The organism is Pseudomonas sp. Ps21-P2 (genome assembly GCF_039672565.1).
Taxonomy (GTDB): Bacteria; Pseudomonadota; Gammaproteobacteria; order Pseudomonadales; family Pseudomonadaceae; genus Aquipseudomonas.
Window position 1 is genome coordinate 287,583 of the sequence record NZ_JBDFPL010000005.1, and the last position, 57,671, is coordinate 345,253.

The window sequence follows — 57,671 nt, forward strand, 5'->3', positions numbered from 1 at the left end:
TGCCGCTGATCGAGGATGACGTCTACGCCGAGTTGTATTACGGCCAGCACGCGCCGAAGCCGGCGAAGGCGTTTGACACTGAAGGGCTGGTGCTGCATTGCGGCTCCTTCGCCAAGAGCCTGGCGCCCGGTTATCGGGTGGGTTGGGTGGCTGCCGGGCGTTACGCGCAGAAGGTCGAGCGGCTGAAAATCATGACCTCGCTGTGCGCCTCGATGCCGGCCCAGGCTGCCATCGCCGATTACCTGCAACATGGCGGTTACGACCGCCACCTGCGCAAGCTGCGCCACAGCCTGGAAGATCAGCAGCGCGCGATGCTTGGCGCCATCGCCCGGTACTTTCCGGCGCAGACCCGCGTCAGCCAGCCCACCGGCGGATACTTCCTGTGGGTTGAGCTGCCGGAACAAATCGATTCACTGAAAGTGTTCCAGGCCGCCCTCGCCCAGGGCATCAGCATCGCCCCCGGCCCGATGTTCTCGCCAACGCGGCGATTCAAGCCCTTCATCCGCCTGAACTACGGCAGCCCGTGGGGTGAGACGACTGAACGGGCGATGGAGACGCTGGGGAAAATCATTCGCTCGATGATGGGTTAGCCGGCCTTGGATATGGCTGCAGAGCCGTCAGCGCCCGCCGCCCAGATCAATGAACGAGCCCGTCGAATACGAGGCCTTGTCGGACAGCAGCCACAGGATCGCTTCCGCCACTTCATCGGCCAGTCCGCCACGGCCCATGGGGATGGTCGGTTCCAGCTTGCTGACGCGATGGGGGTCACCGCTCAGGGCGTGGAATTCGGTGAAGATGTAACCGGGACGCACGGCATTGACCCGCACGCCCTCGCCCGCCACTTCCTTGGCCAGCCCGACGGTGAAGGTGTCCAGCGCGCCCTTCGACGCCGCGTAGTCGACGTACTCACCGGGTGATCCGAGCCGTGCGGCAACGGACGACACGTTGACGATGCTGCCACCGCGTCCGCCGTGGCGGGGCAACATGCGCAGCAGTGCGTGCTTGCTGCACAGCATCGGCCCGACCACGTTGCTCATCATGATCTTCAGCAGCCGAAACTCGGACATGGTGTCCAGCCGCGACGCCTCGCCCACGGTGCCGGCGTTGTTGACCAGCGCGGTGATCCGCCCCATCTCGGCATCGATCCGGGCAAACAGACGAATGATCTCGTCTTCGTTGCTGACATCGGCCTGCACCGCGATGGCATGACCGCCAGTCTCGCGAATCTGCCCGCACAGCCGCTCGGCGGAGGCGTGATCGGACAGATAGTTGATGCACACGCGATAACCCTGCGCTGCTGCCAGAACCGCCGTGGCGGCGCCGATACCCCGGGAGCCGCCGGTGATGAGGAGATTTTTATCCATAAATGTTCCCGTTCGATCAATGCGTGGAGGTGGGGTGGGCATTAACACTCAATCCGTGATTTCGCTGACACGACGCCGCGCGGCTTCGATGTCTGCCATGAACCGCTCGGCCGGCAGTGGATAACCCAGCAGGTAACCCTGCAGCGAGTCGCAACCAAGGCGCGTGAGGAATTTCTGCTGGCTGGCGGTCTCGACACCCTCGGCGACGATGCGCAGGTTCAGCGCCTGGCCCAGCGCAACGATGGCCGAGACAATGGCCGCGTCGTCGCTGTCGTGCTCCAGATCGCGGACGAAACCGCGGTCGATCTTCAATTCGTTAGCCGGCAGGCGTTTGAGGTACATCAGGCTGGAATAGCCGGTGCCGAAGTCGTCGATGGACAGGTCGACGTGCATGTCCGAGAGCTTCTGCAGCACGGTCATGCTCGCATCGGCGTCGCTCATGGCAGTGGTTTCAGTGATTTCCAGGGTCAGGCAGTTGGCCGGCAGACCGTGGGTCGCCAGCGCGTGCGCGACGGTCTCGACCAGCCCGACATGGCTGAACTGCAACGCCGACAGGTTCACCGCAATGCGCCAGTGGGTAAAGCCGCTGTCGTACCAGCGCTTCATCTGCCGGCAGGCCTCGTGCAGCACCCACTCGCCAATGGGGATGATCAGGCCGGTTTTTTCGGCAAGGCCAATGAATTTGTCCGGCATCAGCAACCCGAGCTGCGGGTGATTCCAGCGCACCAGCGCTTCGGCGCCGATGGGCTCCTGGGTGCCGGCGGAGAATTTCGGCTGGTAATGCAGGCAGAACTGCCCTTTACGCAGCGCAAGGCGCAGGTCCTGCAACAGCTGCAGCTGATTGCGCGCGTTGGTGTTCATCGACGCATCGAAAAAGCTGTAGCCGTTCTTGCCGGCATTCTTGGCGTGGTACATGGCGGCGTCGGCGTTCATCAGCAGTTCCTGCTGGGTGCGGCCGTTGCCGGGGTACAGGCTGATGCCGATGCTCACCGTCACTTGCAGATCATGTTCCTGCACGCTGAACGGCTGGCTCACCAGGGAAACCTGACGCGAGGCCACGCTGACCGCCTCTTCGTCATCGTCGAGCTCGACCAGCAGCACGAACTCGTCGCCGCCGATGCGCGCCAGGGTGTCGTGGCGATGGAAGTTTTCCCGCATGCGCACAGCCACCGCGCGCAGCAGTTGATCGCCGACGTGGTGACCGAACGCGTCGTTCACCGGTTTGAAGCCGTCCAGATCCAGAAACATCAGGGCGAACATGCCGCCCTGGGCGTCGACCTTGCGCATGGCCTGATCGATGCGATCCGCCAGCAGGATGCGGTTGGGCAGGCCGGTGAGGTTGTCGTGCAGGGCCAGTTGGGTCAGCTCGCGGTTGGCTTCCTTGAGCGACGCCGACAATTGGGCGGTGCGCGCCGCCATGCGCGCATCAAGCACCGACGTCAGCAAGGTAATGCCCAGCACCGTCAGACTGGTGATCAATACCAGCTTGTCCAGACCGTCGGTGTGCACGCCGGTGGGCAGCGCACCACAGAAACTGCCGACCGGGAAGTTGGCGGCGGTCATTGCGGTGTAGTGCATACCGAGGATGGCAAAGCCCATGACCACCGCAGCGCCGCCCCGGGCCAGGCGCACATAGGGGGTTTCCTTGCGCAGCCGCACGGCGATGCTCAGCGCGGCGGCGGATGCAGTGACGGCAATCACCAACGACAGGCCGAACAAGCCGGGGTCGTAGTCGATGCCCGGCTGCATGCGCATCGCCGCCATGCCGGTGTAATGCATGGCGCTGCTGCCCAGGCCCATGACGAAGGCCCCAAGCACGATGTTCGACAGCGGTACGCGGTCGTGACTGACCAGCCACAGCGCGAAACCCGAAGAAAAGATGGTGATCAGCAGCGAGAGGAGTGTCAGCGGGATGTCGTACGCCAGCGGGATCGGCAGCATGAACGCCAGCATGCCGATGAAATGCATGGACCAAACGCCGACACCCATGGACAGCGCGCCGCCGCACACCCACAACATCCTTGCCCGACCGCTGGCCGAAGCAATGCGCCCGGCCAGATCAAGGGTCGTATAAGACGCGAGAATCGCAACCAGAACTGAAATCAAAACCAGCGAATAGGTGTAATGGCCGATCAACATGGGCTGGCCCTTGGCTCAACGGAGTGCGGCCTTTCAGCCCTGATCAATTCGGCGGCGATTGTACCGAAATTCCCGTAAAAGTCCCGTCACTCCGTCGCAAAGATGGCACATAGCTACTTAGCGGTACTCAACGGTTGGGTACTTCCGCATCCGGTCTCAGTCCACTCGCGGCGTCCCAGCCGCCACCCAATGCCGCAATCAACTGGGCGCTGGCGACCAACCGGCTTTCCAGTACGTTCAGCACGCTGCGTTCGTTGCTCAGCGCGGTGGTCTGCACGTTGACCACGTCCAGGTAGCCAATCAGCCCGGCCTTGTACTGGTTGTTGGTCAGACGCAGAGAATCACGCGCCGATTGCAGCGCCTCGTCGCGCACCCCGGCTTCCTCCTCATACACGCGCAGCTGGGCCATGTAGTCCTCGACTTCCTTGAAGCCGTCGAGCACGGTCTGGCGGTACTGGGCGACGGTCTGGTCGTAGACCGCTTCGGTGCGGTCCACTTCGGCAGCGCGCTGGCCGCCATCGAACAGGGTCATCGCCAGTTGCGGGCCCACCGACCAGAAACGATTGGGCAGGGAAATCCAGTTGCTGACGGTGCTGCTGCTGTAACCGCCGCTCATGCTCAGGGTCAGGTCCGGGTAATAGGCGGCCTTGGCCACGCCGATATTGGCGTTGGCCGTCATGACCGAACGCTCGGCGGCGGCAATATCAGGGCGGCGTTCAAGCAACTGTGACGGCAGCTGCGCCGGGATCTGCGGTACCGCCGGAATCGAGGTGGTCGCCGCGAGGCTGAAATCCGCTGGCGCCTGGCCCATCAGCACGGCGATCGCGTTCTCGAACTGGGCACGCTGCCATTGCAGGTCGATCAGGTCGGCCTGGGTGCTCTTGAGCTGCGTCTGTGCCTGGGCGGTGGCGTCGCGGCCGGAAATCCCGGCGCGGTACTGGTTCTGGGTCATGGTCAGCGAGCGCTGATAGGCGTCAACGGTCGCTTCGAGCAAGCGCTTCTGCTCGTCGATCACCCGCAGTTGCAGATAGCTCTGCACCAATTGCGACTGCAGGCTCAGGCGCATCGACGCCAGATCGGCAAGGCTCGCCTGGGCGCTGGCCTTGTCGGCTTCCAGGCCGCGGCGCAACTTGCCCCACACGTCGGCTTCCCAACTGACGCCCAGCTGCGCGTTGTAGGTGTCACGAATGCCACTGCTGGAACTGCTCAGGCTCGAACTGCTGCTGCCGGTGCCCTGGCTCGAGCGGTTCTTGCTGGTGGTCAGGTCCAGCGTCGGGAAGAACGCGCCCCGCGCACTGCGCACCAGAGCGGCGGCCTGGCGGTATTGGGCCTCGTACTGCGCCACGGTCTGGTTGGACGTGTTGAGCTTCTCCACCAGCGCGTTGAGCTGGGCGTCGCCGTACATTTCCCACCACGCGCCGCGGGCCATCGCATCGCTCGGGTTGGCCTGGGTCCAGCCTTCGGCCTGCTTGAAGTGCGCTGGCGTCGGCATGTCCGGCGTTTTGTAATCCGGGCCGACGGCACAGGCACTGAGCAGCAGCGCGCACAAGGCGACGCCGAACGTCCTGTGAAACGGCAACGTCCGCTGTGGGCCAGGGGCTTTCATCGAGTCGTTCATAGCGGAGTGTCCAGGGCAGCATCCGTCTGCACCCCGCGCCACGTGTTGAAACGATGGCGCAGACGGTCGAGATAAAGGTAAACCACGGGCGTGGTGTACAGCGTGAGGATCTGGCTGAGGATCAGGCCGCCGATGATGGTCAGGCCCAGCGGCCGGCGCATTTCCGCGCCTTCGGCACTGCTCAGCAATAACGGCACGGCGCCGAGGATCGCCGCCAGCGTGGTCATCAGAATCGGCCGCAGACGCTGCAGGCAGGCATTGCGAATCGATTCCACCGGGGTCATGCCGCCTTGGCGTTCGAGCTGCAAGGCGAGGTCGATCATCAGAATCGCATTCTTCTTCACCACGCCGATCAGCAGGAACAGCCCCAACAACGAGATCAGGCTGAATTGTCCGCCGGTGAGGTAGATGCTCAGCAGCGCGCCGACGCCTGCGGAGGGCAGCGTCGAGAGGATGGTCAGCGGGTGAATGTAGCTTTCGTAGAGAATGCCCAGCACCAGGTACACCGCCACCAGCGCGCCGAGAATCATCCACGGCTGGCTCTTCTGGGTGGCGGCAAAGGCGTCGGAGGTCCCGGCCATCTTGGCGATCACGTCCTCAGGCAGGCCCACCGCGGCGACGGCGCGCTCGATGGCCGCATTTGCCTGATCGAGGGTGACGCCATCGGCCAGGTCGAAGGAGATGTTTTCCGAGGCGAACTGGCCGTCGTGGCTGACCCGGTCGTCTTCCAGGCTGCGCTCGTAACGGGCGATGGTCGACAGCGGCACCCGTGCACCATCGGCCGTGATCACCTGGACCTGCTCCAGGGTGGTCGGGTCGAGGGCGTATTTCGGGTTGACCTCCATGACCACCTGATACTGGTTCAGCGGGTCATAGATGGTCGACACCTGGCGCTGGCTGTAGGCGTTGTTCAGCACCGTGGTGACCATGTTCATGTCGATGCCCAGGCGCTTGGCCGCATCGCGGTCGACGATCAATGTCACCTGCTGGGTGCCGCCGCCGTCGTTGGCGTCGATGGCGGTCAGCTCCTTGAGCGACTTGAGGGCGGCGACGATCTTCGGGTACCACAGGCGCAGGGTTTCCAGGTCGCCGCTTTGCAGGATGTACTGGTATTGCGAAGTGGTCTGCTCGCGGCCGCCGCCCAGTTGCAGGTCCTGATCGGGTTGCAGGAACAGGCGCCCGCCCGGCACCAGCGGCATTTCCTTGCGCAGTCGCTCTACCACTTCCATGGCGCCGATGTTGCGCTCCTTGATCGGCTTCAGGCGCACGATGATGAACGCGTTGCCGGTGCCGCCGTTGCCGCCGATGAAGCCCGCGACGCTCTCCACGGCCGGGTCCTTGAGGATCGCCGAGCGGAACGTGTCCATCTTCGGCTGCATCACCGAGAAGGACAGGCCGTCGTCGCCGCGCACAAAACCCATCAGCTGACCGGTGTCCTGCTGCGGCAGAAAGGTCTTTGGCACGACGACGTACAAAGCGATATTGCCGACGATGGTCAACAGCAGCGTCAGCAGGGTCAGGCGCCGATGACGCAGCACCCAGCGCAGGCTGCGGTCGTAGCCGGCGACCATGCGGTCGTTGACCCGCTGGCTCCAGCGCTGCAAGCGATTTTCCGTACCCGGCACGTGGGGCTTGAGCCAGCGCGCGCAGAGCATCGGCGTCAGGGTCAGCGACACCACCAGCGAAACGACGATGGACACCGACAAGGTGATGGAAAACTCGCGGAACAGGCTCTCCACCAGCCCGCCCATGAACAGGATCGAAACAAACACCGCCACCAGTGAGACGTTCATCGACAGCAGGGTGAAGCCCACCTCCTTGGCGCCCAGGTACGCCGCTTCCATGGGCGGCACGCCTTGGTCGATGTGCCGGGAGATGTTTTCCAGCACCACGATGGCATCGTCGACCACCAGCCCGGTGGCGAGAATCAGGGCCATCAGCGACAGGTTGTTCAGCGAGAAACCGTACAGGTACATGATCGCGAAGGTGCCGACCAGCGACACCGGCACCGCGAGGGTCGGGATCAGCGAGGCGCGGAAATTCCCCAGGAACAGGAACACCACCAGAATCACCAGCACCACGGCAATCAGCAGCGTCATTTCCGCTTCGTGGAGCGTGGCCTTGATCACCGGCGAGCGGTCCATGGCCAGGTCAAGCTTGACGCTGGCCGGGAGCACCGCCTGCAACGCCGGCAACTGGGCCTTGATCGCCGCCACGGTTTCGATGATGTTGGCGCCGGCCTGGCGGTTGATCACCAGCAGCACCGCGGCTTTGTCATTGAAGAAGCCGCTGTTGTAGCGGTCTTCCACCGAGTCCTTGACCTTGGCCACATCCTTGAGACGCAACGCCGCGCCGTTGGCGTAATGGATGATCAGCGATTCGTAATCCTTGGCCTTCTCCAGCTGGTCGTTGGCCTGCACCTGCCAGTTGTGCTCGCTGTTCTCCACCGAGCCTTTCGGGCGCCGCACGTTGGAATTGGAGATGGTCGTGCGCACTTCATCCAGCGACACGCCGTACTGGGACAGCAATTTTGGCTCCAGCTCAACGCGCACGGCAGGCAGCGAACTGCCGCCGATCTGCACCTCGCCGACGCCGTTCACCTGGGACAGGCTCTGGGACAGGATCGTCGACGCCATGTCGTACAGCTCGCCCTTCTCCAGCACGTCGGAGGTCAGTGAGAGGACCATGATCGGCGCCTGGGACGGGTTGACCTTCTTGTAGGTCGGCATGCTGCGCATCCCGCTGGGCAGCAGGTTGCGTGCGGCGTTGATGGCCGCCTGCACTTCCCGCGCAGCACCGTTGATGTCGCGGTCCATGTCGAACTGCAGAATGATCCGCGTCGAGCCCTGACTCGAACGGCTGCTCATGGTGTTAACCCCGGCAATCACCCCGAGGGAGCGCTCCAGCGGCGTCGCCACGCTGGACGCCATGATTTCCGGACTGGCGCCGGGCAGCGAGGCGCTGACGACGATGACCGGAAAATCCATGTTCGGCAGCGGCGACACCGGCAGCAGACCGAAGCTCATCCCGCCCAGGAGCATGATCGCCAGGCTCAGGAGCATGGTCGCTACGGGGCGTTTGATGAAGGGCCCGGAGAGGTTCATGGGGGGGAGCTCCAGGCGGCAATCTTCAAGCGGCAAGTGAACGCACCAGCCCCGGCCTGCGCGGTGCTGCTTCTGGCTTGAGGCTTAAAGCCTGAAGCTTGCAGCTGGCCGGTCATACCGCCACCTCGGTTTTCTCGTTGCGCTGGAACCGGCGCCCCAGCCGATCGAAGTACAAATAGATGACCGGCGTGGTAAACAGCGTCAGGACCTGGCTGACCAGCAGCCCGCCGACCATCACCAGACCCAGGGGCTGACGCAGCTCGGCGCCGGAGCCCGAGGCAAACATCAGCGGGATGGCGCCGAACAGCGCGGCCAGGGTGGTCATGAGAATGGGGCGGAAGCGCAGGAGTGCCGCTTCGTAGATGGCGGTCTGCGGGTCGATGCCGCGGTTGCGTTCGGCGTCGAGGGCGAAGTCGATCATCATGATCGCGTTCTTCTTGACGATGCCGATCAGCAGGATGATGCCGATGATGGCAATCATGCCCAGGTCGTTGCCGCTGATGAGCAGCGCCAGCAGTGCACCGATGGCCGCCGACGGCAGGGTCGACAGAATGGTGATCGGGTGGATGTAGCTCTCATAGAGCACGCCCAGCACGATGTACATGGTGATCACCGCCGCCAGCACCAGCAGCAATGTGCTGGACAGCGACGCCTGAAACGCTTCGGCCGCGCCCTGGAATTCCGTCTGCACGCCGATCGGCATACCGATGTCTTTCTGCACCTGCTCGATGACTTCCACGGCCTTGCCCAGCGCGACACCGGGCGCCAGGTTGAACGACATCATCACCGCCGGAAACTGGCCGATATGGGCAATCGCCAGCTGCGCCTGCCGTTGTTCGATCCGGGCCAGACTGGACAGCTTGACCTGCCCGCCGTCGGTGGTCTTGACGTGAATCTGCTCCAGCGCTTCGGGTCCCAGTTCACTGCGCGAATCCGCCTGCAGCACCACGCGGTACTGGCTGGACTGGGTGTAGATGGTGGAAATCTGCCGCTGGCCGAACGCGTCGTACAGCGCGTCAGTGATGTTGGCGACGGTCACGCCCAGCCGACTGGCGGCATCGCGATCGATGTTGAGGAAGACCTGCAAACCCTTGTCCTGCAAGTCGCTGGCGACATCGGTCAGTTCCGGGCGCTGCACCAGCGCCTCCACCAGTTTGCCGCTCCACAGATTGAGCAGATCGGCGTCCGGCGAGGACATGCTGAACTGGTACTGGGTGCGACTGACCCGGTCTTCGATGGTCAGGTCCTGCACCGGCTGCATGAACAGGCGAATGTCGGACAGCTGATCAACCTCGGGCTGCAAGCGCTGGATCACCTCGGACGCGGTGACATCCCGCTCGCCGTGGGACTTGAGGTTGATCAGCATGCGGCCGCTGTTGAGGGTCGCGTTGTCGCCGTCGACGCCGATGTAGGACGACAGACTGGCGACTGCCGGGTCCTTGAGGATGATTTTCGCCAGGGCCTGCTGGCGCTGACTCATGGAAGCGAACGACACCGATTGCGGCGCTTCGGAAATCCCCTGAATGACGCCGGTGTCCTGCACCGGGAAAAAGCCTTTGGGCACGGCCAGATACAGCAACACCGTAATCCCGAGGGTGGCGACGGCAACCAGCAGGGTCAGCGGCTGATGCTTGAGCACCCACTGCAACTTGCGCCCGTAGGCGGCCACCAGCCAGTCGATCCACGCGCCGCTGGCCCGGTAAAAACGGCCCTGCTCTTCTTCCTTCGGCTCACGCTTGAGCAAGCGCGCGCACATCATCGGCGTCAGGGTGAGTGACACCACCAGGGAAATCAGGATCGCCACCGCCAGGGTGATGGCGAATTCACGGAACAGGCGCCCGACCACATCGGCCATGAACAACAGCGGAATGAGCACGGCAATCAGCGAGATGGTCAGCGAGATCAGGGTGAAACCGATCTGCCGCGCGCCCTTGAGCGCGGCCTGCAACGGCGTCTCGCCCTCCTCCAGGTGCCGGGAAATGTTCTCCAGCATGACGATGGCATCGTCCACCACGAAACCGGTGGCAATGGTCATCGCCATCAGCGTGAGGTTGTTGACGGAGAAGCCGGCCAGGTACATCACGCCAAACGTACCGATCAGCGACAGCGGCACGGCCACCGAGGGAATGATCGTCGCGCTGAACCGCCGCAGGAATAGAAAGGTGACCAGCACCACCAGCACGATGGAAATCAGCAACTCGTGCTGCACGTCGCTGACCGAGGCACGGATGGTCTGCGTGCGGTCGGTGAGCACGGTGACTTCCAGTCCGGCGGGCAGGTTCTCGGTGATGCTGGGCAGCAGGGCCTTGATCCGATCGACCACGTCGATGACGTTGGCTCCCGGTTGACGTTGGATGTTCAGCAGCACGGCCTGGTTCTCATTGGCCCAGGCGGCGAGGCGATCGTTTTCAGCGCCGTCGACGATCTCGGCGACGTCCTTGAGCCGTAACGGGCCGCCGTTGTTGTACGCCAGAATCAGGTTGGCGTACTCCTCGGGGGACTTGAGCTGGTCATTGGCGTCGAGCATCGACACCCGCGTCGGGCCGTCGAAGTTACCCTTGGGCGTATTGACGTTGGAGGCGCTGACCAGCGTGCGCACGTCCGCCAGATTCAGGCCGTTGGCCGCCAGCGCGTCGGCATTGACCTTGATCCGCACCGCCTGACGCTGACCGCCGGCGATGGTGACCATGCCTACTCCACTGATCTGCGCGATCTTCTGCGCCATGCGCGTATCGACCAGATCGTTGAGTTTGGGCAGCAGCATTGTCTTCGAGGTGATTGCCAGGGTCAGCACCGGCGTGTCGGCCGGGTTGACCTTGTTGTACGTCGGCGGCGCCGGCAGGTCGTTCGGCAGCAGGTTGGTCGCACCGTTGATCGCCGCCTGCACTTCCTGCTCGGCCACGTCCATGTTGATCTCGAGGCTGAAACGCAGGGTGATGACCGAGGCGCCGCCCGAGCTGGTCGAGGCCATTTGCGTCAGGCCCGGCATCTGCCCGAACTGCCGTTCAAGGGGCGCGGTCACGGCACTGGTCATCACTTGCGGACTGGCGCCCGGGTACAGCGTCATCACCCGGATGGTCGGGTAATCCACCTGCGGCAATGCCGATACCGGCAGCAGCGTGTACGCGATCAGACCGGCCAGCACGATGGCGAGCATGCTCAGCGTGGTGGCGACCGGCCGGAGGATGAACAGCCGTGACAGGTTCATACGTCGCCTTTCTTCGCCGGCTCGGCACCCGCAGACTCACCGGGCTCCTTGGACGGCTTGCCCTGCAACTGCTGCCCCGGCGTGGCCGGTACGTCCTTGCTGTCGTTGACCACGTCCACGGCGCTGCCGTCTTTCAGGCGGTCGGTGCCTTCGAGGACCACGCGGTCACCGGCCACCAGACCTTCGGTAATCACCGTGGAGTTCTCGTCGCTGGGCCCTGTCTTGAGCGCGCGAATGCGCACGGTCTTGTCGCCGTCCATCACATACACGAAGGTGCCGTTGACGCCGAACTGCACGGCGGCCGACGGCACCAGCACCACGTTTTTCAGCGTGTTGGCCAGCAGCCGCGCGTTGACGAACTGATTGGGAAACAGCGCTTCGTTGTCGTTATCGAAGCGCGCCTTGAATTTCAGTGTGCCGGTGGTGATGTCGATCTGGTTGTCGATGCTGGCGAGCACGCCCGTGGCCTGCAGCTTAAGGTCCCCGCGATCCCACGCTTCCACCGGCAGCTTGCCGCCGCTGCGGTAACGGCTGAGTACTTCGGCGAGGTCTTTTTCCGGCAGCGTGAAGTTGACCGTGATCGGCTTGGTCTGGGTGATCACCACCAACGGGTTGGTGTCATTGGCCGCCACCAGATTGCCGACGTCCAGCTGGCGCAGGCCGATGCGGCCCGAGATCGGCGCACGAATCTGCGAGAACTCCAGGTTGAGTTTGGCGTCGCCCACCGCCGCCTGATTGGTCTTGATCGTGCCCTGATACTGGCCCACCAGGGATTCGGCGGTGTCCAGGGTTTGCTTGGCGATGCTGTCTTCTTTGTACAGGCCCCGATAACGCTGCACGTCGAGTTGAGCATTCTTGAGCAGCGCCTGATTCTGCATCAGCGTGCCTTCGGCCTGCTGCAGGGCGATCTGATAGCTGCGCGGGTCGATCACCGCCAGCAGATCACCGGCCTTGACCTGTTGGCCTTCCTGAAAATTGATCTTCATCAATTCGCCCGCCACACGGCTGCGCACGTTGATCGTGTTCAGCGCCGTCACGGTGCCGAGGGCTTTGTAATAGATGGGGAAATCACCGGTGGTCGCTGCTGCCACCCGCACCGGTACCGGAACGGTCGAACCGCCGAACCCGGGCCGCTTGGCCACCGCTTTGCCGCCGCGGCTTGCGCTGGCCTGGGCCTGCTCGCCTTTCTGCGCCGTGCCGTTCGGTTGCGACGCGGATCCCGGCCAGAAGCGCCAGCACAGGCCAGCGACGATCAACAGAACCAGCAGGCTTATCAGCCAGCGACGGGAATTACGGGGGGCAGACGATTGCATGAATAAATCAACCAGTGTGCGCGTGAGCGTCTTCGGGAGGCTGAACAATAAGCACAGACAGCGGACAGGCAAAGGGCCTTTACCGGCAATTTACCTGGTGCTTACTTTGGATAAGGTGCTGATGTACCAATAAAAACGGCCTGATTGAGTCAGGCCGCTTGTATGTTGCGGGATGTTACCGCGCCCGCTGGTGGCAATAAGCCGCCTGCGAGCTTACTTCAATACCGCCAGTGCTGCGTCGTAGTTCGGCTCCTGACCGATCTCCGGTACCAGCTCGCTGTGCAACACAACGTCGTTTTCGTCCAGCACGACCACGGCACGGGTGGTCAGCCCCTCCATCGGCCCGTCGGCGATGGCAACGCCGTAGTCCTGCATGAACTGCGCGCCGCGCATGGTCGACAGGTTCTTCACGTTTTCCAGACCTTCGGCGCCGCAGAAACGTGCCTGGGCGAACGGCAGGTCGGCGGAGATGCACAGCACGACGGCGTTGTTCAGCTCGTTGGCCTGGGCGTTGAATTTGCGGATGGAGGTGGCGCAGGTCGGTGTGTCGACGCTCGGGAAAATGTTCAGCACCTTGCGCTTGCCGGCGAAGGTTTCCAGCGTGGCGTCGGACAGATCGCCCGCTACCAGTTTGAAGGCCGGCGCCTTGCTGCCGACTTTCGGCAGTTCGCCGCTGATCTGTACCGGGGAGCCTCTACGAGTCACTTGTGGCATGAGCTGAGTCCTTGTTTGAGTGGCATGCGAAGGCGGAAGTTAACCATGAAAAACCGCGGCAACCTACCGCCAGAAACGATTTTGTTGTCAGGAAACGCGGTGCATTACCGGTTTGTCCATCAGCCCCGGACGCGAGCACACGTCCACCACCCAGTCGACGAATACCCTCACCCGCCGTGAGGTCTGCCGGTGTGCCGGGTACAGCGCGGTCAAAGACAATAGTGGTTGTTCGACATCGCCCAGCACTTCGATCAGCTCGCCACGACGCAATAATTCGGCAACGTGGTAATACGGCGTCTGCACCAGTCCGTAACCCGCGCTGCACGCGGCGAGGTAGCCATCGGCGCTGTTGGTCGCCAGGGCTTTGGGCAGGTCCGGCGCCTGGGTCCGGCCGTCGATGACGAACTCCAGCCCGTAGCGCTTGTTGGTGGTCGAAGAAAAGTATTCGATGATCTGGTGATGCTGCAGATCGGCCAGTGATTGCGGTGTGCCCCTTCGCTGCAGATAGCTCGGACTGGCGCACACCACTTGGCGCATCTGAGCGAGCGGCCGGGCCACCAGTGAATGATCGAGGGGCTGGCCACCGCGAATCACGCAATCGTAGCCCTCCCGAATCAGGTCCACCGGGCGGTCGTTCATGCCCACTTCCATCTCCAGCCGGGGGTAACGCTCGGTGAACTCCGGCAACAGCGGCATGATGATCAGCCGACCGATGCCAGACGGCATGTCGACGCGCAGCACCCCTTCCGGGTCTTTGGCCACCGAGGAGAACACCGATTCGGCGGCTTCCAGCGCGTTCAGCACATTCACGCAGCGGTGGTAATAGGCCTGACCGTCCGGCGTTGGCGTCACCTGCCGCGTGGTGCGCATCAACAATTGCACGCCCAGTTCCGCCTCCAGTTGCTTGATCAGAATGGTCACCGAGGCGCGCGGCATGTGCAGGCTGTCGGCGGCTTTGGCGAAACCGCCCAGCTCGACGATGCGCGTGAAGGCTCGCATCGCATTGAATTTATCCATGGCTCGTCACAGGTCCGCTGAGGGATTGTTTAGAAATAACCAATAGTGAAAGCACTTTTAGCCGGTTTATCCCGACGCTGTCGAGGCGCAAGAATGGTAGTCCTCTTGATCGACAAGGCATTCATCATGCAAACGCGTCAACTTGGCAAAAAACGGACCACAGGTCTCGGCCCTGGGCCTGGGCTGCATGGGCATGACCGACTTTTACACCACCGGCGGCAATCCCGATGAAGCCATCGCCACCCTTCACCGGGCGCTTGAGTTGGGCGTCACCCTGCTCGACACCGCCGACATGTACGGCCCCCACACCAACGAAGAACTGTTGGGCAAAGCGCTGGCGGGCAAGCGGGATCAGGCGTTCATCGCCAGCAAGTTCGGCATTGTGCGTACGCCGGGCGACGCCGGCGCGCGCGGGGTGAATGGCAGTCCCGAGTACATCCGCGCCGCGATCGATGGCACGTTGCAGCGGCTGAAAATCGACACCCTGGATCTGTATTACCAGCACCGCATCGATCCGGGCGTGGCAATCGAAGAGTCCGTTGGCGCCATGGCTGAGCTGGTCAAGGCCGGCAAGGTGCGCTTTCTCGGCTTGAGCGAAGCGTCGGCCAGCACCCTCGAACGCGCTCACAAGGTCCATCCCATTACCGCCTTGCAGACCGAATACTCCCTGTGGAGCCGCGATCCGGAAGAAAACGGCGTGCTGGACACTTGCCGCCGTCTGGGTATCGCGTTTGTCCCGTACAGCCCGTTGGGCCGAGGTTTTCTGACGGGCGCCCTTAAAAGCCCGGACGACTTCGCCGCCGATGACTACCGCCGCAGCAGCCCGAGGTTTCAGGGCGAAAACTTCGCCAAAAACCTGCTGCTGGTGCAGAAGGTCGAGCAACTGGCGGCAGAAAAAGGCATCACTGCCGGCCAGCTGGCGTTGGCCTGGGTGCTCGCCCAGGGCAATGACGTGATTCCGATTCCCGGCACCAAGCAGCGCAAATACCTGGAGGAGAACGTCGCTGCGCTGGACGTGACACTCAGTGCGGCGGAATTACAGGCGCTGAAGGATCTGTTCCCTGTGAACGCGGTCGCAGGCGGCCGTTATCCGGACGCGGCGATGAAACTCGTCAACGGCTGAGGCGGGTTGTTCGGCGGCCGCTCATCCTTTGCGGTGTAATGCGTTAGACCGGCTTGTTGGCGGCTGCACTCCGCTGCTGGCAAGCCGGTTCCCTCCCCATCCGCCTCGTCCGATCAAAAATCTCGCTTATAGAAAATATCCAGCGAACTCGCAACGCCACCCGCGACCTCCAGATACACCTTCTTGCTCAACAGATAGCGCAAGGTCAGCGTATTGGCCGGTTCAAACACCCCCACGCCATAACGCAGGCTGAGCTTGTCGGTGATCTTGCCGCTGGCGACCACCGCCGTCTTGTCGCCGCTGCCGGAGGTGTCCAGGTCGAAATCCTGAATCCCCAGCCCGGACGCCAGTTTGCCCGCCGTCGAGGAACCGCCAGCCAGACCCAACGCCAGCGCCGCCTGGGCGACCATGTTGCTGTCCTCACCGTTGGTGCTCAGCGGACGGCCCAGTACCAGATAGGACAGCGCCTGTTCCTGACTCATGGACGGTTCCGAGAACACCGTGGTGGTCGGTTGCTCGGCGCTGCCGCTCAGTCGAATGCCGGCAATCACGTCGTCGGTCTGGCGAATGGCTTCGATGTCCAGATACGGCTGATCCACAGGCCCTGCGAACAACAGGCGCGCCTTGCGAATGGTCAGGCGCTGGCCGTAGGCCCGGTAGCGGCCATCGTTGAGATTGAGCTCTCCGCGGGTGTCCATGTTGTCGCCGATGTGCACGTGCCCGACGAGATTGGCGGTCAGGCCAAAGCCGGTAAAACTCAGGGTTTCCTGCCCTACTTCGACGTTCACGTCCATGGCGATGGCCAGCGGGGTTTTGCCCTGTTTGGTCTGCTGGCCGACGATCACCGTGTCATCGGACACTTTAACGGTCGAGGGCGGCAGCTGCCGCACGGTGATCTCGCCTTTCGGAATCAGCACTTTGCCCGACACTGCCAGCCGGTCACCCTGCAAGGTGATCTTCAGGTCCGGCGCTGCTTCCAGCTTGGCGTAGGGCTCAACAGTGATCGGCAGGTGGGTGCCTTTCACCGCAACGTCGACATCCAGCGCATCGGCCCAGGCCACATGCCCGCCGATACTGCCCTGACCCGCCACGCCGCTGCTCCATTTGCCGGTCAAATCCACACGTTCGCCGGCAATCAGGGCTTGAACGTTGAGTTTTTCAAAGCTCACAGGCACTTCCGGCCCCGACACCTCACCGTCGGTGAGCGCCACGTTGCCGTTGATCTGCGGCGCCATCAGGCTGCCCGAAATCCGGCCGCTGCCGTTGAGCTTGCCGTTGAGTTTCTCAATCATCGGGACGAAAGGTCGGCCCACTGAAATATCCAGGCCGCTAAGGGTGAAGTCGCCGGTCACTGATTTGTTTTTGGCGATTGGATCGATGCTCAGTCGGGCCAGCAGTTCGCCGAGCTTGCCGCCACGAAAATCGAGGCTGGTGTCGACTTTCTTCGGGGTCAGGCTGCTGGTCAGCTTCAGCGTGTCGTAGGGGAAGTCCAGCCACTGATTCTTGTCCTTGACCCGCAGCGTCCCGCCGCTGGCGTCGATTACCACCTGGCCATTGGGGCCGGCAGCGGGAACGTCCAGCTGGATGTCGGCATTGAGCGCGCCCTTCCACGCAAAATCCTTGGGCAGCCACTGCGCCAGGCTTTCCAGCGGGAAGCGCTTGAGGTGATAGCGCAGGCGCGGCTCCGGCATCAGACGCTGATCTTCGCCGCACAGACTCGCAGGCCCCGAGACCCAGCAATGGGCACCGAAGTTGACCTTGCCGTCGGCCAGACGCTCCAGTTTGGCCGGCTGTTGCAGCTTCCAGTCCTGCCCGCCGCTCTGGATGTCACCGCTGGCCAGACGCCCGCGCCAGTTGCCTTTGTCCAGGTTGCCGTCCAGCGCGAGGGCCAGTTTGAGCAACGGTCCCTGTAGGTCGAGTTTCACCTGCTGACGCTTGATGTCGCCCTGACCGTTGACAGTCAAAGCGCCCAACGCGGTATCGCCGGCTTGAATGCCGGATGTCTTCAGATCAAGGGTTGCGCGCTGGGCGTTGTCGAGCTTGGCCGCCAACGTAAGGGCTTGCAGCTTGTTCGCCCCAAAGGCCAGTTGAGTGCCCTGCAACGCCAGTTGCCCCTGGGGCGCCTGCACCGTGCCGGCGACGTCGACGCGCCCTTTCATCTGCCCTTGCAGTCCGGGCCACAGTTGACCCAGCCGCGGCAGGTTGATGTCCAGCTGTGCGGCGACTTTCTGCTGGAGGCTGCCCGTGCCCTGAATCCGGTTGTCGCCCAAGCGGATGTCCAGGGCGTTGAGATTCCATTTATTGTCGGCCCCATCGGCCTTGGCTTGCAGCACCGCAGGCTGGCCGCGCAGACGCCCTTTCAGATCGAGGTCGGCATTCAGGTTCAATTGCTCGTTACGCAGCGACCCTTTGCTGCGCAGCGGACCTGCCAGGGCGCCCGGCAACTCCGCGACCCAATAAGCGGGATCGATGGCGCTGAGATCCAGCGCCGTGTCCCAGGCGATGCCGTCGGCAAATTGCAGGTTCAGGTGACCGCTGGCCTTGCCCTGCCCGGCTGCCAGTTCAAGCTGGGGCAGAAAGATCTGCTGCAGATCGCCGCTGAACGGGCTTTCTAGAGTGAAAGGACCGGCCGGCCCTTTGAACTCCCCAGCGAAATGGCCGAGGTATTTGCCGTCGGTGTAGGACACTTCGCCGGTGAACGTATGCACGCTGACCTGCGGCTCATCGATCAGCGGATACAGGCGATGCCAGGGGAAATCGAGCCAGTCGATTTTGGCGTCGGCGCGCAGGCCCTGCTGCCAATCCAGCTTGCCGCTGGCCTTGAGCCGCTGATTGTCACTGGCGGTCAGGTCCAGCGCCGCAATGTCCGCGCCCTTGGCGTCGACACGCCCTTGTAGCGCCAGTGCCACCGGGCCTTTTTCAGCGGGAAGGCTGGCATTGCCGGTGATGGCGTAACCCTGGGCAAGGTCGCCCTTGGCGTTGAGAACCAGCTGATTGAGCTGCAGCGTGTCCGGTAAATCGGCACTCGGTTTGAACGCGTCGCTGGTGATGGCGATGGTTGCCGGCAGGTTTTCCACCAACGGCTGCAGCTCACCGATCAGATGAGCGTCGATATACCCCTTGCTCTGCGCATTCAGCGTCAACGTCTTGAGCAGATCGCCCTGTATGCTCAGCGCCAGTGACAACGGCTGACCGCTGACGTCCGGCAGCTTCAATTGCCCTTCGGCGGTCAGCGGCCAGTCGCCCTCGGGTTTGAGCAGCCCCGACAGGTCGAGGGCGATGTCATCACGACCGGCGTGCAGCGAATCGATCTTCAACCCTTCGGCAGTCCAGTGCGCCGCCAGTTGCAGGTCGCGAACCTGTTCGGTGCCGTCCAGGTGCAGACTGCCGATCTGCACGCGACCCAGCTGCAGGGCCAACGGCAGCTTGAGATCCGGCAGTTTGATGGGGGCGCTGCTGGCTTCGTCGCTCGAAGGCGGAAATTGCAGCCTGATGTCGCCCGTCTGCAGGTTGTCGATGCACAGCGTCATGCGCGCCAGGCACGCCGGTGACCAGTCGAACACCGGCGCGTCAATGTCGACTGTGCTCTGGCCTTGCTGCCAGATCAGGTGATCCGCCTGCCATGCGCCGCCCAGCCGACCGGAAAACCCTTCGACCGACAGGCCCGGCACCAGACCGAGCGCCCAACGACTGCCGCTTTGGGTGCCGAGAAGGAGAGTCATCGTCAGCACCACGAGGATGACTAACGACAGCAGCGTAATCGCTGTGATTGCGACGGTGCGTTTCAACAAATCCCTATTCGTCACAGTTCAGGTCCCATCGAGAAGTGCAGACGAATACCGCCGTCTTCATCCAGTGCGTGGGCGAGGTCCAGGCGCAGCGGCCCGACCGGAGACACCCAGCGCACACCGATGCCGACGCCGGTCTTGAGGCTCGGCAGGTCCAGGGTATTAAACGAGTTGCCCTGATCGACGAACGCCGCCACGCGCCACTTTTCGGCAATCGAGTACTGGTACTCGGCGCTGCCGGCAATCATATAGCGGCCGCCGATCTTGTCGCCGTCGGAGTTTTCCGGGGACAGCGATTGGTAGTCATAACCGCGCACGCTCTGGTCGCCACCGGCAAAGAAACGCAGCGAAGGCGGGATCGATTTGTAGCCATTGGTGGCACTGCCGCCAACCTGCACCCGCCCGAGAAAGCGGTGATTCTGCGCCACGGTGGTCAGCCCTTTGAGCATGACCGTGCCGTGCAGGAGGTTGGCGTCCGAGCCCAGTCCTTCCTTGGCGACCTGGGTGTCGAACTGCAGCCGGTAGCCATTGTGCGGGTCGATGCGGTTATCGCTGCGCAGGTATGAATAGCTGACGCCGGGCATGAGCAAGGTGCTGAGGCCTTCATCGTTGCCCAGTCGGTATTCTTCGCGCTGCCATTTCAGCGAGATCACCCGTTCCCAGCCGCTGGGCAATTTGCTGTGCCACTCGGGGCCGACGGTCAGGAGCTTGCTGAGGCTGTCGGTGTCGGCGATTTCTTCATATTGGTAGCCGCCGGCGAAACGCAGTTTGTCGGTCAGGGGCGGGTCCAGCGGGATGTCGTAGAACAGGCCGACATTCTGCCGTGGCGCAGAGATTTCGGCTTCAGCGCCATAGCTGTGACCCTGGGGATTGACCCAGTGGCGCGTCCAGTTGGCTTTTACCCGAGGGCCAACGTCGGTGGAATAGCCGACGCCCAGCCCCATGGTCCGCGGCTTGCGGGTTTGCAGCTGGACGTCCACCGGAATGACCTGAGCCTGGGCGTCGGTGGGCGATGCGTTGACCCGCACGCCTTCGAAATAGCCGCTCGACTGCATGGCCTGGTTGAGTTCGGCGATCAGTTCGGAGTCGTAAGGCGTGTCTTGCTTGAACGGGACCATGCGCCGCAGCAGGTCTTCATCGAACGGCGCGTCGCCGCTGAACGTCACTTTGCCAAGGGAGAAACGCGGCCCGCTGTCGTAGACCAGTTCAATGTCAGCGACACCGGCACGGGGGTCAACGGACAGGCGCTGGGTCACGAACCGGCCATTGAAGAAGCCATAGCGCGCGGCCTGGGTTTCGATCAGGTGTTTGGCGTCCTCGTAGACACCATGGTTGAGCACAGCGCCGGGTTTCAGGGCGTCGCCTTTGGGCACCCGGAAGCTTTTCAGCTGGGTGGCCTGCCCGGTCACGCGGATGGACACATTGCGCAGGTGGACGGGCTCACCCGCCTCGACCTTCAGCAGCAGTTGCAGGTTGTTGTCGACATGGCGGACTTCGCTGTCAATCTGCGCCTGATAATAGCCAAGGGCCTGAGCGGCCTTCTGCGCCTGCTCGACGGCCCCCACGCTGAAACGTTCGAGGGCTGGCTCGTCGCGCTCGCCGAGGCTGCCTACATACCCTTCGATGTTGGATTTGAGCGCGGCATTGGACGGCTTGATCCGGACCTCCAGCTGCGCATCGGCGAATGCCGCGCAGCTGGACAACATCAAGAGAAAGCCACTGGTGTATCGATGGGGAAACTTCATAGGCGCGAATGCTACACGAGCGACGCGGGCTGCTGGAACCCGCTCAAATGGGGAAGCTTGCGTAGCTCAAGCCACAGAGCCCAATGAAACCTGGGGATTTGGGCGGAAAAATATGCGTTCTCGGACGGGTCCTACTTCCACTTCGCCGATTTCTTGATAACCGTGTCGATCGTAAAAATCCAGATAATGGCCATTTCCCGTGTCGAGGACGATGCCTTCCGAGTTTTTGTCCTGCCCACACCAGTCATGCAACGCCAGAAGCAACTGCTCACCATAATGCTTGCCCTGAAAATCAGGATGGACGCCGAGCAGCGGCAGCACATGAACCGCTTCCGACGGCGCACAGGCCAGCACGTCATGGTAATACTCCAGGTAGCGCTGGGTCCCGCGCAGGCCGGTGCTTATCAACATGCGAATCCGCCAGGCCCAGCTTTCGGTGATGCCCAGTCGCCGCTGGGGAGGCGCAATCAGCGCAACGCCCACCAGACGGTCCGCCACGAACAGCCCCAACGCCGGCAAGTCCTGAAGAAAATGCTGTTTGACCAGCGCACGGATGGTCGCCTTGACCCGATGCTCGTAGCCGGAGCGGCCGGATTCGAACAGGTACGCGAAACTCGGCTCCTGACGGTAAGCGAGGTACAGCAACGTGCGGGTTTCGCGGGAATAGCCGCTGTCGAGCTGACGGATCTGCGCCGTTTCGCCAGGCAGTTCAGGCATGGTGTTCGTCCTTTTGATGAGCCCCGGGGCGGTCGCTCGGGTGGGTGTCTTCAAGGCTTCGAGTCGCCACCCGCAAGCGCAGTTCCCCACGACTTGGCCGTCGTTCAGCAATGCACGCCCCCCGGTTCCAATGCAGCCGGGCGAACCGGGCGCTGGCCGTCACCGGGCAGGTCGGCTAGCATCGCCGTTTGTATTTGCAAGGAGCTGCCAGGAGCGCCGCCCATGAAACTTGTGTCTTTTAATATCAACGGCCTTCGCGCCCGACCGCACCAACTGGCGGCGTTGATCGAGAAACATCAGCCCGACGTCATTGGCTTGCAGGAAACCAAGGTCTCCGACGAGCAATTCCCCCAGGCCGATATCGAAGCGCTGGGCTACCACGTGCATTTCCACGGCCAGAAGGGTCATTACGGCGTCGCTTTGCTTTCGCGTCAGCCGCCGCTGTCAATTCACAAGGGCTTCGACAACGACGACGAAGACGCCCAGCGCCGCTTCATCTGGGGCACATTCGCCGATCGCAACGGTAATCCGGTGACAGTCATGAACGGCTATTTCCCACAGGGCGAAAGCCGTGATCACCCGACCAAATTCCCGGCGAAGCTGCGCTTCTACGCAGATCTGCAGAACCTGCTGGAAACGAAATTCAGCAATGACCAGCCGCTGGTGGTGATGGGCGACGTCAACATCTCTCCGGAAGACAGCGACATCGGCATCGGCGCCGACAACGCCAAGCGCTGGCTGAAAACCGGCAAGTGCAGCTTCCTGCCGGAGGAGCGCGAGTGGCTCGCCAAACTCAAGAACTGGGGCCTGGTGGACAGCTTCCGCCACCTGTACCCGGAAGTGGTCGATCAATTCAGCTGGTTCGATTACCGCAGTCGCGGTTTTGAAGACGAGCCCAAGCGCGGCCTGCGCATCGACCTGATCCTCGCCTCCCACGGCCTGCAACCGCGCATCAAGGGAGCGGGCGTGGATTATCACTTGCGCTCCATGGACAAACCGTCCGACCACGCGCCGATCTGGCTTGAGCTGGAATAACCGAATCATTGAATGATGAGCCGCATGGCGCCCTGCCTGCGGCTTGCTCCTCCAACGCGCACCAAGCGGCGATCTGTCATCTGGCCGTCATCCGCCTGTCTTATTCTCCGGCCACCTCCGCTCATATAAAGATGCCGCACATGCTGCGCACCCGCGTTTTTCTTGTCCTCTCTTCACTCCTTGCCGCCGCCCTCTCGGTCAGCGCTGGCGCGGCTACGCTTCCGGCGCCGACTGACGGATCGCCAGCCTTGCGCATTCAGGGCTCGAATACGATTGGCGCGCAGCTGGGGCCGGCGCTGGTCAAGGGCTTGCTGGCGCAGCAAGGCGCGCAATCGATACAGGAACAACCGGGCGCGCGCCCTAACGAACTGCGCATTACCGCCCAATTGCCCTCGGGCCAGAACGTCAGCATCGAGATTGCTGCCCATGGATCGAGCACCGGGTTTGCGGCGCTGAAGGACGGGTTGGCCGATGTGGCGGCATCCTCAAGACCGATCAAGAACAACGAGGCTATCGAGCTGGCGGCCCTGGGCGATCTGCGCAGTCATGAGGCCGAGCAGGTGATCGCCATCGACGGCGTGGCAGTGATTCTTCACCCCGGCAACCCGCTGCGGGAGCTGAGCACGGCGGAACTGGCGAAAATCTTTTCCGGCGAGATCCGCGACTGGGAGCAACTGGGTGGCCCGGCCGGGGCTATCCATTTATACGCACGGGATCAACAGTCCGGCACGTTCGACACCTTCAACGAGTTGGTGCTGGCCAAGTCCGCCAAGACGCTGTCGAAGGAGGTCAGGCGCTTCGAGTCCAGTGAGGAACTGTCCGACCAGGTCAGTCAGGACCGTCAGGGCATCGGCTTCATCGGCCTGCCCTATATTCGGCAGGCAAAGGCCGTGGCGATCATCGACGGTGAGTCAAAACCGATGCTGCCCACGGTCAGCCTGATTGCTACCGAAGACTATCCGCTGTCGCGCCGTCTCTATTTTTACCTGCCGCCCGACTCGAGGCAGCGCTGGGCCAAGGCGCTGGTGCGGTTCGCCCAGAGTCCCCAGGGCCAGTCTATCGTCGCGCAGAACGGGTTTGTGGCGCAGACGGTTCAGGCGGTGAAAGTGAGGGCTACGGCACAGATGCCACTGGAGTATCAGAATCTGGCGCGGGAGGCCGAACGGCTGTCGGTGAATTTCCGTTTCGCCCAGGGCAGCGCGACGCTGGACACCAAGGCGATGCTCGATCTCAAGCGCGTGGTCGAGTACCTGAAGGCCCATGAAAAGCTGGATCAGAAGGTGACGCTGGCGGGGTTTGGCGATGCCAAAAGCGATCCGGCGCGGGCGCAATTGCTGTCAAAACTGCGCGCCATGGCCGTGCGCCGGGAGCTGCTGAAACATCAGGTGGTGCTGCGTGACGTGCGCGGGTTTGGCGACGAAATGCCGGTGGCGGCCAATGATGGCGATGAAGGCCGGATCAAGAACCGCCGGGTCGAGGTTTGGGTGGAGTGAGGCGGTTCAGCCGCCTGCATCCGTGCCAGCAACCTACGGGTTGCTGGTGACGCCGTGGTCGATCATCGATGCTCGCCGCGCATCATCTCCTTCGGCACATACTTGCCGATCTCAAACTTCCCAATGGCCGCGCGGTGCACTTCGTCCGGGCCGTCGGCCAGGCGCAGGGTGCGCTGCATGGCGTACATATAGGCCAACGGGAAATCGCCGGACACCCCCGCGCCCCCGTGCATCTGAATTGCCCGGTCGATCACCCGCAACGCAACGTTCGGTGCGACCACCTTGATTTGCGCGATCTCGCTTTTTGCCACCTTGTTGCCCACGGTGTCCATCATGTAGGCGGCCTTCAGGGTCAGCAGGCGCGCCATGTCGATTTCCATGCGCGAGTCGGCGATCTTGTCGATGTTGCCACCCAGTCGCGCCAACGGCCGTCCAAACGCGGTGCGCTGAACCGAGCGTTTGCACATCAATTCCAGCGCGCGTTCCGCCATGCCGACCGAACGCATGCAGTGGTGAATCCTGCCCGGGCCCAGACGACCCTGGGCGATTTCGAACCCGCGTCCGTCACCCAGCAGGACGTTTTCGTACGGCACGCGTACATTTTCAAACAGCACTTCGGCGTGACCGTGGGGCGCATCGTCGTAGCCGAACACCGGCAGCGGCCGGACGATCTTCACCCCCGCCGCGTCAGTCGGTACCAGAATCATCGAATGCTGCTGGTGACGCGGGCCGTCCGGGTTGCTCAGGCCCATGAAGACCATGATCTTGCAGCGCGGGTCACAGGCGCCGGAGGTCCACCACTTGCGTCCGTTGATGACCCACTCATCGCCATCGCGTACGGCGGTCGCGGCCATGTTGGTGGCATCCGAAGAGGCCACGTCGGGTTCGGTCATCGCAAACGCCGAGCGGATCTCGCCGCGCAGCAAGGGTTCCAGCCATCGCTCTTTTTGCGCGTCATTGGCATAGCGCACCAGCACTTCCATATTGCCGGTGTCCGGCGCGGAACAGTTGAACGGCTCCGGGCCCAGCAGCGAGCGGCCCATGATCTCCGCCAGCGGCGCGTACTCGAGGTTCGACAGCCCTGCCCCCAGTTCGGATTCCGGCAGGAACAGGTTCCACAGCCCCTCGGCTTTCGCCTTCGCCTTGAGCTCCTCCATGATCGCCGTCGGCTGCCAGCGATCGCCTTCGGCCACTTGACGCTCGAACACCGGCTCGGCCGGGTACACGTAAGTGTCCATGAAGGCGGTCACGCGCTCGCGCAGTGCCTGAACCTTGGGGGAGTAAGCGAAATCCATGGGGCTGCTGCCTTCTGTGAGGTGTTGTCAGGTCGTGATCCGATGCTAGAACAGCGCCCCCCATTTATCTAACCTATTCTCGGCGTGTATAAACATTCATAACCGATATATGATTCGGCGCATTCCAAACAACAAGAACTGCACGAGGCGCACAGCAATGAACCTGAGCAAGGTCGATCTCAATCTCTTTATTGTGTTTGACGCCATCTACACCGAAGCAAACCTGACCCGCGCCGGCCAGATCGTCGGCATCACCCAGCCTGCCGTGTCCAACGCCCTGTCGCGCCTTCGCGAAACCTTCAACGATCCGCTGTTCGTGCGCACGGCCCAAGGCATGGTGCCCACGCCCATGGCGCAGAACATCATCGGCCCGGTGCGCAATGCTCTTTCGCTGCTGCGGGTGTCGGTGCAGGAGAGCCGGATCTTCAATCCGCTGCAGGCCAACAAGAACTACCGCATCAGCATGACCGACCTCACCGAGGCGGTGATCCTGCCCGCGCTGTTCCAGCGGCTGCGGCGTCTGGCGCCCGCCGTGACCATTGAAAGCTTTCTGTCCAAACGCCGGGAGACGACCAAGGAACTCGCGGCCGGCCGGCTGGACTTCGCGGTGGACGCGCCTTTGAACACCGACCCGCAGGTGCGCCACGTCAAGCTGATGGAAGACCACTACGTGTGCGCCATGCGCCGCGGCCATCCGCTGGCGAACAAGGACGCCATCAGCCTGGATGACTACCTTGGCGTTGCGCACATTCATATTTCCAGCCGACGCAGTGGCTTGGGTTACGTGGATCTGGCTTTGGGCAAAATGGGCATTCAGCGCAAGGTCGCGTTGCGTTCGCAGCATTACCTGATGGCCTCGCAAGTGCTGCAGCAGACCGACATGGTCATGACCGTTCCCGAGCGCTTCGCCCGGCGCAATGACCTGCATTTCGTGTATCTGCCGGTGAACGACGTTCCAACCGTGGAGACGCACCTGTACTGGCACGAAAGCACCGACCAGGACCCGGCGAACCGCTGGATGCGAGAGCAGATTATCGAGCTTTGCCAGTTGGTGACCGCGCAGGAGCGCAAGCTGGGCAAGACCCTAGAAGCAGCGGTGAAGTAGACCTTTGGGTTCCGGCCAGTAGCAACGGATGCACGCGGTCTTTTAGTGGGACCGGCTTTAGCCGGGAAGAGGCCCGTGTGAACACCATCAATTGTGCGGTGTGGCTGCTGGCCCTTTCCCGGCTGAAGCCGGTCCTACACTCAAAAACCCGCTCCTACGATTGGCATACGCTGGGCCAGTGTTTGATAACGCCGCTTGACGTTAACGTAAAGCCCAACTTACGTTACGCCCATGCCTTCCGTATCGAGCACTGCCATGACCGCTATCACCTACAGCATCTCCGACCTCGCCCGCGAGCTGGACATTACCACCCGCACCATCCGTTTCTACGAAGAACAAGGCATGCTCAGCCCCGAACGCCGCGGGCAGGAGCGTATTTACTCCCCCCGTGACAAGGTCACCCTCAAACTCATCCTTCGCGGCAAACGCATCGGTTTTTCCCTGGCCGAGTGCCGCGACCTCATCGGTCTGTACGACCCCACTGGGGGCAATCACAAACAGTTGAGCACCATGCTCGAGAAAATCGCCGAGCGTCGCGCTCAACTGGATCAGCAGCTCCTGGATATTCAGCAAATGCAGCTGGAGCTGGACACCGCTGAAGAACGCTGCAAAGCCGCGCTGGAAATGTCCAGCTGATTCAACCAGATAACTCAATAATCTCAAGTCAAACCTCTCAGGAACGATGCCGATATGTCTCTCCCTCAGCGTGTGCGTCTGGTCGAAGTCGGCCCTCGGGATGGTCTGCAGAACGAATCCCGCCCCGTCAGCGTCAGCGACAAACTGCAGCTGGTGCATGACTTGGCCGACGCCGGTGTCAGCTATATCGAAGCGGGCAGTTTCGTTTCGCCGAAATGGGTGCCGCAGATGGCCGGCTCCGCCGAACTGTTCGCCGGCATCCAGCGCAGGGACGGCGTGACCTACGCCGCACTGACGCCTAACTTGCGGGGGTTCGAAGACGCCCTCGCTGCTGGCGTGAAAGAAGTGGCCGTATTCGCCGCCGCATCGGAATCGTTCTCCCAGCGCAACATCAACTGCTCGATCAGCGAAAGCCTGGACCGCTTCCTGCCGATTATGGAAGCCGCGCGGCTGCACGGCATCAGCGTTCGCGGCTACGTGTCCTGCGTGCTCGGTTGCCCCTATGAAGGGGACATTGCGCCGAAGCAAGTGGCGGCAGTCGCCAACGAGCTGTACGCCATGGGCTGCTACGAGGTGTCCCTTGGCGACACCATCGGCACCGGCACGCCGGGGGCCACCCGCACGCTGTTCAACGTGGTCGCCGGGCAGATCCCCCGCGGCAAACTGGCCGGGCACTTCCACGACACCTATGGTCAGGCGCTGACCAACATCTACGCCAGCCTGCTGGAGGGCATTCAGGTGTTCGACAGTTCCGTGGCCGGCCTCGGCGGCTGCCCTTACGCCAAAGGCGCAACCGGCAACGTGGCCAGCGAGGACGTGGTTTACCTGCTGAACGGCCTGGGCATCGAGACCGGTATCGATCTGCACACACTCATCGCAGCAGGCCAGCGCATCAGCGACACCCTCGGACGGGCAAACGGCTCGCGGGTGGCAAGAGCACGTCTGTCGGCCTGATGTGCGACAAGTTGTCACACAGTGTTACCCTGCCCGCCATCGCGTTCAGGGAAACGGGTAACACGGAAACACCTGGCGACAGATTCAGCAGTGAATCGAGGCCGGTGAAGTCCGCAAAACCCCGGAAACCGGGACCTTCTGAAAGTTGGCATGGCTTCTGCTATGTCTTACGTACAACAAAAATAACAAATGCAATAACCCAATAAAAACAAGACGTATCGGCTCTGACATAACAAGAACAACACGGACAGAGACGCAGCTAACTGATTTTTTTGGAGTGGATCGCTCTACTTGAGGCCCTGGCCTCACGACCGTACTGAGAACAATAAAACTGCGTTCAGGCAGCTACCAGTCGAGTCGGATCGAAAGATCGAAGCGGATCAGCGCTCAAAAAAATACGTTTGCTCTTGGCCCCGTTTGGGGGTCGCTCAGAAAAGCAAAAAAGGCGGGGCGCCAAAAACAACAACAGCCCACCTAACAATAAAAACGAGCATGCAATCGAACTTGAAGGGGAGCCCAGGCTCCCCTTCGTGCTATCCGGCATTTGTAAACCTCTCCCCCTTCCGTTATTCCCCGGGCCAATGCCTCGTTCCCGTTGACATCAGCATGACCGCAGGCTTACGTTGACGTAAAGGTGCACATCATCTTCCCCCCTGACAGCCCTCCAATAACAACACGGGATGCAGTTCATGAATTACCCCACGCTCAACTTCGGCCTCGGCGAAACCCTCGACATGCTGCGCGACCAGGTGCACGCCTTCGTCGCTGCCGAGCTCGCCCCGCGCGCTGCACAGATCGACAAAGACAACCTCTTCCCCGCCGACATGTGGCGCAAATTCGGCGACATGGGTCTGCTGGGCATCACCGTCGATGAGCAATACGGCGGCGCGGGCCTCGGCTATCTGGCCCATGTCATCGCCATGGAAGAAATTAGCCGGGGCTCCGCCTCCGCGGCGTTGTCCTACGGCGCCCACTCCAATCTCTGCGTCAACCAGATCAATCGCAACGGCACGCCCGAACAGAAAGCCCGCTACCTGCCCAAACTGATCAGCGGCGAGCACGTCGGCGCTTTGGCGATGAGCGAACCCAACGCCGGTTCCGACGTGGTCTCAATGAAGCTGCGCGCCGACCGACGGGGCGACCGCTTCGTCCTCAACGGCAGCAAGACCTGGATCACCAACGGCCCTGACGCCAACACTTACGTGATCTACGCGAAGACCGACCTGGAAAAAGCTGCCCACGGCATCAGCGCGTTCATCGTCCAGCGCGACTGGCACGGCTTCTCGCGGGGCAACAAGTTCGACAAGCTCGGCATGCGCGGCTCCAACACCTGCGAGCTGTTCTTCGATGACGTCGAGGTGCCGGAAGAAAACCTGCTCGGTGCGCTGAACGGTGGCGTGAAGGTGCTGATGAGCGGCCTGGATTACGAGCGTGTCGTGCTCTCCGGCGGGCCGGTCGGGATCATGCAAGCCTGCATGGACGTGGTGCTGCCCTACATTCACGACCGCAAACAGTTCGGCCAGAGCATCGGCGAGTTCCAGCTGATCCAGGGCAAGGTCGCCGACATGTACACCCAGCTCAACGCCAGCCGCGCCTACCTGTACGCCGTGGCCCAGGCCTGCGAGCGCGGCGAGACCACGCGCAAGGACGCCGCCGGGGTGATCCTCTACGCCGCCGAACGGGCGACACAGTTTGCCCTCGACACCATCCAGATTCTCGGCGGCAACGGCTACATCAACGAATTCCCGGCCGGACGACTGCTGCGCGACGCCAAGCTCTACGAGATCGGCGCCGGCACCAGCGAGATCCGCCGCATGCTGATCGGGCGTGAGCTGTTCAACGAAACCCGCTGACCGCTCCGGAGGCCCCATGACCACTCTGCACACCCAGATCAACCCGCGTTCGCCGGAATTCGCTGCCAACAGCGACGCCATGCGCACGCAGCTCGACGCGCTGCACAGCCTGCTCGACCACGTTCAGCGCGGCGGCGGTGCCAAAGCTCAGGAACGCCATACCTCCCGGGGCAAATTGTTGCCCCGGGAGCGGATCAATCGCCTGCTCGACCTCGGTTCGCCCTTCCTCGAACTCAGCCAGCTCGCCGCCCATGACGTGTACGGCGAAGACGTCCCGGCTGCAGGGCTGATCGCCGGCATTGGCCGGGTCGAAGGCGTCGAATGCATGATCATCGCCAACGACGCGACGGTGAAAGGCGGCACGTATTACCCGCTGACCGTGAAAAAACACCTGCGCGCCCAGACCATCGCCCAGCAGAACCGCCTGCCGTGCATCTACCTGGTGGACTCCGGCGGCGCCAACCTGCCCCGCCAGGACGAGGTGTTCCCGGACCGCGAGCACTTCGGCAGGATCTTCTTCAATCAGGCCAACATGAGCGCCGAGGGCATTGCCCAGATCGCGGTGGTCATGGGCTCCTGCACTGCCGGCGGCGCCTATGTGCCGGCCATGGCCGACGAAACCATCATGGTCCGCGAGCAGGCGACGATTTTTCTTGCCGGGCCGCCGCTGGTGAAAGCCGCCACGGGCGAGGTGGTCAGCGCCGAAGACCTCGGCGGCGCCGACGTGCACTGCAAGGTTTCGGGGGTGGCCGATCACTACGCCGACAGCGACGACCATGCACTGGCGCTGGCCCGGCGCTGCGTGGCCAACCTGAACTGGCGCAAGCTCGGCCAGTTGCAAACCCGCCCACCCCAGGCGCCGCTGTATGCCGATGACGAGCTGTACGGCGTGATCCCGGCAGACGCCAAGCAGCCGTTCGACGTGCGCGAAGTCATCGCGCGGCTGGTGGACGGTTCGGTGTTCGATGAATTCAAGGCGCTGTTCGGGACCACGCTGGTCTGCGGCTTCGCCCATCTGCATGGCTACCCGATCGCCATCCTCGCCAACAACGGCATCCTCTTCGCCGAAGCCGCGCAGAAAGGCGCGCACTTCATCGAACTGGCCTGCCAGCGCGGCATTCCGCTGTTGTTTCTGCAGAACATCACCGGTTTCATGGTTGGCCAGAAGTACGAGGCCGGCGGCATCGCCAAGCACGGCGCCAAGCTGGTCACCGCCGTCGCCTGCGCGAAGGTGCCAAAGTTCACGGTGATCATCGGCGGCAGCTTCGGCGCGGGTAACTACGGCATGTGCGGCCGCGCCTACGACCCGCGCTTTCTGTGGATGTGGCCCAACGCGCGGATCGGCGTCATGGGCGGAGAACAGGCCGCCGGCGTGCTGGTCCAGGTCAAGCGCGAGCAGGCCGAACGCAGCGGCCAGACCTTCAGCGCCGAGGAGGAAGCCGCGTTGCGCCAGCCGATCCTCGATCAGTACGAGCATCAGGGGCACCCCTGGTACTCCAGCGCCCGGCTGTGGGACGACGGTGTCATCGACCCCGCCCAGACCCGCGACATTCTCGGCCTGGCCATCAGCGCCTCGCTCAACGCCGCCATCGAACCGACCCGCTTCGGCGTGTTCCGGATGTGACCCGAGAGAATCGCCCCATGAATGATTTTGCCACCCTCGACATCGCCCTCGACCCACGAGGGTTCGCCACGCTCTGGCTCAACCGGCCGGAGAAAAACAACGCCTTCAACGCGCAGATGATTCGCGAGCTGATCATCGCCCTGGATCAGCTGCAGAGGGACGACAGCTTGCGTTTTCTGCTGTTGCGCGGACGCGGCCGACATTTCAGCGCCGGTGCAGACCTCGCCTGGATGCAGGAGTCGGCCAACCTCGATTACAACACCAACCTGGGCGACGCCCGGGAGCTGGGCGAGTTGATGTACAACCTCGCCAAGTTCAAGGCGCCGACCCTCGCCGTGGTGCAAGGCGCTGCTTATGGCGGCGCACTGGGCCTGATCAGTTGTTGCGACATGGCCATCGGCGCTGAAGACGCGCAGTTCTGCCTCTCGGAAGTGAAAATCGGGCTCGCCCCGGCGGTGATCAGCCCGTTCGTGGTGCAAGCCATCGGCGAACGTCACGCGCGACGCTATGCGTTGACCGCCGAACGCTTCGAAGGCACCCGGGCGCGGGAACTCGGCCTGCTGGCCGAGTGTTACCCCGCCGCCGAGCTGGAACAGCACCTGGAACACTGGATCGCCAACCTGCTGCTCAACAGCCCCCAGGCCATGCGCGTCAGCAAAGACCTGCTGCGCGAAGTCGCCGACGGTGAGTTGACCCCTGCCCTGCGCCGCTATTGCGAGAACGCCATTGCTCGCATTCGCGTCAGCGCCGAAGGCCAGGAGGGTCTGCGCGCGTTTCTGCAAAAGCGCGAACCGGCCTGGCGCGGCGAACCCGGCACGCTGTCTCAAACACCACAAGCCCTGCGTGCCCCACAAGGAGAGTCGCACTGATGAGCGCCCCCCACACACAACCGCTGAATTCGGTGCTGATCGCCAACCGGGGCGAAATCGCCTGCCGGGTCATGCGCACGGCCAAGGCCATGGGCCTGACCACCGTCGCCGTACACAGCGCCACGGACAGCAACGCTCGGCACGTACGCGAGGCCGACGTCGCGGTGAACCTCGGCGGCAGCAAGGCCAGCGAGAGTTACCTGCAAATCGACAAGCTGATTGCGGCCGCCAAAGCCAGCGGCGCCCAAGCCATCCACCCGGGTTATGGGTTTCTCTCGGAAAACGCAGGCTTTGCCCGCGCGGTGGAACAGGCCGGCCTGATTTTCCTCGGTCCGCCCGCCTCGGCCATTGACGCCATGGGCAGCAAATCGGCGGCCAAGTCGCTGATGGAAACCGCTGGCGTGCCGCTGGTGCCCGGCTATCACGGCGATGCGCAAGACGCCGCAACCTTCCGCGAAGCGTCCGCCCGCATCGGCTACCCGGTACTGCTCAAGGCCACGGCCGGCGGTGGCGGCAAGGGCATGAAGGTGGTTGAGCGCGACGAGGACCTGGCCGAAGCGCTGGCCTCGGCACAACGTGAGGCGCAGTCGTCGTTCGGCGACTCGCGCATGCTCGTCGAAAAGTACGTGCTCAAGCCGCGCCACGTGGAAATTCAGGTGTTTGCCGACCAGCACGGCCACTGCCTGTACCTCAACGAGCGCGACTGCTCGATCCAACGCCGTCACCAGAAAGTCGTCGAGGAAGCCCCCGCACCGGGCCTGACACCGCAGATGCGTCAGGCCATGGGCGAAGCGGCTGTGCGCGCGGCGCAGGCGATCGGCTACGTCGGCGCGGGCACGGTGGAGTTTCTGCTGGATGCCCGTGGCGATTTCTTCTTTATGGAAATGAACACGCGCCTGCAGGTGGAGCACCCGGTGACCGAGGCGATCACCGGGCTGGACCTGGTGGCCTGGCAGATTCGAGTGGCCCAGGGCGAGCCGCTGCCGATCACCCAGGCCGAGGTCCCCCTCAACGGCCACGCGATTGAAGTGCGACTGTATGCGGAAGATCCGGCCAACGACTTTCTCCCTGCGACCGGAACGCTGTCGCTGTATCGCGAATCAACTGCGGGGCCGGGACGTCGCGTGGACAGCGGTGTGGCGGAAGGTGACGAGGTCTCGCCGTTCTATGACCCGATGCTCGGCAAACTGATTGCCTGGGGGGAGACCCGCGAACAAGCGCGTTTGCGGCTGCTGGCGATGTTGGACGAATTCGCCATCGGCGGCCTGCGCACCAATCTTGCGTTTCTGCGCCGGATCATCGCGCACCCGGCGTTCGCTGAAGCGGAACTGGACACTGGATTTATCCCTCGCTATCAGGACGATCTGCTGCCAGCGACTGAGGGTTTGACGGAGGCGTTCTGGCAATTGGCGGCGCGGGCATATCTGAGCACCGCGCCAGTGGCGGTCAGAACCGACGACGCCCATTCACCCTGGTCAACCACCAAAGGCCTGCGCCTCGGCGGTCCTGGCGAAGTGACGTTGCACCTGGCGTGTGGCGCCGAAACCCGGAGCATCGTGCTGCGTGGTGACTCGCAGCAAAGCGCTCGGCTGAACGGCGAGCGCCTGTTGATCGAGCGGGACGGCGTGCGTCACCAGACGATTGCAATTCGTCGGGCCGACACGCTTTACCTGCAATGGCAGGGCGACGTACACGCCATTCAACAGGTTGACCCGATAGCCGAAGTGGATTCCAGCCACGGGCATCAGGGCGGCCTCACCGCGCCCATGAATGGCAGCATCGTTCGGGTGTTGGTCAGCGTGGGCGAACAGGTGCAAGTCGGTACACCGCTGGTGGTCCTGGAAGCGATGAAAATGGAACACAGCATCCGCGCAAACACGGCGGGCACCGTCGCAGCGCTCTATTGCGCCGAAGGCGAGATGGTCAAGGAAGGGACGGTGTTGGTGGAGCTGGCCGCTGAATAAATGTCAAAACCCCGGTGGGATCGGGCGTGAACGCGAATGTAGGACCGGCTTTAGCCGGGAAGACGTCAGGTGGCGCACCGCAAAATCGATGGCGTTCACAATGGCCCCTTCCCGGCTAAAGCCGGTCCTACAACGATTCGTGTGTCCAATGAGATTGTGTGCGAACGCAAATGTAGGACCGGCTTTAGCCGGGAAAGCTTCAGTCGTCACGCCGCGAAATCGAGCGTGGCAATACCGGCGTCTTCCCGGCTAAAGCCGATCCTACTAAGCGATGCATCCAGTTCGATGAGAGAAGGCCTGAACGACCTCCTCCCATTCGTCACGCCGCTACTTCATACAACTTCAGCACTTCAACCTCGCCACTGACCAGGCTCTGGCGCATCCGCGCGGCTTGCAGAGCCGCCGCCTTCATGGCGCTTTCCTTGACGTGACCATAACCGCGAATGCGTTCCGGAAGCCGTGCCAGACTCAGCGCGGTATGGCGGTTGCTCGCACTGAGGTGGCCAAGGATCAGCTCGATGTCGCCAACATAGGCATCAATCAACTCACGCTCCTGCCGACGCTCGACGCTGCGGCCGAACGGATCGAGCACCGTACCGCGCAGGAATTTGAACCGTGCCAGGACGTCGAAGGCCTTCAGCATCCACGGCCCGAAACTGCGTTTGCGCGGGGTGCCGTTGTTCGGGTCGCGCTTGGCCAGCCAGGACGGTGCCAGGTGAAACTCGATGCGGTAATCGCCCTCAAACTGCGCTTCAAGCTGACGGGTGAAGTCGCCATTGCTGTATAGCCGCGCCACTTCGTACTCGTCCTTGTAGGCCAGCAGCTTGAAGTAGTTGAACGCCACCGCCTCGGTCAGCGCAGGCGGCTGGCCCGGGAACAGCCGCGCTTCGGCATCCCGCACCCGATTCACCAGCGTCAGGTAACGCTCGCTCAACGCGCCGTTCTGATAGGCGATCAAACCATGGACGTTGCGTGTGACGCGCTCCTCCAAGGTCAGGTGCTCAGGGTCCGGCGTCGGCTGGGTCTGCGGATTGGCCGCTGCTTGCACTGCCGGCAGGTCAAACGCCGCACGACGCCCCCACAGGAACGCTTGCTGGTTCAGATTGACCGCCACGCCGTTAAGCTCAATGGCTTTTTCGATCGCCGCAGAGGTCAACGGAATCAGCCCCAGTTGGAAGGCATAACCGAGCATAAAGAGGTTGCTGGCAATGCTGTCGCCCATCAATTTGGTCGCCAGGTCCGTCGCCTGCACAAAGTGCGTTTTCTCGGCGCCGACGGCTTCGCGGATGGTCTGCATCATCGCTTCAGCCGGGAACTCGGCGTCGGGATTGCGAGTGAACTCAGCGGTCGGCGTCTGCTGACTGTTGATCACCGCATGGGTTTTCGCGCTGTTGAGCTTGGCGATCGCATCGGGCCCCGACGCCACCAACAGGTCGCAACCCAGCAGCAGATGCGCCTCACCAGCGGCGATGCGCACGGCGAACAGGTCTTCCTGCCGCGCGGCGATACGAATGTGGCTGACCACCGGGCCGAACTTCTGTGCCAGACCGGCCTGGTCTAGCACGCTGCAGCCCTTGCCTTCCAGATTCGCCGCATAACCCAGCATCGCACCGACGGTGGTCACGCCCGTGCCACCCACACCCGGCAGCAAAATGTTGTACGGCTCAGCAAGGCTCGGCAGTGTCGGTTGCGGCAGTTCAGCGAACGCCTGGGCCTGCTTGGGCAACTGTGGCTTGCGCAGCTTGCCGCCATGCACCGTGACAAAGCTCGGGCAGAAGCCTTCGACGCAGCTGAAGTCCTTGTTGCACGCGCTCTGGTCGATTTCGCGCTTGCGCCCTTCCGGCGTTTCCTTCGGCAGCACCGACAGACAGCCCGACTTGACGCCGCAATCGCCGCAGCCTTCGCACACGGCCGGGTTGATGATGGCGCGCTTGTCCAGATCCACCATCGTCCCGCGTTTGCGGCGACGGCGTTTTTCAGTGGCGCAGGTCTGGTCGTAGATGATCACCGACACGCCTTTGAACTCACGCAGTTCGCGCTGAACGGCGTCAAGGTCGCTGCGGTGGTGGAAGGTGGTGATCGGCGCGAACTGCTCGCGGCTCGGGTATTTCTCTGGCTCGTCAGACACCAGCGCAATGCGCTGCACGCCTTCGTTGAACACCTGGCGGCTCAGTTGATCCACCCGCAGCACTCCATCGATGGGCTGGCCGCCGGTCATGGCAACGGCGTCGTTGTAGAGAATCTTGTAGGTGATGTTGACCTTTGAGGCGACCGCCGCTCGCAGCGCCAGGTGCCCGGAGTGGAAATAGGTGCCGTCACCCAGGTTCTGGAACACGTGGGGGGTTTCGGTGAACGGCGCCTGTCCGATCCAGGTCACGCCCTCGCCGCCCATCTGGGTGAACGTCTCGGTTTCACGGTCCATCCAGATGGTCATGTAATGGCAGCCGATCCCGGCCAGGGCGCGACTGCCCTCCGGCACACGGGTCGAGGTGTTGTGCGGGCAGCCCGAGCAGAAATGCGGGGTGCGCTGGGTGTTGAACAGCGGCGCGGCAAGGGCCTTTTCCTTGTCGGCCAGAAACTGCAGGCGCGCGTCGATTTTCGGGCTGCTGTAAATCGGCGCAAGGCGCTTGGCGATGACCCGGGCGATCATTGCCGGGGTCAGTTCAGCCAGGTTCGGCAGCAGCGAACGGCCCTCTTCATCGAATTCACCGACCACGCGAGGACGCTGATCCACCGGCCAGTTGTACAGCTGACCGGTGAGCTGATCCTCGATCACGCTGCGTTTTTCCTCGACCACAAGGATCTCGTCCAGCCCTTCGGCGAAGCCGTGCACCGACACCGGTTCCAGCGGCCAGCTCATGCCGACCTTGAGCACGCGTATGCCCACCGACGCGCACAGGTCCTCGTCGATACCCAGTTCTTCCAGAGCCTGACGCACATCGAGGTAAGACTTGCCGGTGGTGATGATGCCCAGACGCGGCTTCGGCGAATCAATCACCACCTTGTTCAAGTTGTTGGCCCGGGCGAACGCACGGGCGGCGTAGATTTTGTAGGTGTTGAGGCGCGCTTCCTGAGCGAGGGGCGGGTCGGGCCAGCGAATGTGCAGGCCGCCTTCGGGAATCTGGAAGTCTTCGGGGATTTGCGTCTGGATGCGCAGCGGATCGACTTCGACCACGGCCGAGGAATCGACGTTTTCGGCGATGGTCTTCATCGCCACCCAGCACCCGCTGTAGCGCGAAAGCTCCCAGCCGATGATGCCGTAATCGAGGATTTCCTGGACGTTGCTGGGGTTCAGCACCGGAATCATCGAAGCGATGAAGGCGTGTTCGCTCTGGTGCGCGATGGTCGAGGATTTGCAGCCATGGTCGTCGCCGGCGAGGATCAGCACGCCGCCCTTTTCGGCAACGCCCGCCGAGTTGCCGTGCTTGAACACGTCGCCGCAGCGGTCAACGCCCGGGCCTTTGCCGTACCAGAGGGCGAAGACGCCGTCGTATTTGCCGTGGGGGAACAGATTGACTTGCTGACTGCCCCAGACCGCCGTCGCGGCGAGCTCTTCGTTGACGCCGGGCTGGAAATGAATGGCGTTCTGCTGGAGATATTCCTTGGCGTCCCACAGGCTCTTGTCGAGGTTGCCCAACGGCGAGCCGCGATAGCCCGAGATGAACCCGGCGGTGTTGAGCCCGCGGGCTTCGTCGCGCTGCTTCTGCAGCATCGGCAGGCGGGTCAGCGCCTGGGTTCCGGTCAGGTACAGATTGCCGGTTGCGAGTCGGTACTTATCGTCCAGACGAATATCAGCCAGGGACATTCAGGCACTCCTTTATTTTTATTAGTGCGTTTTGAATGCGGCGCCAGCGGCGTTTGCAGCCTTACGAGCGCCTCGCCGTCAGGACGGTTCAGCCCAACGGTCACAGACAAAATACTGCCTGCCCGGCGCAGGCTTTTTCTTCCTAAATCGGCGTGAATCTGCTCATATCGTGCATGCCCGTTCCCCCTCAAGAATAAAAAAGGGTCAATTCATGCAGGTCAAGCTCAGCCCCATCGATCGCAAGATCCTCCGTCTGTTGCAGCACGACGCCAACCTCTCCGCCGCCGAGATCGCCGAGCGCGTCGAACTCTCGCAATCGCCCTGTTGGCGGCGCATCAATCGCCTGGAAGAAGAAGGCATCATCGAGCGCAAGGTGGCCCTGCTCAACCCGGCCAAGCTCGGGTTGACCATGACGGTGTTCGTCGACGTCAAGCTGTCCGGGCACGGGCGCAAGTACCTGACGGAGTTCGAGGAGGCGATCACCGGATTTCGCGAAGTGCTGGAGTGCTACACCATGGCCGGGGACATGGATTTCCTGCTCAAGGTCGTCGTGCAGGACATCGCCAGCTACGAGCGTTTTCTGCGCGACCACCTGCTGCAAAGCCCCCATGTGCAGGAGGCGCATTCGAACATCGCGATGAGTGTGGTGAAGCGCACGACAGAATTGCCGATTGACTGAGATGCCAAGTGACTGAGGCGCAGGCAAAGATCGCCCACGCAGAAAAACTCTTTTCACCGGCGGGCGAAAAAAGCATTGACTCTCAAATGGGAATGATTATTATTGAGCGCAACCGGTCGCGAGACTGGTTGGTAACCCAGAAGCCTTAGGTCGGCTTCCGGATTATCTCCTCATCAGGCTAATCACGGTTTTTGACCCGGCTTATGGCCGGGTCTTTTTTTTATGCCCTTTTCGGGTCTGGGTTCGGTCGGGTGTTGCGTCTTCAGGCTAATGAAGAGGGTTCGACAGTGATCTGCCTTTTCGATGGCGCGCATCATAGCAAATGGATCGAGCGATGGGCCGTTGCAGCTGTCAAAAACTGACACATTCAGTAAAAACCTCCACATTCACGACGTTGTTTTCCGCGACCGCCGCTATTCAAACAGTGAGCAAGACGCCATGACTCAGCTCCTCGACTCGTTGATGACCGCCTCCCCCGTGTCGCCCTCCCCGGGCGCGAGGGCCGAAACTGATCTTTACCGACGCCGCCTTCAGCGGCTGCCGCGCAGGGTGCTGCAGGTTTTCCTGCTGAGCCGTCTCGACGCCCTTTCCTACACTGATATCGCCCGCCTGCTTGACGTGGACGCTCGCACCGTCGAACGCTGCATGACGGTTGCGCTTGAGCACTGCGTCAGCGAGCCCGCCGAACATGACCCGTCCCGTGCGATTCTGCTTCAGGCCCTGGGCTGGTACGTGCACCTGCAAAGCCCCCAGGCCACGGCGAGTCAGCGCATCGAGTTTCGTCACTGGCTCGACGCCGATCCCCGGCACCTGGCGGCGTTTCAGAACAGCGAGCAGTTCTGGCGCACGTTGCATGCACCCGCCGCGATCCTCGGCGCCAGTGGCTGGCATCGGCACAAACCGCGGGTCTATTTCGGCTGGTTGCTGGTGACGATGTTGCTGTGCGGCCTGCTGGTCACCGCCGAAGCCTATAGCTGAAGCCGCCCCTGACTCTTTGGCGAACTATTCTGTCGCCGTCCCCCTAGCGGTTGCGTGTAAAGTAATTGTCATAACAGCCCAGCGAGGCAATCAGGTCTGGCCTGCTTGCCTCCCCGATGGCTTCGTAATGGCAGATCATGCAATCAGGACGCTCCCGTGACTCAAACCGCCCTTTCCATCTCCGCCGATTTTGACAGCGGCAACATCGTCATGCTCGACGCCAGTCATCCCAACGCCGTGCAACTGGCGATCCGTCCCGATACCCGCAGCGCGCATTTCCAATGGTTCCATTTCAAGGTTGACGGCCTGCAGATCGGTGAGCCCCACGGCTTCAGCCTGACCAACGCCGGCGAGTCGAGCTACAACCGCGCCTGGACTGGCTACAACGCAGTGGCCTCCTACGATCAGAAAACCTGGTTTCGCGTGCCGAGCCGGTTCGACGGCAAGGCGTTGAACTTCGAGCTGACGCCCAGCGAATCCCAGGTGTGGTTCGCCTACTTCGAACCCTACAGCCGCGAGCGCCACGACTGGCTGGTGGATCAGGCGCTGAACCAGGCCGGCACCCAGTTGCTCGCCACCGGCAAGAGCGTCGAAGGCCGTGATATTCCGCTGCTGCGCAAGGGCGACGGCGCGGCGGGCAAGCGCAACATCTGGATCATCGCGCAACAGCATCCCGGCGAGCACATGGCCGAGTGGTTCATGGAAGGCATTATCGAGCGGCTCCAGCAAAACGACCCTGAGCTGCAGGCCTTGCTGGCCTCGGCGGACCTGTATCTGGTGCCGCACATGAACCCGGACGGTTCGTTCCACGGGCATCTGCGCACCAACGCCCAAGGCAAGGACCTCAACCGCGCCTGGCAGGACACGACACCCGAGCTCAGCCCGGAAGTGTTCTTCGTCAAAGAGCAGATGGAAAAATACGGCGTGGACATGTTCCTCGACGTCCACGGCGATGAGGAAATCCCATACGTCTTCACCGCCGCCTGCGAAGGCAATCCGGGGTACACCGACCAACAAGCGCAACTGGAAGCTGACTTCCGCGCGCGGTTGAGCGGCTTGACCCGGGACTTCCAGAGCAAATACGGCTATCCGAAATCGGCGCCGGGCCAGGCCAACATGAACCTGGCGTGCAACAGCGTCGGCGAGCGCTACAAATGCCTGTCGCTGACGCTGGAAATGCCGTTCAAGGACAACGACGACGCCCCCGATGTCGTCACCGGCTGGTCAGGCCAACGCTCGAAACAGCTGGCCCGCGATGTGCTGACGACCCTGGGGCAGATGGTGTCCGTGTTGCGCTGAACCGCCGCCTGATGTCGACAGATTGACCGGCGTCCATAAACGACATCCCCAGCGGGGTTAAGCCCACTGGCGATGTCGTCTGCCTTATTCGCAGCGGTCAATCACGGCAACATCAACCCCGCGATTTACCCCGCAGCATGCTGTCGAGCACCTCATCTCGCCTCACCCAGCCGTGAAACAGCGCGGCAGCCAGATGCGCCAGAATTGTCAGGAAGAACAGGTACGCCAGATAGGCGTGGGCCTTGCGCAGCAGCGCGAAGGTTTCCGGGTTTGCCGCGACAATGGACGGCAGGCGCACCGAACTGCCGAGCATGACCGGATCCCCGGCGGCTGAAATCATCGCCCAGCCAATCAGCGGCATCGCCAGCATCAAGCCATACAGCACGTAATGGGACAGCTTGGCGGCCAGCGCCTGCACGGCCGGCAAGTCAGCTGGCAACGGCGGCGTTTGAGTAGTGACCCGGACGACAATCCTGACGATGACCAGCAACAGAATCGCGATGCCGAGGGGCTTGTGCAGGTTCAGCAGCCACTCGTGGCGCTCGGACACCGAAGCCACCATGCCGGCGCCGATGAACAGCATGGCGATGACCATCAGCGCCATCAGCCAGTGCAGCAGGCGCGCCAGTGGGGCGAAATGCTTGACGGGCGTACTCATGGCTGTTTCTCCTGGGCGGGCTCGGCTTTCAGCTGATCGACTTCACTGGTGCGGCGCATGTAGGACGCAGCGTAGGCCGCCGAGCGCGCGGCGAGCAGCGGGTCATCCGAGCCTTCGATGCCGCTGGGCAAAATCAGCGGATCGTAATTGATGTCGCGGCAGTCGCCATCCAGTTGCGGGCTGTCGGAATTGACCACCAGGGTCCCGGCATCCACGGTCTTGTGCTCGCCGGTCCAGGCTTTGGACGCGTCGTTGGTCGGGTCTTGGGGGTTGGCCAGCGTCAGCATCAGCTTCCAGCGTTGTGGGCCGCTGGCCAGTCTGTCGCTGAGGTCCTTGTCCAGATATTCCTTGGCGTCAGGCGCCGGCGCTGCATCGGTGGCTTCCGGCACCAGACTCCAGCGCACAGGCTGGCGCTTGCCGCTGGCGTCCACCAGCACGAAGGCGTTGACGCTGTTGTAGGTCTCGGTGACGAAACTGGCCGAAGGCTTGGCCGTCTTGACCCACGCCAGAAAAGGCTGGGCTTCCGGGTGTGCGGCGAAGAACGCAGGGGGCTTCGCCGGGTCGGGTTTGCCGGTCTTGGGGTCAGGCCCGGTGGCGATCTGCAGGTCAATGAACGCTTCAGGCGTCGCGACCGGAAACACCGGCATGCTATTCATGCCCGTGCGCCATTGCTGCCCGTTGGGCTGGGTGAACTGCACGGCGAAACTGCGCAGGGGCGCGGCGCTGTCAGGGGAATAGGGGTTGCCGGTGGGCACGGCCAGACGCCCGATCACCGGCGTGCGCCCGCTGGCGAAGACTTCGGCCTTGGACAGGCTGGCCGCGGCCCCGTTGCTCTCGAAGTAGCCGGCCACGCAGATGCCTTTCGGGTGGTTGCGACGGTAACCGGGATGCACACCGTTGTTGCGTTCGAACACGTCAACGACCCGCGCGGGGGTCAGTCGCTGGGGGTCGAGGCTGCCATTGACGTAGGCGAAGGCGCCCGCGACGACCAGAACGATCAGGCCAATGCCGGCCAGGCGTGCGAGTTTTTGGGAATTACTGAGCGGCGGTTTGCGGGGATACGGTGGCTCACGGTCAATCATCGATCACACTCCGGGCTTCTCGCCTCTGGGGACATCAAGGTGCTTGGCACGCTTTGTTTATAGCCGGATGCTTGAGGTTTGTCAGGTTGAGGACATCGAGCGCCTAGCGGCTGGAGCAAGGCCGGAATCTGAGGCTGATCCCACTGGCGCCTTCCCGGCTGAAGCGGGTCCCACAAAAAGCATCGTGCGCGGCCAATGGTTCTGGCAGTGTCCCAATATGAGGAACGACGCGCACTTAGTGGGACCGGCTTTAGCCGGGAAAGCGTTGGGTGTCACGCCGCAAAACCAAGGCTATACCGCTATCAGCCATCCAGCTTCGACGGATCACTCTGCAGCAGCACCTTGGCGTGAATCCCGGCCAGGGTGCCTTTCAGCGTCGACGCGCCACGGCCCTGCTTCGCCTCTTTGTCCTGTTGCAAGGCCTGCTGCAGGACGCTGAGGAAGTTCTGGGTTTTGGAGGTGGAGACCGGCGTGTGGGTGTCTTTCTCCAGGCGGCCCATTACGTACTTGGCAATGCGCGTCGACTGGCTGGCGGACTGACTCAGCGTCGCATCGACCAACTCACCTTTTTTATAGCCGATGCTGGTCTTGCTGCTGGCCTGGTCGCTGACCTGGTAATACAGGTAATTCTGTGTTGTCGGATCGGTGCTCAACGCCAGCTTTTGCCCGCCTGGCAGGGGCTTGTGGTAACTGGCGGTCAGCTGCGATTGCTGGTTCTGAACGATGGTCCGGTTCATCTGATCGCGTCCCTTGGACTGGGTGGTCTGCGACAAGGTGTAAGCAAAGGAATCGAGCTCACCGGGGCGGCCCGGGTTGCCCTCGACGCTCTTCTCGCTGACCGACGCGCTGAAGTCGCCGAGGCCGGTCAACAGGCCGTGGTCAGTGTCGGTCAGCTCAATCGAGTTGACGGTCTGCGGCGCCGAGGAAACGCGGGTGTCCTGGTACTGGCTGTGCAGGGTTTTGAAGGCGTCCTCAAACATCGACAGCAACTGTGCATCGCCGTCGCCACGCTTGCGCGCCGCCTCGATCTGGCTGACATAGCCGTCCAGCGCCTTGGCCTGCTGAGCGCTGTCACCACGAATGGCCGCGTTTTTCAGGTCAACCGAAAGGTCGAGATTGCCCAGCGCGCCACTCATGCGCACCGAACGCTGGTCGGCGTCGGCATGCAGTTCAAGGGTCTGGGCGCTGCCGTCTTCCAGCTTGAGGCTGGTTTTCAACTCTACGGAGGCGAAGGCCTTGGCGTCGAAATGGGTCAGGGCGTCGAGTTTCAGGGTCGGCGGCTTGGCCGTCAGGCCGTCGATAGCCGACTGAAAGCCGTCCGCCATGGCGTTCAGTGCGTTCAGCTCGTCGTCGCTGAGTTCGCCGCCGCTCACCTGGGCCTGCACCGCGAGGCCATCGTCCTGACTGGCAAGGCTGAGCTCGATGGTTTTGCCGCTGGCGGTTTTCAGGGTCAGGCTGATGCTGTTGGCCGGATTACTGTGCAGGCGGTCCTGGGCGGCAGCGAGTTCCGCCGGCTCCAGCGCTTTGCCGGTCGTCGAGCGCAGCACCGATTGGGAAATGTTCTGGCCGGTCTGGGCCAACTGACTGAGCAACGTTGCGCCCAGGCCCTGGAAACGCCCCGCCGTGGCGGAGGTGCTGAAGTTGCCCGCCATCGCCAGCGAGACTTTGTCCTGGCGGGTGTACTCCCAGGCCGGCGGGACGTTGCCATCCCCCATCAGCCCGCGGACGTTGTAGGTCAGCGGCTCGCTGACCTTGGCGTCCTGGCCCAGCATGACGACGGACGACGGCGAGGCGCTGGTGGTGCCAGCAACGGCGCCGTCATTCACCGCGACGGTGGCCGCCGGTTTGACCACCGGCATCAATGCCGCGGATGAGGTGACCGAAGAAATCGCTGACATGGCACTTCCCTGTTCAAGTGAGTAATAGACTTCCTGAACAGGGTGTCGGCGGACGCCTTTGTAACTTGAGCGATACAAATCCGGGGCATTCCCGCTACACATTGAACGCGGCACGCTCGGCCAATGAGGGGTACGCCGAGAAGATGATGCGTGGGGATTTTCCATTCAACTGACCCATGCAAACAATTCAGTCGAACACTTTTACGTTATCGATCATAAATAAACAGCGAGCACTTATTCCCCGTCCTGCAACTTACGCAATCACTCGTTTGATTGAATAGTTATGGCGTGCTTAAACTTCACGCCCTCCAAATGAATAACCGCCCGCATTATCCAACCTGCCCCGAGAGCCACCGACGCATTTATATTCATCCCGATGGATAGAATTAAGACGACGCCGGGCGTTGACCAAACCGCTCGCCGTGGAACTCGCCTCCAATTGAGTCTCCCCCACCTTTGATCGGCGGAACGGGCCCGGTGAAGCCTGAGGGCCTGCGCGGCAGAGCGCCGCACGCTTCATGCGTCTGTCCGTTCGGGCAAGAACGTGTACTATCCACTGACACCTACCAGAACTTAATCCCATGTTTGCCGATAGCGAAGCAGGCCAACGAATTGCCACATGCCTGACCCATCGGGTCAATGGCAGCGCGGAACTTTCCGAGGTCGCTGAAGCAATTACTTCGATGTTCGAGGACATTAATACCTCCCTGACCCCAATCATAGGGCCGAAAGGTGTCGCCGCCCTGCATCGCCGCAGCCTTCATCTCTACATATCAAAGCACCCGCTGGCTGGAGACAACTACAAGATGCTGGCCGTGGGCATGGATCTTCAACAATTGAAGGCGTTACTGGCCGAAGAATCGATAGCCGACGCGCTCTTGTTCGGCCAGGAAGTTCTGAACACTTTTCACGCATTACTTGCCACGCTGATCGGACCATCACTCGCTGCACGGCTGCTCCTTGACGTGTGGGAACACTCTTTCAGCGGCCCGCCTGCCCAGGACATTTCACGATGAGTAGTAAAGTCACGATCAACCGTCTGGCAACGGGCGTACCGGGATTCGACGAGATTCTGGGTGGCGGCCTGCCGGAGTTTTCCTTCAACCTTATCGCCGGTCCGCCCGGCTGTGGCAAGACCACGCTGGCCCATCAGATGATGTTCGCCCTGGCCACGCCCGAACGCCCGGCGATCTTCTTCACGGTGCTCGGAGAGCCGCCGCTGAAAATGCTGCGCTACCAACAGCAGTTCAGCTTTTTCGACGAAGAAGCGGTGAACCGCTCGATCCGCTACGTCAATCTGGCGGATGACACCCTGGCTGGCGATCTGGACGAAGTGCTGCGGCGCATCGTCGCCGAAGTCGAGGCCCACAGCCCTGCCCTGGTGTTTGTGGACTCGTTCCGCTCCGTCGTGCTGGCCAGCGAAACCGACTGCAATCCCAAGAACAACCTGCCGCAGTTCGTGCAGCAGCTGGGGATGCTGATGACCACCTGGCAGGCGACGACCTTCCTGCTGGGGGAGTATTTCAACGAGCTCGACAGCAACCCGATCTTCACCGTTGCCGATGGGCTGATCTGGCTGCGCCAGAGCGTTCAGCGCAACTCCATGGTGCGCAAGATGGAGATCATGAAGATGCGCGGCCAGCCGACGCTGCCCGGGCTGCATACCTTCCGCATTGCCGATTCGGGCATTACGGTGTTTCCACCGGCCGCGGTCACGCTTCAGGACCGCGCCGCGCTCAACCACAGCAGCCCTCAGCAGCGTCTGAAGATGGGCGTGCCGCATCTGGACGATATGCTTGGCGGCGGCCTGCCCCGGGGCTATTCGTTGCTGGTTGCCGGCCCTTCCGGCTCTGGCAAAAGCCTGCTGGCGGCGGCCTTTCTCGAAGAGGGTGCGCGCAACGGCGAAACAGGCGTGATCGCCGTTTTCGAACAGCGACCCAACCACCTGCATAACGCCGAACTCACGCGTCTGGTGCACATGGACAAAGTAGGCGTCGTCGACCGACGGGTGCCGGACCTGTCCATCGACGAGATTGTGCAGCAGCTGCTCAGCGAAATCCGCCGGCTGGACGCAACGCGTGTGGTCATCGACTCGCTGTCCGGGTTCGAGCTGGCCGTGGCGCCCGCCTTCCGCGAAGACTTCCGCGAATCCCTGTCGCGCATGGTCAATGCGTTGACCAGCACCGGGGTCAGTGTATTGATGACCTCGGAACTGGAAGACCGCTACACGGATCTGCGCTTCAGTCCTTACGGCACGGCCTTTCTTACGGATGCCATCATCGTCCAGCGCTACATCGAGATCGACAGCCGCTTGCAGCGCATCATGGCGGTGGTCAAGGTCCGGGCCAGCGCTCACTCGGATGAACTCCGGCTGTACCGCATCGACGATAACGGCTTGCAGATCGGCACCCGGCTGCATAATCAGGAAGGGCTGCTGGGCGGACGCCCGACGCGGCTGTCGCCAGGGGTTGCTGAAGCGGGAGACACCATTCGATGAGCGCATTGCCATGAGCGAATTCGACAACAAGGACGCAACCGGAGGCGCAGGCGCCGACCGAGAATTCGAGCGACTCGCGCAGAAAAAGGAACGGGCCCTGGCGCACCTGGCGTTCCTGCGCCGAGAGCTGCACGAGGCCGAAGCCTCTGCCGGCGCCGGGCTGCATATCGAATTGCTGGTGGAAGCCAATCAGAAACTGGTGCTGGCGGCGTTGGCGGCGCAGACGCAAGCGCCCGCTGCCAGCGCACACGCTGATGTCTATCAGGATCTGCGCGAGGCCAACGAGCATCTGGTGATTTCTGCGCTCCACGCGCAGACGTTGCAAGCCCAGGCTGAACAGGCGCTGGCCCAGCAGCGCACGGCCATGGCCTCGGTAGCCCATGAAATGAGCAACCCGCTGACGCCCATCAGCATGATTGCCGAACGCATGGTGCGCACGTCCAGCGACAGACTGCCGGAAATGCGCAACCTGATCGAAGGTCAGGTGCAGCATCTGTCGCGAATGGTGGAAGACTTGCTCGACGTCTCCCGCGCAAGCACCGGAAAGCTGCGCCTGAGCTACGCCCACCTCAACATCGTGCAGATCATTAAGGAAGCGGTGGACGCCTGCGCGCCGCTGATGCACAAGAAAAACCTGCACATGGACGTCAGCCTTCCCGACGCGCCGGTACGGGTCAACGGTGATCACATCAGGATCGTGCAGATCTTCACCAACGTGCTGACCAACTCGGCCAAATACACGCCGTGCGGCGGCAACATCGAACTGCGTGCCGAGACCGTTCCGGAAGGCTTGAAGATCGTGGTCTCCGACAACGGCATCGGCATTTCCGCCCAGGCATTGCCGGTGATCTTCGATCCTTATGTGCAGGACACCCAGGCCATCGGCTTCAATGGCTCGGGACTGGGCATCGGGCTGACGGTGGTCCGGCAGCTGGTGGAAGCCCATGGCGGCAGCGTTACCGCCCACAGCGAGGGCGAAGGCAAGGGCTGTCATTTCACTATTTTGTTTCCACTGGTGGGATCTGCGCTGTAACTCGGCCACAATACGTCCCCGATCCCAGGCTCCAGGGCTTCACGCCTTTCGGTTCGCCGCCAAACCCAACCCCCCAGGACTGAGCAATGCCTCAAGAGCGAATCGCTGCACTTCGGCTTCCCAAACCCATTCAGGGTGCGATCGACGATCTGGTGCGCGCGTTGAACGCCGCCACCACCAAGGAAGACCTCGAACGCGAGGCCGCCATGGAGATCAGTTTCATCCTCAGCCTGGAGACCAGCAGACGTCTTCGCCCGGCAGACGTAGAAACGCTGTACATGATCTTCGACGACGCCGTACAGGAACGGCTCAGCCAACTGGCGGATCAGTCCTGACCGGACGGCTTGCCGCCTCCCTCGCTGGCACGTCACACCGCTGCTGTGTCATACCGCCGCCGCGCCGCCGTAAACCCCTCCGCCTGTTCGACGAGCAACTGGATGTGCGCGACCTGTTGCGCGCTCAGTCCAGGACTGGATGGGTGATCATCTCCACGGGCTGGCTCGCGATTAATCTCTCTGGGCAGATACGGATTTTTCCGGCGCAGACGCATCCAATGCCGAGACGGCCCCACGGCCTGCACTTCAAATGGTTTCAGCAAAGGACTCCACATGACTTTTTACATTTACCTCATTGCCTGCTGCGCGGCGGCCAGCACCGGCATCATTTTCAAACCCGGCAGCTGGTATGAATCGCTGCAAAAACCACGTTTCACCCCGCCCAACTGGCTGTTTCCGGTGGCCTGGACGACCATTTATCTGCTGCTGGCCTGGGCCGGTTATCGCCTGACCCTGACCCCCGGCAGTGAGACCGTGCTGGCGTTGTGGGCCGCGCAGATTGCCTTGAACACGCTGTGGACGCCGGTGTTCTTCGGTGCCCACCGGATCATGGCGGGCATGGTCATCATCTTGCTGCTGTGGCTGGTGGTTGCCGCCATGGTGGTGCTGGGGATCCAGCTGGACCTTATTACCGGGCTGATCCTGTTCCCCTATCTGGTGTGGCTGACCGTGGCGTCGGCGCTGAATTTTTCGATTCTGCGTCATAACCGCTAAAACAACCTACGCCGCCCTGGCGCGGCCGGCTCGCTGAATCAGCAGACCGGCCAGCGCCGACACCGCCAGCAAGACCACCACCCCGCCATAGACATTCGTGGTGGTCACCAGTCCTGCCGTCTTGATCGACACGCCGGCCAGCAACGCCGGTATGCAAAACGCCAGATAACTCAAGGCCAGAAAGGCCGCCATCAGCGCACCCCGCTCGTGGGCGTGGGCCAATGGCAGCAACAGCCGCAGGGCGCCGAGGAAGCTGGCCCCGAAGCCAACCCCCGCGACCACGGCGCCGGTGAAGAACAGCCACAGCCAGCCCAGATTCACCGCCGCCAGAATCACTGAAACCCCGACCGCCAGAAAACTGCAGCCCACCAGCAATGCCAACCGGGGCGCGCGCAGGCGCAGGTTGTGGATCGAAATCGCGCCACTGATGGTCAGCGCTGCCACGGCAAAGCCGCCGTTGAGTACCGAGGTCGAACCGGTCGCGGCAGTCAGCAGCGACGGCGCGAGCGACAGGAAAAACCCGCCCAGCGCCCAGGCGGCGATGTCCGCGGGCAGCACCAGCAACAGCGTCCCCCTCGCCTGCGCAGGTACAGCGAGCCGCGGCCGCAGTGTTTTCAGCACGCCCGGTTGCGGCGTCACTGTTTCAGCGATCCACAACAGATACACCGCCTGACCGACGAACGCCGCCAGAAGCAAACCATAGGCGAGGCCCATGGGCAGCGGCGCGTATTCCACCAGCGCACTGGTGCCAAGGGCGCCCAGTGCCATGCCGAACATCGGCGTGATGCTGTTGAGCAGCGGACTCTGCTGCGCGTCACTGTCGAGCATCGCGGCACCCAACGCGCTGGTGGCGATGCCCGTCGCCACGCCTTGCAGCACCCGCGCAACGATCAGCCAGCTGACGTCGGTGGCAGCGATGAACAGCAGCATCGAGACGATCTCCAGCAGCAGCCCGATGAAGATCACTGGACGGCGACCGAGGTAATCCGACAGCGAGCCGAACATCAGCAGCGTCGCCAACAGGCTCAAGGCGTAGACGGCGAAAATCACGGTCAACAGCGCCGAGGAAAAGCCCCACGCCTGTTGATAGAGGTGGTAAAGCGGCGTAGGCGCACTGGACGCGGCGAAGAAACACAGCAGCACGAAGGCCAGAAATACCAGGTGGCCCCGCCCCCGACCATCGACTTGCGGGTTCTGCAAAGAATCAGACACGAGTACACTCTCCCGAAAAAGCACGCCACAAAAGCTATTAATTAGCTTTAGCAGTGTGCGAGCAGCGTCTGCTTATAGCAAATACTTTGTGTTAGGGTCCGCACCATGGCTATCAAAGAAGGCATTCGCACCGGCGGCCGCAGTGCCCGGGTGCAGACATCGATTCACGCGGCGGTCCGCGATCTGCTCCAGGAGCAGGAGCGTTCGGCCCTCAGCGTGCCCATGATTGCGGCCCGTGCCGGTGTCACACCGTCCACCATTTACCGCCGCTGGGGCGACCTGACTTCACTGCTGGCAGACGCCGCCGTCGAGCGTCTGCGCCCGGACGAGCCGGTGGATTGCGGCAATCTGCGCGATGACCTGCGCACGTGGGTCGAGGTCTATCTCGAAGAAACCAACTCGGCGCCGGGCCGCGAAATGATGCGCGACGTGGTCGCCAGCAGCGCGACGCTGTGCTCGGGCAAGTGCCTGAACATGGTTCGCGATCAACTGCAGATCATCATCGACCGCGCCCGGGAACGCGGTGAACAGAGTCCTTCGGCGGACGAACTGGTCGATGCCGTCGTCGCACCCATGGTCTACCGCATCTTGTACGCCGAATCGGCGCCGTCCCTTGAGCGCATGCATCAATTGCTGGACCGCTGCCTGAATTAATCCCTCACCCGTCGCGCTCGTCGCAAACGAGCAACGATCGGGTTGACTGGTTATCATGGCCGCCCATTGATCACAGGCGCCCTTCCCCCCATGCACACCCTTGCAGACCTGCGTGCCGGCAAACTGGCAGGCATCACGCGGCTCAATCTCAGTGCCGACCTCAGTGAATTTCCCGAGGAGATTTTCAGCCTCGCCGATTCGCTGGAGGTGCTGGACCTCAGCGGCAATCGGCTGACTGACCTGCCCGCCGACCTGCACCGGCTCAAGCGCCTGAAAATCCTGTTCTGTTCGAATAATCCCTTTACCCGCCTGCCAGAATGCCTGGGCCAGTGCGAGCAGCTGTTCTTCGTCGGCTTCAAGGCCTGCGAGATCGCCGATGTCCCCGCCAACGCGCTGCCGCCTTCGCTGCGCTCTCTGGTGCTGACCGACAACCGTATCGAAACCCTGCCTGAAGCCATCGGCGACTGTGTGCACCTGCAGAAGCTGATGCTCGCGGGCAACCGGCTGCGGCAATTGCCGGAATCACTGGCCCGCTGTCAGCGCCTGGAACTGGTGCGGATCGCGGTCAACGATTTCCATGAACTGCCGCGCTGGTTGCTGGAGATGCCCGCGCTGGCCTGGCTGGCGTTTGCCGGCAATCCGTTGAACGACATCCACACCGAAGCGCCAATCGGGCAGATCCCGTGGCCGCAACTGACGCTGCAACAGGTGCTGGGCGAAGGCGCGTCCGGGGTGATTCAACAGGCCCAGTGGCGCGCGGACAAGGACGCGGCGGCGCTGGACGTCGCGGTGAAGCTGTACAAGGGCGATGTCACCAGCGACGGCTCGCCGTTGAACGAGATGCAGGCCTGCATTGCGGCGGGTCGTCATGCTCATCTGATTCCGGTGCTCGGGCAGATTCTGGACCACCCGCAGGGCGCTCGCGGTCTGGTGATGGAGCTGATTTCGCCTTCTTTCGTGACCCTTGCGCGTCCGCCGACCCTTGAATCCTGCACGCGGGACAATTACGTCGACACCCGGCTGACTCTGTCGATCGTGAAGCGTATGGCCGCCGGGATCGCAGCGGCGTGCGCACATTTGCACGGGCATGGGATCAATCACGGTGACCTGTACGGCCACAACATCCTCTGGAACGAAAGTGGGGACAGCCTGCTGGGGGATTTCGGCGCAGCGGCATTTTACCCGGATGAAGAAACGGGACGCAGGCTGGAGCGCGTTGAAGTGCGCGCGTTCGGGCTATTGCTGGGGGAATTGCTGGACTGCTGCGGAGATAGCGATTCGCAGGTTGCCGGGTTGCGGGAGCTGGAGCGGCGTTGCGTGGAGGCGGGTATGATGCAGCGGCCCGGGTTTGCGGAGATCGAGCAGCAGTTTAGTCAGTAGGACCCAATCCAGAGCACGCCGCACAACCTGTGGGACCGGCTTCGGCCGGGAAGAGGCCAGGGTGGACACCCTCGATTTCGCAGTGTGCCCATCGACGCCTTCCCGGCTGAAGCCGGTCCCACTAAGCCTGCGGCGTGTCAGCGGGACCCAATCCAGAGAACGTCGCACAACCTGTGGGACCGGCTTCAGCCGGGAAGAGGCCAGCGTGGACACCCTCGATTTCGCAGTGTGCCCATCGACGCCTTCCCGGCTGAAGCCGGTCCTACAACGACCGATTCAGATAATTGGCCCGGTAGCCTTATCCGGCCAAGCCGACGTACACGTTTTGCACGTCATCGTGGCTGTCGATCGCTTCGAGGAAGGCTTCCACTTCGGCCATCTGCTCGTCGCTCAGGCCTTCAACCGGGTTTTTCGGGCGGTAGCCGATTTTGGCGGATTCAACGGTGAAGCCGAACTCGGGCAGCGCCTTGCACACGGCGTCGAGGTCGGTGGTGTCGGTGTAGAACGTCGCAACGCCCTCTTCGCCTTGTTCAACGTCCTGAGCGCCGGCTTCGATGGCGGCTTCCTCGGCGTCCGCTTCGGGTGATGCAGCAACCGCATCGATCATCCCCAGGTGATCGAAATCCCAGGTAATCGAACCCTCGGCACCCAGTTGTCCCTTGCGGAACAGCACGCGGATTTCCGAGACGGTGCGGTTGATGTTGTCAGTCAGGCATTCAACGATGACCGGCACTTTGTGCGGCGCGAAGCCTTCGTAGGTGAGTTTCTCGAAGTGAACGTGCTCGCCGAGCAAACCGGCGCCTTTCTTGATGGCACGCTCCAGCGTTTCGCGCGGCATCGAGGCTTTCTTGGCCTGCTCGACCACCAGACGCAGGCGCGCGTTCATGTCGGGGTCAGCGCCGGAGCGTGCGGCAATCATGATCTCTTTGGACAGCTTGCCGAAAATACGCCCCTTGGCGTTGGCTGCCGCTTCTTTGTGTTTGACCTTCCACTGTGCGCCCATGATTGCTCTCTTGTTCCGGTGGCGATAAATCGCTCGGATCCGACGCGTCTTGCGCGTCGGGCCGATGGCGATAAACGCTGAAAATAGGGTGATCGAAGATGACAAGCCGGGGGTGAACCTCGGCGACCGGCGCATTTTATACACGCTGGCGCCAGAAGACACCCCTGAGACGCGCCACCGCCCTGACCTGAATCAGCGATGCTTGAACGCCGGTTCGCGCTTCTCGATGAACGCCGCCATGCCTTCCTTCTGGTCCTCGCTGGCAAACGCTGCATGAAACACCCGGCGTTCGAAACGAATCCCTTCGGCCAGGCTAACCTCAAAGGCGCGGTTCACGCTTTCCTTGACCATCATGGCCGCCGGCAACGACTTCGCGGCAATGCCGGCCGCGACGTTGAGCGCCTCCTCCAGCAACTGGTCCTGGGGCACGATGCGCGCGACCAGCCCGGCACGCTCCGCTTCGACGGCGTCGATCAGGCGCCCGGTCAGGCACATTTCCATGGCCTTGGCCTTGCCGACCGCGTGGGTCAGGCGCTGGGTCCCGCCCATGCCCGGCAGCACGCCCAGCTTGATTTCCGGCTGGCCAAAGCGCGCGTTGTCGGCCGCCAGGATGAAGTCGCACATCAGCGCCAACTCGCAGCCCCCGCCCAAGGCAAAGCCCGAGACGGCAGCAATGATCGGCTTGCGGCGACTGGCCACCCGATCGCTGTCACTGAACAGGTCGTCCAGATAGATCTGCGGGTATTTCAGCTCGGCCATTTCCTTGATGTCAGCCCCGGCAGCGAAGGCTTTTGCCGAGCCAGTCAGCACGATGCAGCCGATGCCATGATCGCGTTCCAGCTCATCGAGGGCATGGTTGAGTTCGCTAATTAGCTGCGCATTGAGGGCGTTAAGGGCCTCTGGACGATTGAGGGTCAGGAGTGCAACGCGACCTTTGACATCTTTGCGGATTGTCGTGTAATTCATTGTTTTATAGACCTTTTATTATGTAGAACGCCAGTCAGCCGTTATCACAGATCTAACCTGCGAAACATGGCGCAAGCCATTGATATCAAACGACAAGCTCGACTGCCATTGCCGTTGCTTCGCCGCCGCCGATGCAAATGGCCGCGACACCTCGCTTCAGTCCACGCTGCTTCAACGCCGACAGCAAGGTCACCAGAATCCTCGCCCCCGACGCGCCAATGGGATGGCCCAACGCGCAGGCGCCGCCGTGCACGTTGACCTTGTGATGGGGCAGTTCCAGGCGGGCCATGGTGACCAGCGCGACGACGGCGAAGGCTTCGTTGATCTCGAACAAGTCCACATCCCGGAGGGACCAGCCGGTCTTGCTCATCAGCTTGTCGATCGCGCCCACTGGTGCGGTCGGAAACAGCCCCGGCTCATTGGCGTAAGCGGCGTGGCCATGGATGACCGCCAGCGGCGTGAGGCCACGACGTTGTGCTTCGGACTGGCGCATCAGGGTCAAGGCCGCGGCGCCATCGGAGATCGAGCTTGAGTTGGCGGCTGTCACGGTGCCGCCCTCGCGGAACGCCGGTTTCAGCTGCGGGATCTTGTCCAGCTTCGCTTTGGGCGGCTGTTCGTCCTGGCGAATGGTCTTGCGCTCCTTGCCGACGGTGACTTCCACCGGGACGATTTCAGCGTCGAACCAGCCGCGCGTCATGGCCTCCTGCGCCCGGGTCAGCGAGGCGACTGCAAAACCGTCCTGGGCTTCCCGACTGAAATTTTCAAGCCCGGCGCACTCCTCGGCAAACGTACCCATCAGTCGACCCCGGTCGTAGGCGTCTTCGAGGCCGTCGAAAAACATGTGATCGATGATCCGGCCGTGGCCCATGCGGTAACCGCTGCGGGCCTTCTCCAGCAGATAGGGCGCGTTGGACATGCTTTCCATGCCACCGGCGATGACCACGTCGGCGCTGCCGGCGAGCAGCATGTCGTGGCCAAGAATGGCCGCCTGCATCCCCGACCCGCACATCTTGTTCAGGGTGGTGCAGGTCGTGTCATCGCTGAGCCCGGCGCCCAATGCCGCCTGACGGGCCGGCGCTTGTCCCAGCCCGGCTGGCAATACACAACCGAACAGCACCTCGTCGACCTGCGCGCCATCGATGCCCGCGCGCTCGACGGCGGCGCGGATGGCAGCGGCGCCCAGTTGCGGCGCGGTCAGGCTCTGGAGATCGCCCTGAAAGGCGCCCATGGGCGTGCGCACGGCGCTCACGATCACCACGGGGTCGTCGTTCAACATCTGGCGTTTGTTCAAAGACATGATGGGGTTTCCTCGATTAGCGAGCGGCCATGCGCAAGGCGCCGTCCAGGCGAATCACTTCGCCGTTGAGCATGCTGTTTTCGATGATGTGGCGGGCCAGCGCCGCGTACTCCTCGGGCTTGCCCAGGCGGGGCGGGAATGGCACGCCGGCGGACAGGCTTTCGCGCACTTGCGGGGTCATGCCGGCCATCATCGGCGTTTCGAAAATGCCCGGGGCGATGGTCATGACGCGAATGCCGTAGCGCGCCAGTTCACGGGCGGCGGGCAGGGTCAGGCTGACGATGGCACCCTTCGAGGCCGCGTACGCCGCCTGGCCGATCTGGCCGTCGTAGGCGGCGACCGACGCCGTGTTGATGATGACGCCACGCTCACCGCCGGCATCGGCCGTGCTTTCGGCGATGGCTACAGCGGCGAGGCGCAGCAGGTTGAAGCTGCCGATGAGGTTGACGTTGATCACCCGGCTGAAACTGTCGAGGCCGTGGGGACCTTCTTTGCCGAGGATTTTCTCGGCGCCCACAATGCCGGCGCAGTTGATGACGCCGTTGATCTGGCCGAACGCACTGAGCGCCGCATCCACCGCGGCCTGAACAGCGTTCTCCTGGGTGATGTCGCTGACGCTGGCGCGGGCTTTGTCGCCCAGTTTTTCCACTTGGGCCGCGAGCGCCTCGGCGTTGACGTCCACCAGCATCACGCTGGCCCCTGCGTCGATGAGCATCTGCGCGGTGGCCGCACCCAGCCCGGACGCGCCGCCACTGACCAGAAATACCTTGCCTTGGATCTGCATGATTGTGTCGTCCTTACACTTTTATTGTTGGAGTGGCGAAATACTCCGCTCTGCCGCGCCGATGGGCAATGGTCAAAGCGCGCAGAACGTCTGGTGGTTTTGGCCAGTGGCGCTTCGTATTTGCCAGCAGGTCAGGCCTTGGGTTGCAGCAGCGCTGCACCGGCCTGGGCCGACACCCGGCGGTTATCCAGCAGCGCCAAGGCCGCGATCACCGCGACGCCAATAAACGTCAGCTGGAAATCAGCGGTCATCGCCTGCCCGTCGTTGCCATGGAGGGCCATCGCGCCGCGCAACAACAGCGCAGCAATCGCGACGCCCAGGCCCATGCTCAACTGGAAGCACATGCTGAACATCGTCGACGCATCGCTCATCTGCGTTTTGGGCACGTCGGCGAAACCCAGCGTGTTGAACGCGGTGAACTGCATCGAGCGCGACAGCCCGCCGATGAACAGGATCAGCAGGATCATCGGCCAGCCCATGGCCTGATCGAGCAGCGCGCAGGCGGCAATCGCCGCCACACCGATGCAGCCATTGACCAACAGCACCTGGCGGAAGCCCCAGCGCTGCATGATTGCGCTGGTAAAGGGCTTCATCGCCAGGTTGCCCGCAAACACCCCCAGCACCAGCAGCCCGGCGTCGAATGCAGACAGGCCGAAACCCAGCTGAAACATCAGCGGCAGCAGGAACGGCAGCGTGCTGATGGCGATCCGGAACACCGA

The 57,671-nt window shown here is 62.5% G+C and carries 42 protein-coding genes and 1 pseudogene (2 of these 43 cut by a window edge); 21 read left to right on the forward strand and 22 right to left on the reverse strand.

Translation table 11 applies throughout. The features are described from left to right. Positions 1-590: the final stretch of a GntR family transcriptional regulator MpaR gene (gene mapR, locus ABEH28_RS15025; protein ID WP_346630384.1), read on the forward strand. 847 nt of this gene lie to the left of the window's left edge; 590 of the gene's 1,437 nt are visible here — the last part of the coding sequence; its start codon lies beyond the left edge, outside the window; it ends in the stop codon at positions 588-590. 27 nt (positions 591-617) lie between these two features. On the opposite strand, the gene ABEH28_RS15030 is transcribed toward mapR, so the two are convergent. The 8 genes from ABEH28_RS15030 to ABEH28_RS15065 all read right to left on the reverse strand — a co-directional run bounded on the left by ABEH28_RS15030 (position 618) and on the right by ABEH28_RS15065 (position 14,477). After that, positions 618-1,364 (reverse strand): SDR family oxidoreductase, encoded by a 747-nt coding sequence (locus ABEH28_RS15030; protein WP_133775111.1) that lies wholly within the window; start codon positions 1,362-1,364, stop codon positions 618-620. A gap of 48 nt (positions 1,365-1,412) precedes the next feature. Further along, entirely contained in the window at positions 1,413-3,503 is a 2,091-nt protein-coding gene (locus tag ABEH28_RS15035) for an EAL domain-containing protein (protein WP_346630385.1), read from the reverse strand. 127 nt (positions 3,504-3,630) lie between these two features. Then, positions 3,631-5,109, reverse strand: a complete 1,479-nt coding sequence (locus ABEH28_RS15040; protein WP_346630504.1) for an efflux transporter outer membrane subunit — start codon at positions 5,107-5,109, stop codon at positions 3,631-3,633. Between the two features lie 8 nt (positions 5,110-5,117). Beyond that, entirely contained in the window at positions 5,118-8,225 is a 3,108-nt protein-coding gene (locus tag ABEH28_RS15045; protein ID WP_346630386.1) for an efflux RND transporter permease subunit, read from the reverse strand. Positions 8,226-8,337: 112 nt separating this feature from the next. Beyond that, positions 8,338-11,433: an MdtB/MuxB family multidrug efflux RND transporter permease subunit gene (locus ABEH28_RS15050; RefSeq protein ID WP_346630387.1), complete on the reverse strand. Its 3,096-nt coding sequence runs from the start codon at positions 11,431-11,433 to the stop codon at positions 8,338-8,340. Next, a complete protein-coding gene (locus tag ABEH28_RS15055) occupies positions 11,430-12,746 on the reverse strand; it encodes an MdtA/MuxA family multidrug efflux RND transporter periplasmic adaptor subunit (RefSeq protein WP_346630388.1) in 1,317 nt (438 codons plus the stop codon). The genes ABEH28_RS15050 and ABEH28_RS15055 overlap by 4 nt, the downstream gene beginning before the upstream one ends. Positions 12,747-12,959: 213 nt before the next feature. Beyond that, entirely contained in the window at positions 12,960-13,460 is a 501-nt protein-coding gene (gene tpx, locus ABEH28_RS15060) for a thiol peroxidase (RefSeq protein ID WP_346630389.1), read from the reverse strand. A gap of 87 nt (positions 13,461-13,547) precedes the next feature. Next, positions 13,548-14,477, reverse strand: coding sequence for a LysR family transcriptional regulator (locus ABEH28_RS15065; protein WP_346630390.1), 930 nt, complete (start codon positions 14,475-14,477; stop codon positions 13,548-13,550). A 126-nt stretch (positions 14,478-14,603) separates the two neighbouring features. Between ABEH28_RS15065 and ABEH28_RS15070 the strand changes: the two are divergent. Further along, positions 14,604-15,600: pseudogene (locus ABEH28_RS15070) on the forward strand (aldo/keto reductase). A gap of 113 nt (positions 15,601-15,713) precedes the next feature. On the opposite strand, the gene ABEH28_RS15075 reads toward ABEH28_RS15070, so the two are convergent. The 3 genes from ABEH28_RS15075 to ABEH28_RS15085 form a co-directional block, all read right to left on the reverse strand. Next, positions 15,714-19,388: a translocation/assembly module TamB domain-containing protein gene (locus ABEH28_RS15075; RefSeq protein WP_346630505.1), complete on the reverse strand. Its 3,675-nt coding sequence runs from the start codon at positions 19,386-19,388 to the stop codon at positions 15,714-15,716. Positions 19,389-19,402: 14 nt separating this feature from the next. Next, entirely contained in the window at positions 19,403-21,133 is a 1,731-nt protein-coding gene (locus ABEH28_RS15080) for an autotransporter assembly complex family protein (RefSeq protein WP_346625989.1), read from the reverse strand. A gap of 66 nt (positions 21,134-21,199) precedes the next feature. Further along, complete coding sequence (locus tag ABEH28_RS15085; protein ID WP_346630391.1) at positions 21,200-21,850, reverse strand: GNAT family N-acetyltransferase; 651 nt, start codon at positions 21,848-21,850, stop codon at positions 21,200-21,202. Between the two features lie 222 nt (positions 21,851-22,072). On the opposite strand from ABEH28_RS15085, the gene xthA reads away from it, so the two are divergent. Together xthA and ABEH28_RS15095 are read left to right on the forward strand one after the other, a co-directional pair. Then, entirely contained in the window at positions 22,073-22,885 is an 813-nt protein-coding gene (gene xthA, locus ABEH28_RS15090; protein WP_192173906.1) for an exodeoxyribonuclease III, read from the forward strand. 140 nt (positions 22,886-23,025) lie between these two features. Further along, positions 23,026-24,378, forward strand: a complete 1,353-nt coding sequence (locus ABEH28_RS15095; protein WP_346630392.1) for a phosphate ABC transporter substrate-binding/OmpA family protein — start codon at positions 23,026-23,028, stop codon at positions 24,376-24,378. A 62-nt stretch (positions 24,379-24,440) separates the two neighbouring features. On the opposite strand, the gene ABEH28_RS15100 is transcribed toward ABEH28_RS15095, so the two are convergent. Beyond that, entirely contained in the window at positions 24,441-25,673 is a 1,233-nt protein-coding gene (locus tag ABEH28_RS15100; RefSeq protein WP_346630393.1) for an acyl-CoA dehydrogenase, read from the reverse strand. A 157-nt stretch (positions 25,674-25,830) separates the two neighbouring features. Between ABEH28_RS15100 and ABEH28_RS15105 the strand changes: the two genes are divergently transcribed. From ABEH28_RS15105 to ABEH28_RS15135, 7 genes are all read left to right on the forward strand, one after another. Beyond that, positions 25,831-26,778, forward strand: a complete 948-nt coding sequence (locus ABEH28_RS15105) for a LysR family transcriptional regulator (RefSeq protein WP_133775085.1) — start codon at positions 25,831-25,833, stop codon at positions 26,776-26,778. 255 nt (positions 26,779-27,033) lie between these two features. After that, positions 27,034-27,414 (forward strand): MerR family DNA-binding transcriptional regulator, encoded by a 381-nt coding sequence (locus ABEH28_RS15110; RefSeq protein ID WP_346630394.1) that lies wholly within the window; start codon positions 27,034-27,036, stop codon positions 27,412-27,414. 54 nt (positions 27,415-27,468) lie between these two features. Beyond that, complete coding sequence (locus ABEH28_RS15115) at positions 27,469-28,368, forward strand: hydroxymethylglutaryl-CoA lyase (RefSeq protein ID WP_282373104.1); 900 nt, start codon at positions 27,469-27,471, stop codon at positions 28,366-28,368. Between the two features lie 689 nt (positions 28,369-29,057). Then, complete coding sequence (locus tag ABEH28_RS15120; RefSeq protein ID WP_346630395.1) at positions 29,058-30,221, forward strand: isovaleryl-CoA dehydrogenase; 1,164 nt, start codon at positions 29,058-29,060, stop codon at positions 30,219-30,221. A 16-nt stretch (positions 30,222-30,237) separates the two neighbouring features. Beyond that, the gene (locus ABEH28_RS15125) at positions 30,238-31,845 is read left to right on the forward strand and encodes a carboxyl transferase domain-containing protein (protein ID WP_346630396.1); all 1,608 of its coding nucleotides are present in this window, start codon (positions 30,238-30,240) and stop codon (positions 31,843-31,845) included. Between the two features lie 17 nt (positions 31,846-31,862). Then, positions 31,863-32,714: a gamma-carboxygeranoyl-CoA hydratase gene (locus tag ABEH28_RS15130; RefSeq protein WP_346630397.1), complete on the forward strand. Its 852-nt coding sequence runs from the start codon at positions 31,863-31,865 to the stop codon at positions 32,712-32,714. Next, on the forward strand, positions 32,714-34,678 hold the full coding sequence (locus ABEH28_RS15135) for an acetyl/propionyl/methylcrotonyl-CoA carboxylase subunit alpha (RefSeq protein WP_346630398.1): 1,965 nt from the start codon (positions 32,714-32,716) through the stop codon (positions 34,676-34,678). The genes ABEH28_RS15130 and ABEH28_RS15135 overlap by 1 nt, the downstream gene beginning before the upstream one ends. Positions 34,679-34,997: 319 nt before the next feature. On the opposite strand, the gene ABEH28_RS15140 is transcribed toward ABEH28_RS15135, so the two are convergent. Then, positions 34,998-38,483, reverse strand: coding sequence for an indolepyruvate ferredoxin oxidoreductase family protein (locus ABEH28_RS15140; protein ID WP_346630399.1), 3,486 nt, complete (start codon positions 38,481-38,483; stop codon positions 34,998-35,000). A 211-nt stretch (positions 38,484-38,694) separates the two neighbouring features. On the opposite strand from ABEH28_RS15140, the gene ABEH28_RS15145 reads away from it, so the two are divergent. The 3 genes from ABEH28_RS15145 (at position 38,695) to ABEH28_RS15155 (ending at position 41,439) form a co-directional block, all read left to right on the forward strand. Beyond that, a complete protein-coding gene (locus ABEH28_RS15145) occupies positions 38,695-39,162 on the forward strand; it encodes an Lrp/AsnC family transcriptional regulator (protein ID WP_065990584.1) in 468 nt (155 codons plus the stop codon). A 462-nt stretch (positions 39,163-39,624) separates the two neighbouring features. Then, entirely contained in the window at positions 39,625-40,140 is a 516-nt protein-coding gene (locus ABEH28_RS15150) for a DUF4880 domain-containing protein (protein ID WP_346630506.1), read from the forward strand. Positions 40,141-40,296: 156 nt separating this feature from the next. Then, on the forward strand, positions 40,297-41,439 hold the full coding sequence (locus tag ABEH28_RS15155) for a M14-type cytosolic carboxypeptidase (RefSeq protein WP_346630400.1): 1,143 nt from the start codon (positions 40,297-40,299) through the stop codon (positions 41,437-41,439). Positions 41,440-41,551: 112 nt separating this feature from the next. On the opposite strand, the gene ABEH28_RS15160 is transcribed toward ABEH28_RS15155, so the two are convergent. From ABEH28_RS15160 to ABEH28_RS15170, 3 genes are all read right to left on the reverse strand, one after another. Next, entirely contained in the window at positions 41,552-42,097 is a 546-nt protein-coding gene (locus ABEH28_RS15160; RefSeq protein WP_192173918.1) for a cytochrome b, read from the reverse strand. Continuing rightward, positions 42,094-43,179, reverse strand: coding sequence for a catalase family peroxidase (locus tag ABEH28_RS15165; protein ID WP_346625979.1), 1,086 nt, complete (start codon positions 43,177-43,179; stop codon positions 42,094-42,096). Before ABEH28_RS15165 ends, ABEH28_RS15160 begins: the two co-directional genes overlap by 4 nt. 302 nt (positions 43,180-43,481) lie before the next feature. Continuing rightward, positions 43,482-45,077, reverse strand: a complete 1,596-nt coding sequence (locus ABEH28_RS15170; protein ID WP_346630401.1) for a lactate dehydrogenase — start codon at positions 45,075-45,077, stop codon at positions 43,482-43,484. 581 nt (positions 45,078-45,658) lie between these two features. Here ABEH28_RS15170 and ABEH28_RS15175 point away from each other — a divergent pair. From ABEH28_RS15175 to ABEH28_RS15195, 5 genes are all read left to right on the forward strand, one after another. Beyond that, positions 45,659-46,093: a hypothetical protein gene (locus ABEH28_RS15175; protein WP_244656005.1), complete on the forward strand. Its 435-nt coding sequence runs from the start codon at positions 45,659-45,661 to the stop codon at positions 46,091-46,093. Further along, positions 46,090-47,574, forward strand: a complete 1,485-nt coding sequence (locus tag ABEH28_RS15180) for an ATPase domain-containing protein (RefSeq protein ID WP_346630402.1) — start codon at positions 46,090-46,092, stop codon at positions 47,572-47,574. The genes ABEH28_RS15175 and ABEH28_RS15180 overlap by 4 nt, the downstream gene beginning before the upstream one ends. Before the next feature lie 10 nt (positions 47,575-47,584). After that, complete coding sequence (locus ABEH28_RS15185; RefSeq protein WP_346630403.1) at positions 47,585-48,607, forward strand: HAMP domain-containing sensor histidine kinase; 1,023 nt, start codon at positions 47,585-47,587, stop codon at positions 48,605-48,607. Between the two features lie 86 nt (positions 48,608-48,693). Further along, the gene (locus ABEH28_RS15190) at positions 48,694-48,942 is read left to right on the forward strand and encodes a hypothetical protein (RefSeq protein WP_282373476.1); all 249 of its coding nucleotides are present in this window, start codon (positions 48,694-48,696) and stop codon (positions 48,940-48,942) included. Between the two features lie 273 nt (positions 48,943-49,215). Then, positions 49,216-49,656: a TspO/MBR family protein gene (locus ABEH28_RS15195; protein WP_346630404.1), complete on the forward strand. Its 441-nt coding sequence runs from the start codon at positions 49,216-49,218 to the stop codon at positions 49,654-49,656. Between the two features lie 6 nt (positions 49,657-49,662). Here ABEH28_RS15195 and ABEH28_RS15200 read toward each other — a convergent pair whose 3' ends face one another. Continuing rightward, a complete protein-coding gene (locus tag ABEH28_RS15200) occupies positions 49,663-50,868 on the reverse strand; it encodes an MFS transporter (RefSeq protein WP_346630405.1) in 1,206 nt (401 codons plus the stop codon). Positions 50,869-50,973: 105 nt separating this feature from the next. Here ABEH28_RS15200 and ABEH28_RS15205 point away from each other — a divergent pair, with 105 nt between their 5' ends. Further along, positions 50,974-51,522, forward strand: coding sequence for a TetR/AcrR family transcriptional regulator (locus ABEH28_RS15205; RefSeq protein WP_282373669.1), 549 nt, complete (start codon positions 50,974-50,976; stop codon positions 51,520-51,522). 90 nt (positions 51,523-51,612) lie between these two features. Beyond that, positions 51,613-52,902, forward strand: coding sequence for a leucine-rich repeat-containing protein kinase family protein (locus ABEH28_RS15210; protein ID WP_346630406.1), 1,290 nt, complete (start codon positions 51,613-51,615; stop codon positions 52,900-52,902). Between the two features lie 298 nt (positions 52,903-53,200). Here ABEH28_RS15210 and ABEH28_RS15215 read toward each other — a convergent pair whose 3' ends face one another. From ABEH28_RS15215 to ABEH28_RS15235, 5 genes are all read right to left on the reverse strand, one after another. Beyond that, positions 53,201-53,905 carry a YebC/PmpR family DNA-binding transcriptional regulator gene (locus ABEH28_RS15215; protein ID WP_192173927.1) on the reverse strand — a complete coding sequence of 235 codons (705 nt, stop codon included), beginning with the start codon at positions 53,903-53,905 and terminating at the stop codon, positions 53,201-53,203. 192 nt (positions 53,906-54,097) lie between these two features. Then, a complete protein-coding gene (locus ABEH28_RS15220) occupies positions 54,098-54,871 on the reverse strand; it encodes an enoyl-CoA hydratase (RefSeq protein ID WP_346630407.1) in 774 nt (257 codons plus the stop codon). A gap of 85 nt (positions 54,872-54,956) precedes the next feature. Then, complete coding sequence (locus ABEH28_RS15225; protein ID WP_346630507.1) at positions 54,957-56,147, reverse strand: acetyl-CoA C-acyltransferase; 1,191 nt, start codon at positions 56,145-56,147, stop codon at positions 54,957-54,959. 37 nt (positions 56,148-56,184) lie between these two features. Further along, positions 56,185-56,952, reverse strand: coding sequence for a 3-hydroxyacyl-CoA dehydrogenase (locus ABEH28_RS15230; RefSeq protein WP_346630408.1), 768 nt, complete (start codon positions 56,950-56,952; stop codon positions 56,185-56,187). A gap of 131 nt (positions 56,953-57,083) precedes the next feature. Continuing rightward, on the reverse strand, positions 57,084-57,671 hold the final stretch of the coding sequence (locus ABEH28_RS15235) for a DHA2 family efflux MFS transporter permease subunit (RefSeq protein WP_346630409.1). Its footprint extends 807 nt past the window's final position; only the last 588 of its 1,395 coding nucleotides appear in the window; its start codon lies off the right edge, out of view; the stop codon is at positions 57,084-57,086.

Coding starts and splice junctions, on each gene's coding strand:
- ABEH28_RS15190 (WP_282373476.1), top strand. CDS start 48,694: ATGCCTCAAGAGCGAATCGCTGCACTTCGGCTTCCCAAACCCATTCAG.
- ABEH28_RS15130 (WP_346630397.1), top strand. CDS start 31,863: ATGAATGATTTTGCCACCCTCGACATCGCCCTCGACCCACGAGGGTTC.
- ABEH28_RS15230 (WP_346630408.1), bottom strand. CDS start 56,952: ATGCAGATCCAAGGCAAGGTATTTCTGGTCAGTGGCGGCGCGTCCGGG.
- ABEH28_RS15160 (WP_192173918.1), bottom strand. CDS start 42,097: ATGAGTACGCCCGTCAAGCATTTCGCCCCACTGGCGCGCCTGCTGCAC.
- ABEH28_RS15095 (WP_346630392.1), top strand. CDS start 23,026: ATGCTGCGCACCCGCGTTTTTCTTGTCCTCTCTTCACTCCTTGCCGCC.
- ABEH28_RS15185 (WP_346630403.1), top strand. CDS start 47,585: ATGAGCGAATTCGACAACAAGGACGCAACCGGAGGCGCAGGCGCCGAC.
- ABEH28_RS15170 (WP_346630401.1), bottom strand. CDS start 45,077: ATGTCAGCGATTTCTTCGGTCACCTCATCCGCGGCATTGATGCCGGTG.
- ABEH28_RS15175 (WP_244656005.1), top strand. CDS start 45,659: ATGTTTGCCGATAGCGAAGCAGGCCAACGAATTGCCACATGCCTGACC.
- ABEH28_RS15195 (WP_346630404.1), top strand. CDS start 49,216: ATGACTTTTTACATTTACCTCATTGCCTGCTGCGCGGCGGCCAGCACC.
- ABEH28_RS15050 (WP_346630387.1), bottom strand. CDS start 11,433: ATGAACCTGTCACGGCTGTTCATCCTCCGGCCGGTCGCCACCACGCTG.
- ABEH28_RS15120 (WP_346630395.1), top strand. CDS start 29,058: ATGAATTACCCCACGCTCAACTTCGGCCTCGGCGAAACCCTCGACATG.
- ABEH28_RS15180 (WP_346630402.1), top strand. CDS start 46,090: ATGAGTAGTAAAGTCACGATCAACCGTCTGGCAACGGGCGTACCGGGA.
- ABEH28_RS15030 (WP_133775111.1), bottom strand. CDS start 1,364: ATGGATAAAAATCTCCTCATCACCGGCGGCTCCCGGGGTATCGGCGCC.
- ABEH28_RS15150 (WP_346630506.1), top strand. CDS start 39,625: ATGACCGCCTCCCCCGTGTCGCCCTCCCCGGGCGCGAGGGCCGAAACT.
- ABEH28_RS15140 (WP_346630399.1), bottom strand. CDS start 38,483: ATGTCCCTGGCTGATATTCGTCTGGACGATAAGTACCGACTCGCAACC.
- ABEH28_RS15225 (WP_346630507.1), bottom strand. CDS start 56,147: ATGTTGAACGACGACCCCGTGGTGATCGTGAGCGCCGTGCGCACGCCC.
- ABEH28_RS15115 (WP_282373104.1), top strand. CDS start 27,469: ATGTCTCTCCCTCAGCGTGTGCGTCTGGTCGAAGTCGGCCCTCGGGAT.
- xthA (WP_192173906.1), top strand. CDS start 22,073: ATGAAACTTGTGTCTTTTAATATCAACGGCCTTCGCGCCCGACCGCAC.
- ABEH28_RS15145 (WP_065990584.1), top strand. CDS start 38,695: ATGCAGGTCAAGCTCAGCCCCATCGATCGCAAGATCCTCCGTCTGTTG.
- ABEH28_RS15100 (WP_346630393.1), bottom strand. CDS start 25,673: ATGGATTTCGCTTACTCCCCCAAGGTTCAGGCACTGCGCGAGCGCGTG.
- ABEH28_RS15080 (WP_346625989.1), bottom strand. CDS start 21,133: ATGAAGTTTCCCCATCGATACACCAGTGGCTTTCTCTTGATGTTGTCC.
- ABEH28_RS15135 (WP_346630398.1), top strand. CDS start 32,714: ATGAGCGCCCCCCACACACAACCGCTGAATTCGGTGCTGATCGCCAAC.
- ABEH28_RS15045 (WP_346630386.1), bottom strand. CDS start 8,225: ATGAACCTCTCCGGGCCCTTCATCAAACGCCCCGTAGCGACCATGCTC.
- ABEH28_RS15165 (WP_346625979.1), bottom strand. CDS start 43,179: ATGATTGACCGTGAGCCACCGTATCCCCGCAAACCGCCGCTCAGTAAT.
- ABEH28_RS15035 (WP_346630385.1), bottom strand. CDS start 3,503: ATGTTGATCGGCCATTACACCTATTCGCTGGTTTTGATTTCAGTTCTG.
- ABEH28_RS15205 (WP_282373669.1), top strand. CDS start 50,974: ATGGCTATCAAAGAAGGCATTCGCACCGGCGGCCGCAGTGCCCGGGTG.
- ABEH28_RS15065 (WP_346630390.1), bottom strand. CDS start 14,477: ATGGATAAATTCAATGCGATGCGAGCCTTCACGCGCATCGTCGAGCTG.
- ABEH28_RS15220 (WP_346630407.1), bottom strand. CDS start 54,871: ATGAATTACACGACAATCCGCAAAGATGTCAAAGGTCGCGTTGCACTC.
- ABEH28_RS15105 (WP_133775085.1), top strand. CDS start 25,831: ATGAACCTGAGCAAGGTCGATCTCAATCTCTTTATTGTGTTTGACGCC.
- ABEH28_RS15110 (WP_346630394.1), top strand. CDS start 27,034: ATGACCGCTATCACCTACAGCATCTCCGACCTCGCCCGCGAGCTGGAC.
- ABEH28_RS15055 (WP_346630388.1), bottom strand. CDS start 12,746: ATGCAATCGTCTGCCCCCCGTAATTCCCGTCGCTGGCTGATAAGCCTG.
- ABEH28_RS15085 (WP_346630391.1), bottom strand. CDS start 21,850: ATGCCTGAACTGCCTGGCGAAACGGCGCAGATCCGTCAGCTCGACAGC.
- ABEH28_RS15210 (WP_346630406.1), top strand. CDS start 51,613: ATGCACACCCTTGCAGACCTGCGTGCCGGCAAACTGGCAGGCATCACG.
- ABEH28_RS15125 (WP_346630396.1), top strand. CDS start 30,238: ATGACCACTCTGCACACCCAGATCAACCCGCGTTCGCCGGAATTCGCT.
- tpx (WP_346630389.1), bottom strand. CDS start 13,460: ATGCCACAAGTGACTCGTAGAGGCTCCCCGGTACAGATCAGCGGCGAA.
- ABEH28_RS15215 (WP_192173927.1), bottom strand. CDS start 53,905: ATGGGCGCACAGTGGAAGGTCAAACACAAAGAAGCGGCAGCCAACGCC.
- ABEH28_RS15040 (WP_346630504.1), bottom strand. CDS start 5,109: ATGAAAGCCCCTGGCCCACAGCGGACGTTGCCGTTTCACAGGACGTTC.